General features: G+C 63.6%; 56 protein-coding genes. 22 read left to right on the top strand and 34 right to left on the bottom strand.

Translation table 11 applies throughout. The features are described from left to right. From NKH90_RS27640 to NKH90_RS27625, 4 genes are all read left to right on the top strand, one after another. Positions 1-716 (top strand): IS91 family transposase (locus NKH90_RS27640; protein ID WP_352822200.1); only part of this gene is annotated, 716 nt, incomplete at its 5' end. A 316-nt stretch (positions 717-1,032) separates the two neighbouring features. Beyond that, the gene (locus tag NKH90_RS27635) at positions 1,033-1,383 is read left to right on the top strand and encodes a response regulator transcription factor (RefSeq protein WP_352822197.1); all 351 of its coding nucleotides are present in this window, start codon (positions 1,033-1,035) and stop codon (positions 1,381-1,383) included. A 130-nt stretch (positions 1,384-1,513) separates the two neighbouring features. Then, positions 1,514-2,155 (top strand): hypothetical protein, encoded by a 642-nt coding sequence (locus NKH90_RS27630; RefSeq protein WP_352822195.1) that lies wholly within the window; start codon positions 1,514-1,516, stop codon positions 2,153-2,155. Positions 2,156-2,194: 39 nt separating this feature from the next. After that, a complete protein-coding gene (locus NKH90_RS27625) occupies positions 2,195-2,647 on the top strand; it encodes a nuclear transport factor 2 family protein (RefSeq protein WP_352822192.1) in 453 nt (150 codons plus the stop codon). Positions 2,648-3,128: 481 nt separating this feature from the next. On the opposite strand, the gene NKH90_RS27620 is transcribed toward NKH90_RS27625, so the two are convergent. Then, positions 3,129-3,221: a LysR family transcriptional regulator gene (locus NKH90_RS27620; RefSeq protein WP_352473773.1), complete on the bottom strand. Its 93-nt coding sequence runs from the start codon at positions 3,219-3,221 to the stop codon at positions 3,129-3,131. 178 nt (positions 3,222-3,399) lie between these two features. On the opposite strand from NKH90_RS27620, the gene NKH90_RS27615 reads away from it, so the two are divergent. Beyond that, positions 3,400-3,543, top strand: coding sequence for a hypothetical protein (locus tag NKH90_RS27615; RefSeq protein ID WP_352685236.1), 144 nt, complete (start codon positions 3,400-3,402; stop codon positions 3,541-3,543). A gap of 86 nt (positions 3,544-3,629) precedes the next feature. On the opposite strand, the gene NKH90_RS27610 is transcribed toward NKH90_RS27615, so the two are convergent. The 9 genes from NKH90_RS27610 to NKH90_RS27570 form a co-directional block, all read right to left on the bottom strand. Beyond that, positions 3,630-4,373 (bottom strand): amino acid ABC transporter ATP-binding protein, encoded by a 744-nt coding sequence (locus NKH90_RS27610; protein ID WP_352473770.1) that lies wholly within the window; start codon positions 4,371-4,373, stop codon positions 3,630-3,632. Between the two features lie 25 nt (positions 4,374-4,398). Then, positions 4,399-5,073 carry an amino acid ABC transporter permease gene (locus NKH90_RS27605; protein WP_023677250.1) on the bottom strand — a complete coding sequence of 225 codons (675 nt, stop codon included), beginning with the start codon at positions 5,071-5,073 and terminating at the stop codon, positions 4,399-4,401. Beyond that, a complete protein-coding gene (locus NKH90_RS27600) occupies positions 5,070-5,741 on the bottom strand; it encodes an amino acid ABC transporter permease (protein ID WP_352451492.1) in 672 nt (223 codons plus the stop codon). Before NKH90_RS27600 ends, NKH90_RS27605 begins: the two co-directional genes overlap by 4 nt. Before the next feature lie 84 nt (positions 5,742-5,825). Further along, complete coding sequence (locus NKH90_RS27595) at positions 5,826-6,614, bottom strand: ABC transporter substrate-binding protein (protein ID WP_352569105.1); 789 nt, start codon at positions 6,612-6,614, stop codon at positions 5,826-5,828. A 111-nt stretch (positions 6,615-6,725) separates the two neighbouring features. Continuing rightward, on the bottom strand, positions 6,726-7,889 hold the full coding sequence (locus NKH90_RS27590) for a saccharopine dehydrogenase family protein (protein WP_352822188.1): 1,164 nt from the start codon (positions 7,887-7,889) through the stop codon (positions 6,726-6,728). Further along, complete coding sequence (locus NKH90_RS27585; RefSeq protein ID WP_023677254.1) at positions 7,886-8,389, bottom strand: Lrp/AsnC family transcriptional regulator; 504 nt, start codon at positions 8,387-8,389, stop codon at positions 7,886-7,888. The genes NKH90_RS27590 and NKH90_RS27585 overlap by 4 nt, the downstream gene beginning before the upstream one ends. Positions 8,390-8,706: 317 nt before the next feature. Next, on the bottom strand, positions 8,707-9,750 hold the full coding sequence (locus tag NKH90_RS27580) for an acyltransferase family protein (RefSeq protein WP_352822186.1): 1,044 nt from the start codon (positions 9,748-9,750) through the stop codon (positions 8,707-8,709). A gap of 204 nt (positions 9,751-9,954) precedes the next feature. Beyond that, positions 9,955-10,680: a 3-keto-5-aminohexanoate cleavage protein gene (locus tag NKH90_RS27575; RefSeq protein ID WP_352541228.1), complete on the bottom strand. Its 726-nt coding sequence runs from the start codon at positions 10,678-10,680 to the stop codon at positions 9,955-9,957. 178 nt (positions 10,681-10,858) lie between these two features. Then, on the bottom strand, positions 10,859-12,568 hold the full coding sequence (locus NKH90_RS27570; RefSeq protein ID WP_352822183.1) for a tetratricopeptide repeat protein: 1,710 nt from the start codon (positions 12,566-12,568) through the stop codon (positions 10,859-10,861). 211 nt (positions 12,569-12,779) lie between these two features. On the opposite strand from NKH90_RS27570, the gene NKH90_RS27565 reads away from it, so the two are divergent. Next, positions 12,780-13,523, top strand: coding sequence for a 2OG-Fe(II) oxygenase (locus NKH90_RS27565; protein WP_352822181.1), 744 nt, complete (start codon positions 12,780-12,782; stop codon positions 13,521-13,523). A gap of 30 nt (positions 13,524-13,553) precedes the next feature. Here NKH90_RS27565 and NKH90_RS27560 read toward each other — a convergent pair whose 3' ends face one another. After that, positions 13,554-14,909 carry a sigma-54-dependent transcriptional regulator gene (locus tag NKH90_RS27560; RefSeq protein WP_352822178.1) on the bottom strand — a complete coding sequence of 452 codons (1,356 nt, stop codon included), beginning with the start codon at positions 14,907-14,909 and terminating at the stop codon, positions 13,554-13,556. A 6-nt stretch (positions 14,910-14,915) separates the two neighbouring features. After that, on the bottom strand, positions 14,916-16,775 hold the full coding sequence (locus NKH90_RS27555) for a sensor histidine kinase (RefSeq protein ID WP_352473758.1): 1,860 nt from the start codon (positions 16,773-16,775) through the stop codon (positions 14,916-14,918). Positions 16,776-17,013: 238 nt separating this feature from the next. On the opposite strand from NKH90_RS27555, the gene NKH90_RS27550 reads away from it, so the two are divergent. The 3 genes from NKH90_RS27550 to NKH90_RS27540 all read left to right on the top strand — a co-directional run bounded on the left by NKH90_RS27550 (position 17,014) and on the right by NKH90_RS27540 (position 20,294). Continuing rightward, positions 17,014-18,345: a dicarboxylate/amino acid:cation symporter gene (locus NKH90_RS27550; protein WP_031211944.1), complete on the top strand. Its 1,332-nt coding sequence runs from the start codon at positions 17,014-17,016 to the stop codon at positions 18,343-18,345. 466 nt (positions 18,346-18,811) lie between these two features. Next, a complete protein-coding gene (locus NKH90_RS27545; RefSeq protein ID WP_352473757.1) occupies positions 18,812-19,870 on the top strand; it encodes a glycosyltransferase family 2 protein in 1,059 nt (352 codons plus the stop codon). A gap of 115 nt (positions 19,871-19,985) precedes the next feature. Then, positions 19,986-20,294 carry a HigA family addiction module antitoxin gene (locus tag NKH90_RS27540; protein WP_352473755.1) on the top strand — a complete coding sequence of 103 codons (309 nt, stop codon included), beginning with the start codon at positions 19,986-19,988 and terminating at the stop codon, positions 20,292-20,294. Positions 20,295-20,336: 42 nt separating this feature from the next. Here the strand turns inward: NKH90_RS27540 and NKH90_RS27535 are convergent, their stop codons facing one another. The 6 genes from NKH90_RS27535 to NKH90_RS27510 all read right to left on the bottom strand — a co-directional run bounded on the left by NKH90_RS27535 (position 20,337) and on the right by NKH90_RS27510 (position 25,665). Beyond that, a complete protein-coding gene (locus NKH90_RS27535) occupies positions 20,337-20,624 on the bottom strand; it encodes a DUF982 domain-containing protein (RefSeq protein WP_352473753.1) in 288 nt (95 codons plus the stop codon). Between the two features lie 89 nt (positions 20,625-20,713). Then, positions 20,714-21,520 carry an ABC transporter permease gene (locus tag NKH90_RS27530; protein WP_352473752.1) on the bottom strand — a complete coding sequence of 269 codons (807 nt, stop codon included), beginning with the start codon at positions 21,518-21,520 and terminating at the stop codon, positions 20,714-20,716. 4 nt (positions 21,521-21,524) lie between these two features. Further along, the gene (locus NKH90_RS27525; protein WP_352473751.1) at positions 21,525-22,358 is read right to left on the bottom strand and encodes an ABC transporter permease; all 834 of its coding nucleotides are present in this window, start codon (positions 22,356-22,358) and stop codon (positions 21,525-21,527) included. A 17-nt stretch (positions 22,359-22,375) separates the two neighbouring features. After that, the gene (locus NKH90_RS27520; RefSeq protein WP_023677269.1) at positions 22,376-23,491 is read right to left on the bottom strand and encodes an ABC transporter substrate-binding protein; all 1,116 of its coding nucleotides are present in this window, start codon (positions 23,489-23,491) and stop codon (positions 22,376-22,378) included. Between the two features lie 67 nt (positions 23,492-23,558). Beyond that, positions 23,559-24,653, bottom strand: coding sequence for an ABC transporter ATP-binding protein (locus NKH90_RS27515; protein ID WP_023677270.1), 1,095 nt, complete (start codon positions 24,651-24,653; stop codon positions 23,559-23,561). Positions 24,654-24,777: 124 nt separating this feature from the next. Next, positions 24,778-25,665, bottom strand: a complete 888-nt coding sequence (locus NKH90_RS27510) for a LysR substrate-binding domain-containing protein (RefSeq protein WP_023677271.1) — start codon at positions 25,663-25,665, stop codon at positions 24,778-24,780. A 75-nt stretch (positions 25,666-25,740) separates the two neighbouring features. Between NKH90_RS27510 and NKH90_RS27505 the strand changes: the two genes are divergently transcribed. Together NKH90_RS27505 and NKH90_RS27500 are read left to right on the top strand one after the other, a co-directional pair. Beyond that, positions 25,741-27,333 (top strand): zinc-binding metallopeptidase family protein, encoded by a 1,593-nt coding sequence (locus NKH90_RS27505; protein ID WP_352473793.1) that lies wholly within the window; start codon positions 25,741-25,743, stop codon positions 27,331-27,333. Positions 27,334-27,366: 33 nt separating this feature from the next. Next, positions 27,367-28,299: a dimethylarginine dimethylaminohydrolase family protein gene (locus tag NKH90_RS27500; protein WP_023677273.1), complete on the top strand. Its 933-nt coding sequence runs from the start codon at positions 27,367-27,369 to the stop codon at positions 28,297-28,299. Between the two features lie 80 nt (positions 28,300-28,379). Here the strand turns inward: NKH90_RS27500 and NKH90_RS27495 are convergent, their stop codons facing one another. Further along, positions 28,380-29,387, bottom strand: a complete 1,008-nt coding sequence (locus NKH90_RS27495; protein WP_352817112.1) for an ornithine cyclodeaminase family protein — start codon at positions 29,385-29,387, stop codon at positions 28,380-28,382. 155 nt (positions 29,388-29,542) lie between these two features. Here NKH90_RS27495 and NKH90_RS27490 point away from each other — a divergent pair, with 155 nt between their 5' ends. Then, positions 29,543-30,004 carry an Lrp/AsnC family transcriptional regulator gene (locus NKH90_RS27490; RefSeq protein WP_023677275.1) on the top strand — a complete coding sequence of 154 codons (462 nt, stop codon included), beginning with the start codon at positions 29,543-29,545 and terminating at the stop codon, positions 30,002-30,004. Between the two features lie 107 nt (positions 30,005-30,111). Here NKH90_RS27490 and NKH90_RS27485 read toward each other — a convergent pair whose 3' ends face one another. Together NKH90_RS27485 and NKH90_RS27480 are read right to left on the bottom strand one after the other, a co-directional pair. Beyond that, positions 30,112-30,495 carry a YybH family protein gene (locus NKH90_RS27485; RefSeq protein ID WP_352473747.1) on the bottom strand — a complete coding sequence of 128 codons (384 nt, stop codon included), beginning with the start codon at positions 30,493-30,495 and terminating at the stop codon, positions 30,112-30,114. A gap of 152 nt (positions 30,496-30,647) precedes the next feature. After that, positions 30,648-31,397 (bottom strand): SDR family NAD(P)-dependent oxidoreductase, encoded by a 750-nt coding sequence (locus NKH90_RS27480; protein WP_352473745.1) that lies wholly within the window; start codon positions 31,395-31,397, stop codon positions 30,648-30,650. 97 nt (positions 31,398-31,494) lie between these two features. Here NKH90_RS27480 and NKH90_RS27475 point away from each other — a divergent pair, with 97 nt between their 5' ends. After that, positions 31,495-32,388 (top strand): LysR family transcriptional regulator, encoded by an 894-nt coding sequence (locus tag NKH90_RS27475; protein ID WP_352473744.1) that lies wholly within the window; start codon positions 31,495-31,497, stop codon positions 32,386-32,388. A gap of 90 nt (positions 32,389-32,478) precedes the next feature. On the opposite strand, the gene NKH90_RS27470 is transcribed toward NKH90_RS27475, so the two are convergent. Further along, on the bottom strand, positions 32,479-32,907 hold the full coding sequence (locus NKH90_RS27470; protein WP_352473742.1) for a VOC family protein: 429 nt from the start codon (positions 32,905-32,907) through the stop codon (positions 32,479-32,481). Between the two features lie 216 nt (positions 32,908-33,123). Between NKH90_RS27470 and NKH90_RS27465 the strand changes: the two genes are divergently transcribed. Beyond that, positions 33,124-34,326 carry an MFS transporter gene (locus tag NKH90_RS27465; protein ID WP_352822171.1) on the top strand — a complete coding sequence of 401 codons (1,203 nt, stop codon included), beginning with the start codon at positions 33,124-33,126 and terminating at the stop codon, positions 34,324-34,326. Positions 34,327-34,423: 97 nt separating this feature from the next. Here the strand turns inward: NKH90_RS27465 and NKH90_RS27460 are convergent, their stop codons facing one another. Continuing rightward, complete coding sequence (locus tag NKH90_RS27460; protein ID WP_352473741.1) at positions 34,424-35,326, bottom strand: sigma-70 family RNA polymerase sigma factor; 903 nt, start codon at positions 35,324-35,326, stop codon at positions 34,424-34,426. Between the two features lie 204 nt (positions 35,327-35,530). On the opposite strand from NKH90_RS27460, the gene NKH90_RS27455 reads away from it, so the two are divergent. The 7 genes from NKH90_RS27455 (at position 35,531) to NKH90_RS27425 (ending at position 44,624) form a co-directional block, all read left to right on the top strand. Then, positions 35,531-36,937 carry an MFS transporter gene (locus NKH90_RS27455; protein WP_352473740.1) on the top strand — a complete coding sequence of 469 codons (1,407 nt, stop codon included), beginning with the start codon at positions 35,531-35,533 and terminating at the stop codon, positions 36,935-36,937. 433 nt (positions 36,938-37,370) lie between these two features. Continuing rightward, positions 37,371-38,567 carry an acyltransferase family protein gene (locus tag NKH90_RS27450; RefSeq protein WP_352473739.1) on the top strand — a complete coding sequence of 399 codons (1,197 nt, stop codon included), beginning with the start codon at positions 37,371-37,373 and terminating at the stop codon, positions 38,565-38,567. Positions 38,568-38,569: 2 nt separating this feature from the next. Further along, complete coding sequence (locus NKH90_RS27445) at positions 38,570-39,676, top strand: glycosyltransferase family 2 protein (RefSeq protein ID WP_352473738.1); 1,107 nt, start codon at positions 38,570-38,572, stop codon at positions 39,674-39,676. Positions 39,677-39,682: 6 nt separating this feature from the next. After that, entirely contained in the window at positions 39,683-40,711 is a 1,029-nt protein-coding gene (locus NKH90_RS27440) for a glycosyltransferase family 2 protein (RefSeq protein WP_502896437.1), read from the top strand. 9 nt (positions 40,712-40,720) lie between these two features. Beyond that, positions 40,721-42,508 carry an ABC transporter ATP-binding protein gene (locus tag NKH90_RS27435; protein WP_502898640.1) on the top strand — a complete coding sequence of 596 codons (1,788 nt, stop codon included), beginning with the start codon at positions 40,721-40,723 and terminating at the stop codon, positions 42,506-42,508. Positions 42,509-43,589: 1,081 nt separating this feature from the next. Then, a complete protein-coding gene (locus NKH90_RS27430) occupies positions 43,590-43,808 on the top strand; it encodes a hypothetical protein (protein ID WP_292659780.1) in 219 nt (72 codons plus the stop codon). A gap of 111 nt (positions 43,809-43,919) precedes the next feature. Beyond that, the gene (locus tag NKH90_RS27425) at positions 43,920-44,624 is read left to right on the top strand and encodes an SOS response-associated peptidase (RefSeq protein WP_352473737.1); all 705 of its coding nucleotides are present in this window, start codon (positions 43,920-43,922) and stop codon (positions 44,622-44,624) included. Here the strand turns inward: NKH90_RS27425 and NKH90_RS27420 are convergent. The 11 genes from NKH90_RS27420 to NKH90_RS27370 form a co-directional block, all read right to left on the bottom strand. After that, a complete protein-coding gene (locus NKH90_RS27420) occupies positions 44,621-44,881 on the bottom strand; it encodes a hypothetical protein (protein WP_352451464.1) in 261 nt (86 codons plus the stop codon). The two genes, NKH90_RS27425 and NKH90_RS27420, sit on opposite strands and share 4 nt — an antisense overlap. Positions 44,882-44,884: 3 nt before the next feature. Then, the gene (locus NKH90_RS27415; protein WP_352473735.1) at positions 44,885-45,142 is read right to left on the bottom strand and encodes a hypothetical protein; all 258 of its coding nucleotides are present in this window, start codon (positions 45,140-45,142) and stop codon (positions 44,885-44,887) included. A gap of 146 nt (positions 45,143-45,288) precedes the next feature. Continuing rightward, positions 45,289-45,438: a hypothetical protein gene (locus tag NKH90_RS27410; protein ID WP_023677295.1), complete on the bottom strand. Its 150-nt coding sequence runs from the start codon at positions 45,436-45,438 to the stop codon at positions 45,289-45,291. A 3-nt stretch (positions 45,439-45,441) separates the two neighbouring features. Further along, positions 45,442-45,771, bottom strand: coding sequence for a DUF2934 domain-containing protein (locus NKH90_RS27405; protein ID WP_352473734.1), 330 nt, complete (start codon positions 45,769-45,771; stop codon positions 45,442-45,444). A 128-nt stretch (positions 45,772-45,899) separates the two neighbouring features. Beyond that, positions 45,900-46,535 carry a BA14K family protein gene (locus NKH90_RS27400; protein WP_352473733.1) on the bottom strand — a complete coding sequence of 212 codons (636 nt, stop codon included), beginning with the start codon at positions 46,533-46,535 and terminating at the stop codon, positions 45,900-45,902. 168 nt (positions 46,536-46,703) lie between these two features. Then, entirely contained in the window at positions 46,704-47,465 is a 762-nt protein-coding gene (locus tag NKH90_RS27395) for an ABC transporter ATP-binding protein (protein WP_352472198.1), read from the bottom strand. A gap of 37 nt (positions 47,466-47,502) precedes the next feature. Beyond that, a complete protein-coding gene (locus NKH90_RS27390; RefSeq protein WP_352472197.1) occupies positions 47,503-48,501 on the bottom strand; it encodes an ABC transporter substrate-binding protein in 999 nt (332 codons plus the stop codon). 58 nt (positions 48,502-48,559) lie between these two features. Beyond that, positions 48,560-49,408, bottom strand: coding sequence for an ABC transporter permease (locus NKH90_RS27385; RefSeq protein WP_352472196.1), 849 nt, complete (start codon positions 49,406-49,408; stop codon positions 48,560-48,562). Positions 49,409-49,448: 40 nt separating this feature from the next. Then, positions 49,449-50,813: an LLM class flavin-dependent oxidoreductase gene (locus NKH90_RS27380; protein WP_352472194.1), complete on the bottom strand. Its 1,365-nt coding sequence runs from the start codon at positions 50,811-50,813 to the stop codon at positions 49,449-49,451. 52 nt (positions 50,814-50,865) lie between these two features. Continuing rightward, positions 50,866-51,423 (bottom strand): FMN reductase, encoded by a 558-nt coding sequence (gene msuE, locus NKH90_RS27375; protein ID WP_023677302.1) that lies wholly within the window; start codon positions 51,421-51,423, stop codon positions 50,866-50,868. A gap of 732 nt (positions 51,424-52,155) precedes the next feature. Continuing rightward, positions 52,156-53,448, bottom strand: coding sequence for an Nramp family divalent metal transporter (locus NKH90_RS27370; protein ID WP_352472192.1), 1,293 nt, complete (start codon positions 53,446-53,448; stop codon positions 52,156-52,158). 236 nt (positions 53,449-53,684) lie between these two features. Here NKH90_RS27370 and NKH90_RS27365 point away from each other — a divergent pair, with 236 nt between their 5' ends. Continuing rightward, positions 53,685-53,990 carry a hypothetical protein gene (locus NKH90_RS27365; protein ID WP_023677305.1) on the top strand — a complete coding sequence of 102 codons (306 nt, stop codon included), beginning with the start codon at positions 53,685-53,687 and terminating at the stop codon, positions 53,988-53,990. Positions 53,991-54,239 lie beyond the last annotated feature (249 nt).

Raw genomic sequence — 54,239 nt, 5'->3', positions numbered from 1 at the left:
ATGTCCACATGATCGTGCCGGGCGGCGGCATCGCGCCGGACGGAAGCCGGTGGATATCGTCGCGCCCGGCCTTCCTGCTCCCGGTACGCGTACTCGGCAAGCTGTTCCGCCGCCTGTTTCTCACCCGGCTGGTCGCGCTGCACGAGGCGGGCCGGCTCAGCTTCTTCGGATCGATGGCGCACCTGTCCGCGCGGCAGGCATTCGTGCGGCACCTGTCGCCGGTCCGCAAGAAGCACTGGGTGGTGTACGCCAAGGCGCCGTTCGCCGGGCCGGAGGCGGTGCTCGCCTATCTGTCCCGCTATACCCACCGGGTTGCGATCTCGAACCGCCGGCTGATCGCCTTCGACAAGAGCGGCGTCACCTTCCGCTACAAGGACTACCGCCGCGACGGCGCCGATCGGCAGCAGGTCATGACGCTCGCCACCGACGAGTTCATCCGCCGCTTCCTGCTCCACATGTTGCCAAAGGGATTCCACCGCATCCGGCACTACGGCCTGCTCGCCGGCTCTGCTCGCAAGACCAGCCTCGCACGCGCCCGCGAACTGCTGAACGTCGCTGCGCCGTCGGAGGACGACAACTCGGTAGAACCGACTGACTTCCGTCCGCCATGCCGGTGCTGCGGCGGAAGCATGATCATCATCGAGACGTTCGAACGGTGGCGACAGCCGCGCGGACCGCCGGACACCACGGCGACGAACCGGGAGAACTCTCCATGACCCGGCATGGCATGCTCCAGCCTTCAGCCGCAGGCACTCAGCCTCCGGCAACGGACCCACGCGTGTCCATGGTGATTATCGACGCCGAACGGGTCGCGTCCGGCCGCGCGACGACCCGACAATACCGCGTGGCTGAAACGCGAAACGGTCCGTCCGCATCAAACCCGCCGCTTCCCAGCGGCGGTCGCGCCATCGCCGACACCAGCCGCAAATCGAAATCCCCATAACCATCGCCTGTGGCCCGCGGGTTCCTTCCTCGGGGACTTTCGTACGCCTGCCGGCGCCCGAAACTCTTCACGATATCGGAACGGCAGAAATGGGTCGATTCGAGCCGTTGCGCGAAGGGCCGCTTTTGAGAAGCGCCATGAATGTCGCGATATTGGCGCTACCTACTCGTTCCCATCGACGAGACGAATGGCAGCATCCACCCTTCCCCCGGTCCTCGGCGGCGGACGCGATGAACGGCTCGATTGAGCCCGAAACGAACTTCTGTCACATCAGTAACCTGCCGCCACCTCCTCAAATTGCCGGCGAGCTCGGTTTGAGCCAGCGGACGGTAGACCGTCACGTTAGCGATCTCCTGACGCGGCTGAACGTGCGCACGCGCACGGCAGCCACCGCCTTTGCGGTCGAGCACGGCCTGATCGGCATGGGCGTATCTGGGTAATCTTACCCAAGCCAAAATTTCTCGCTGCGTGGGTATTTACGCCGAAGCGGGCAACCGTGGCGCGGGTCTAAACTTCATGGCGTGGTAAAGGCCACAGGAGGTTTTCCCGATGCAAACGAATAATAACAGCATGAGCGGGCCGGGCGGTGTCTGGCTCGCCACCGGAACGCTGCTGCTGGCGGCTGCGCTCGTCTTTCACGGGCCACCGGACGCGGATTTGTCTGTTCAGATGCAGAATATCGCCGAGGGCCATGGGCGATGGGCTACGGTCCATTGGACGGCGGCAGCGGCGCTGTTCCTGATCGCCGGCGCTTCGTTCCTGAACCTGGCGCTCAACCCCCGGGTTCGGCGTTCGCCGATGCTGAGTTCTGCCTGGATGGTGATGGCTCTCGGCGCTCTGACCACGTTCTCCACCGCAGTCGCCGAGGCATCGGTGGTCGCGGTCGCGGCCGACCGGGGTGACACCAACGCCTTCATGACCTGGTGGGCGTTTTCCGGCGGCATGGGTAACGGATTCTGGGCGTTATCCTTGGCGACAGCGCTTGTCGCGTATCACGATGCCCGCGACAACGTTGGGATACTGCCCCGATGGGCCGCGATCGTCGGCTCGGCGTTCGGTATCCTTTCAGCAACCGGGTGGACACTCGGTGAGCAGCTCGGGATCCGCATCGGGGGTCCGATCTGGCTGATTTCCTCGCTTCTCATGTGCCTGTGGCTCGCGTGGTACGGGCTGTCCTCAAGCAGCGTCCGGTCGGGGCAAGCCACGGCGTAAAGCGCCTAATCCAGCATCATCTTGAGACAGGAGGAAAAAATGTCCCTTCAAACGAAGGAAATCGAGGCGACGATCCACGACATCCACGAATTCTTCACCGACTGGGTGGCGGGCCGATGCCCTGGCGACGACGCGACGTTCAAGAAGAACGCGCTCGACCGGATCAGCGACGATCTGGTCGCCATCATGCCGGGCGGCAGGGCGTTCGGGAAAAATGATTTCGCAGGTTACATGAAGAGCATCTACGGATCGAATCCGGCCTTCCGTATCAAAATACGCGACATCCGGATCAGCCATCAAAGCGCCGACGTGGCGGTCGTGAACTACCACGAATGGCAACGCGACGCGAAGGACTCTGATCAACCGAACAATGGCCGGGTCACGACGATGGTGATCCGCGATCGCGGCTACAGCCGGGGGCCCGAGATCTTGCAAGTTCATGAAACCTGGCTCCCAGCCGATGTCGTTCAGTCCGCGGATTTCGCGTTCTGAGAAGCGTCGGTCCGAAACGGGCAGAGAAAGGAATTGCGCTGGCGGCACCATCGGCTCTGCCGGCGTCATGGAGCCAGAACTGTGCTTCTTTTCAGCCCGAATTGATCCACATTCAACGTCCGGCTAGCCCAGCAAGCCGGCCATTCCATGCGTTCGCGTGGAGCGTCGGCTCGCCACCCATTGCTGCCGCTTGGTCGGCTGAACGCTTCGGCAGATCTTAGGCCCAGAGCGGACGTTAACCCGGCGCAAGATTTGGTCGCGAACAGCGCGGCCACGTCCGCAGGAGCCACGAAAGGAACCAGATCGGCGCTCCGGGGCAGGGATTTGGAAAGTATCATTGCCTAAGTTTCTGGTACTTTGAGGAAGTTCGGATAGATCATCTGCGGGACATTCAACCGCAACCGGCCGGCAGGCTTTTCGGCAAAGCTTCCCGCATCCCTCATTGCGGCAAGGATGAGCTCCAGCGCCGGTCCTGCCTGGCTCAAAACCTCTCGCCGGCTTCAGTCAGGCTCGTCGCCCTCGTGGTCCGCGTCAGAAGGGTCGCGCTAAGCCGCGCTTCCAGTTGCCTGATCATCTTGCTGATCGCCGACGGCGAGACCCGAAGTGTCTTGGCCGCGGCCGTGAAGTTGGCCGGCGCCGCTGGTTTCGCATGTTTCTTGGCGAACAGACGCCCGAAGCAGCGTTGGCCGCAGCCGACGATCCCGTCCCGGTCCCGGCCAAGAAACGCGAAAATCTATGCGAGGCCAATCTCTATGTCGCGGAGTTTTTACCGGCTCGACGGCCGTGACGATGAAGCCTTGCGGCGGTACCGGCTTGCGGAACGCGACTGCCCCCACGACTTCATCGAATATGTCGCAGCAGGCAATGCACTGCGCGCGCTCGGTGTGTCGCCATAGTGCGCCGCTGCGGATGATTCATTGTAGGCTCGAGCGCAACCTCGGCGCAAAGGCGACGGCAGGTTCGGTGCGTATTGTCGCTGCTGTCAATGCCGCAGGATCTTGCTCAGAAAAGCGCGGCTGCGGTCGGTCTTCGGGTTGGAGAAGAACTCATCCGGCGTGCCGCTCTCGACGATGGCGCCGGCGTCCATGAACACGACGCGCTGGGCGACCTTGCGGGCAAAGCCCATCTCGTGCGTCACCACCATCATGGTCATGCCTTCCTCGGCCACCGCGACCATGACGTCGAGCACTTCCGAGATCATCTCGGGGTCGAGCGCCGAGGTCGGCTCGTCGAACAGCATGATCTTGGGGCGCATGCCGAGGCAGCGCGCGATCGCCACGCGCTGCTGCTGGCCACCAGACAGCTGCGCCGGATAGGCGTTCACCTTGTCGGCGAGGCCGACCTTGGCGAGCAATTCGCGCCCGGCCTTCTCGGCTTCAGCGCGCGGGATCTTGCGGACATGGATCGGCGCTAGGGTGACGTTCTCGAGCGCCGTCTTGTGCGGGTAGAGGTTGAACGACTGGAAGACGAAGCCGATCTCGGTGCGCAGCCGCGTCATGTTGGTGGCGGGGTCGCCGAGGCGCTGGCCGTCGACCGTCAGGTCGCCGTCGCGGATCGTCTCCAGCCCATTGATGCAGCGGATCAGGGTGCTCTTGCCCGAGCCGCTCGGGCCGCAGACGACGACCACTTCGCGCGGCTCGACGCTGAGCTTGATGTCCTTCAGCACGTTGAGCGTGCCGAACCATTTGTTGACGCCGCGAAATTCGATCATGCCGGTTTTGGTCATATTGCCGGACCCTTGAGGTTCGATGTCACAACTGCACCTCGCCATGCGCCGCGCCCATGCGTTGCTCCAGCCGGCGGGCCAGCATGATCAGGGGGTAACAGACGATGAAGTAACCGAGCCCGACCAGGAAGAAGACCAGCAGCCCATTGGGTACACGCTGCACCACCAGCCAGCCGACGCGGGTGAGGTCGGTGAGGCCGATGGCCGAGACGACCGAGGAATCCTTGATCAGTAGCACATATTGCCCGACCAGCGGCGGCAGCACGATGCGCATCGCCTGCGGCAGCACTACCTGGCGCATTCGCTGCCAGCGCGACAGGCCGGACGCAAGTGCTGCCTCGACCTGGCCGGTCGGGACCGAGCGGATGCCGGCGACGACGATCTCGCAGATGAAGCAGGCGGCCAGGTTGGTCAGCGCGATGATGCCGGCGGTGAAGGCGTCGAGCTCGATGCCGAGTTCCGGCAGGATGAAGAAGATCAGGAAGATCTGCACCAGGAACGGCGTGCCGCGGATCAGGTCGACCCAGGCGCCGATCGCGCCGCTGATCAGCCGGTTGCCGCCGGTGCGCAGGATGCCGAGGCCGAAGCCGAGCAGCGTGCCCAGCACCAGGCTGATCAGCGACAGCACCACGGTCATGCCGAGGCCGCGCAAGGCGAGGGGATAGCTGCCGGCGATGCTTTGCAGCTGCTGCCAGATCATGTCCGTGCCCCCGCCAGGCCGAGCCAGCGCCCGGAGAGCGCCGCCAGCCCCTTCAGCCCGTAATAGAGCAGGAGGTAGAAGGCGGCGATGGTGATGAAACCTTCCGCCGGCATGAAGCGGTCGGAGGCGAGCAATTGTCCGGCGCGCGTCAGCTCGGCAACCGAGATCAGCGACAACAGGGCGGAATCCTTGACCAGCACGATCGCCTGGCCGAGCAGCGGCGGGATCGTCACCTTGAACGCCTGCGGCAGGATGACGAGGCGCATGCGCTGGACATAGGTCATGCCCGAGGCGACGCCGGCCTCCACTTGGCCGCGCGGGATCGACAGGATGCCGGCGCGGATGATCTCGGCGACATAGGCGCCGCTGTTCAGCGACAGGGCCAAGATGCCGACGACGAACTCGGGCAGGACGAAGCCGAGCCGCGGCAGGCCGAAATAGAGGAAATAAAGCTGCGCCAGCAGCGGCGTGGCGCGCACCGCGTCGATATAGGCCTTGGCCGGGACGCGGAACAGCCGGCCGCGCTGCAAGTTCATGGCGGCGAGCACGATGCCGACGGCGAGCGCGCCGGCAAAGGAGAGGACAGACAGCCACACGGTCGTGACGAGGCCCTGCCCGAACAGGGGCAGATATTCGACGATGGTGCGGAAGCTGAAGTTTTCGAGCATGGTGGGGCGGGGTTCCTCTAGCGGACAAGCGACTTCGGACGGTTTCGTGAACGCGCGCGAAACCGCCCGAAATTCTATTGCCGCTTAGTGATCCTTCTTCCAGGCGTCGGAATTGACCCAGTAATCGAGGTTCTTCTGCAGGCGGCCGTCGAGGCTGACCTGGTCGAGGAACAGGTTCATCCAGACCAGCAGGTCCTGCTCGTCATAGCGTGTGGCGAAGGCCAGCGGCTCCTTCGACAGCATGTCCGGCATGATGATGAAGCTGTCGGCGGGGTAAGCGGTCGACTGGCCCTTGACCGCCGAGACGTCGTTGACGCCGCAATCGGCCTGGCCGTTGTTGACGGCGTCGAGCAGCAGCGGGCCGCCGCCCTTGTAGCTCTTGATATCGGCGTCGGGGAAGGCGGCCTTGGCTTCCTTCTCGCCGGTGGCGCCGAGCAGCACGGCGATCTTGGTGCCCTTGGCCTTGCAGTCCTCGGTGGACTTGAAGGCGGTCCCAGCCTTGGTGAAGACTGTGCTGCCGGTGTACATGTAAGGCTTGGTGAAGGCGACCTTCATGCCACGCGCCAGTGTCGGGGTCATGTCGGCGACCAGAAGATCGGCCTTGCCCGACAGCAGCGCCGGGATCAGGCCGTCCCAGTCGAAGTCGAGGAAGGTGATCTTGACGCCCATTTCCTTGGCCATCAGTTCGGCGAGTTCGACCGAACTGCCGGTGCGTTCGCCGGCAGCACCCACCAGCGAGAAGGGCGGTCCTTGCGTCTGCACGGCGACGCGCAACTCTCCGCGCTTGGTGATCTCGTCGAGCGTTCCCGCACTGGCGGCAGCGGTAAGGCCAGCGAGCGCAAGGCCGGCGATGAAAAGCTTGGCAATCTTCATTTGGGCATTCCTCCTTGTTGTCGTTTGTTGTTCCACTTGTTGTTTCACCCCATCGAGGTGCTTTTTGAGCGGCAGCGCCGTTGCCGGCGGCGACCACCGTTCGAAAATCCTTCAGTCCCAGCTCACCGTTTCGGCAACCTTGATGCCGCGCTTGGCCAGCTCATCGAGGAAGCGGCCATCGGGAACATGCAGCAGCGGATTGAGCAGGCCGGGCGCGGCGATCTCGCGCCGTGCCAGCATCTGCGCCACAATGCTGGCGGGATAGCCGACGCCGAGGCTCATGCCGAATAGGCCCGAGGCGAGGTCGCGTTCGATGACCAGCTCCGAGGTCACCGTCTTGCGGCGGTCGCCTTCGCTGCCGACAAAGACGTTGCGCATCACGCAAAGGTCCTTTTCGTCGGCGCCATATTGCAGTTGCGGGCCAAGCAGCCGGCCGAGGAATTCGCGTGGGCTGGCACCGGTGCTTTGCACCTTGTCCTCGGACAGGAAGCCGAGCTGCTTCAGCGGCGCCCAGAACGCCGACCAGCCGGGCCAGCGAAGCGAATAGCGGCCGGAGCGCTGCAGCCCCTTGGCGGCGGCGAGCATGCCGGCATAATGCGGCGCGTCGCCATTGGGGAAGGCTTCGAGCCTGCCCAGTCCCGCCACCTCGATCTCGTGGATGAAACGATTGTCGTGCTGGCGGGCGGCCGGCACATCGACCCGTTTACCGTCCTCGACCAGCACGCTGTCGCGGTTCTGGCTGACCAGAACCATGTCGAAATTCCAGCTCACCTTGTAGCGCAGCGGCTCGACCACCGCCTTCGGCTCGGGAATGCCGCCGCAGTAGGAATCGATCGCGGTGATGGCGTCGAACTGGCTGGCGGCGCGCGCGTAGAGCACCAGGTCGATGCCGGGGTCGAGCCCGCATTCGGTCACGATCGACACGCCGGCCTTTTCGGCCTCGGGAGCGAGATCGGCGATGGCCTTGCCGTAATTGGTGGTGACCAACGGCGTGCGCGTCGCGATCGCCGCCTGCGCCGCCTCGCGCATCAGCGGCTGCGGCAACAGGTCGATGACCGCATCGACGTCCTTCATCACCTCGGCCAGCGCCGGACCGATCGCGCCCTCCGGCACGACGAAACGCACCCGGGCAAGGTCGGTCAGGCCGCTAAGCCGCGCAGCGCCGTCGGTTGCGGTGTCGACACAGACCACTTGCTCGACACCGTCGCTGGCAACGAGGTCGGCGATCGCCGCCCGGCCTTGCAGGCCGAGGCCGCCGAGAACCGCGATCTTCATGCCATTTCCTTCCGCGTCTCGTCCGACCAGCAGCCTTCCGGCAGGCTGACCCATTTGTTGCAGGACGCCATGACGACGAAGGTCTCGCTGCGCACGACTTCGCCCGGCTCGCCGGCGCCGGGGATCAGCTCGCTGGTGACGCGGTAGAGATCGGCGACATCACCGGCCACGGTCACGTCGACGATGATGTCGAAGCGCCCGGTGACGACGGCGGCCGAGTTCACGAAAGGCAGTTCGGAGATGCGCTGCGCCAGTTCCCGGGCGCGGCCGCGTCCCTGCGCATTGATGCCGACGATGGCCGAGATCAGCTCAGGGCGTTCGGTCAGGTTGAGCAGCCCGACGATCTTGAGCAGGTTGCGGTCGAGCAGGTTGCGCAGCCGCATGCGCACCGTCGGCACCGAGATCGCCATCTTCTCAGCGAGGCGGTTGACGCCAAGCTGCGCATCTTGCGACAGCAGCTTGACCAGTCGCCGGTCGGTCTGATCGAGATGTTCCCGCAAACGCTCAGGCTTTCATAAAGGGAAAGAAATGATCGTATTTTCTTTCTGATATGAAAATACCTTATGAGAGATTTTTAACAACGGCAAGAGCCATGTCATCCGCCGTGCCGCTGCGCCTATCGGCAGTTTCGTCGATGTCGCCACATTTTGTTCTTGCTTTGTGCCGGCAGCTATGCTACTAATTTGGGTATGGTGCCAATTTGGCTCCAACGACCCGTCCTCCCGAGGCGGGTTTTTGTTTCCGGATCTTTTGAAGGTTCAGCGCCGCCGGTCTAAGATTGGCGGGACACCGTGGTTCCGCGGAGCGCAGCCGCAACTCATGCCTTCACGTGACGGGCGGAAAGGCTCATCCGCGAAATGGCCAAAATCGGCTTTTCAACAAAACTGTAGCTGGCCAGGGAGACGGCAATGCAGGCGGTGACAATAACCATGCCAGCAAGCCATGGTGATACGCTGACGCTTGCAACGACAGGAGCGGTCGCAAGCAGCACGATAGGATGCGTCAGATAGAGAGAGTAGGAGGCATCGCCCAACCTTGCCAGCAGGCGAAGAGCAAAAAGCCGGAAGTAGCTTTCCAGGCTGATGCAACCGGCGACAAGGATCAAGGCCGGGATTCCCTGAGCAAGGGTTCGCGGCAAGTTGAAGCCAAGTACCATCACCAGCATGGACACGATGGCGAACACGAGCGCCGAGACACCCAGGACGGTAGGCAAACGCGCCAGTCTGCCGACCAGGTGGCCGAGCGCCATGCCGGCAAGGAACTCAAACAGGATTGGCGTGGTGTAGAAAAACAGCACAGTGTCGGCGGCGGGTTTGAAGATGATGCGTGCAGCAACGGCGATTGCAAAGACAACGCCGACCGCGGCCATTTGCGTCAGCGTGCCGAAACGCATCGTCGCCGCGAACAGAATGTAAAACAGGATTTCCAGATTGAGCGTCCAACCCACGCCAAGCACCGGTTGGACATAGCCTGTGACCGTATCGAGATAGGGTATGAAAAGCAGGCTATTGGTGGTCTGCTCAAGAGACACTGCACGACCGGCAAACAACCAAAGTGCGGCGACCATGAGGAAGGTCATAACCCAATAGAACGGTACGACGCGTGTGAACCGCTGCATCAAAAAAGCACGGTGGTCACGACGTCTGTTCTCCGTCGAGAGAACCATGACAAAACCGCTGATGACGAAAAACAGGTCGACGCCGCTGTTTAGAATGGGAATAGACAGATCGAGCATGCCCAGTGCGGCCGGAAGATGATAGACAACAACCATGAGAGCAGCTAGGCCGCGCAAGACCTGTATCGATGTATATTGTTGAACCCGACGCGGCGCAGCGTGATCATTCTCTGGAATGATGTTCATCAAAAAATGGTCCCCGGTGCAGGAGAACATTAACATACGGGATCATTTATGTGCTGATTAATTGTTGGTTTAATTAATACGCAAAGTTTTAGATAAAGTTTTATTGATATAGCGTGCCGCCACACTTACGCTCGGCCGACTTTGGCCTGCCTCGTTGCCGAACTTGGCATCTCCCCAGTGAAGAGGAGATTGGCCGTTCCCGCGCTAACGGCTGGACTCGAAGATAGCGACGGCTGCCGCTGTCAGCGCAGCGTTACTAGATGCTACTGTTCCATCAGGGAGCTCCTTGCCGTCTTCCAGTCCGACGCGCGTCGACCAACGGCGTTCCGCCGCCCGGTGCACGAAAGGCCAGACCGTGGCGTCGGCGCCGTGCAGCAGGATTGCCCGGCGCATTCCGGCGCCGTCGAGCACGGCGGCGATATCGTCGCTGATCTCCAGCGCAGCGTCCGGCTCCTGCTCGGAGATTTCGATCAGGATCCGCAGCACGCGTTTGCCATGATCGAGGCTCACCAGGCGTTCGGCGTCGGCGACGGAGGCAAGCCCCGCCTCGATGCCAATGCCGCGCTGGCGCAGACGCTCCATGATAGCGGGCGCGGCGTCTTCGCTGAGATTGACCGAGGCATAGTCGGGCAGCTCGCTCCAAGCGGCGATCGCGGCCAGCGTCCGCTCGTCGTCATTCTCGATCCAGGCGCCGGTCGACACGCCGATCAGCGTTCCAGGGCAGGCGCGGCGGAGCGCCAGCACCGTCCGATCCATCGCCGCCGGAGCCAGGCTTTCGCGACCGTCCAGCCCGCGCACATGGACATGCAGCTCAGCCGCGCCGGTGGCGACGCAGGCGGCGCCATCGCGCGCCATGGCCTCCGCGTCGAGCGGCAGGTTGGGGTGGAAATCGGCGCTGCGCGCGCCATTGATGCAGGTCTGGACAATCATGCTATGGGCAGTCCGGTTGCGGTTGCTGCCAGTCTAGCGCGGGCCAGTGAAAACCGGAATCGCGCTGGCGAAGGCTCCTGACATATGGACGCCGGCCGGCCTGGATCAGTCGGGGCAGAATGCACCTCTATCGTGTTCGGATCAGTCTTCTTAGCAAACGAACATCCGTCGGGCAGAGTTACGGCGAAACACCCAACTCGCGTAATGCAGCGTTGGCGGCACGGTATTCGATAAAATTCTTTGGACAATGGCTGATGGTATGCCTGTAAAGCGATAGTGCCTGATCGCGTTGCCCTTTGAGCCGGCTGAGTTCCGCGTTGTAGAAACCGATCTCGCAAAACTTGCCGTGTTTCTTGGTTGGATCCGAGTCATCGGCGTCGTTCAATGTCGCGGTGGGCGTCTTTTCGCCAAGCAGCATTCGAACCACGGGCGCCGGCCACTTCGTCATGTCGAGTTTGGAAGCTGCCTCCCGCAAATGGCTCGCCGCGCCGTTGCGTCGCTCAACAATATCCAGCCATATGGCAAAATAGGCGTAGTCGGGCTCGAGAGCGGCCGCCTTTTCAAAGTCAGCCTGCGCCTTCGCCAGCGAGCCGGAATAGAAATAAAGAACACCCCTGTTTGAGTAGCTGTACGGATAATTCGGATCGAGCAGGATCGCCTGGTCGAAGTCAGCAATGGCTCGACCGTCGTCTGCCTTTCCCATCCAGGCAATGCCGCGGTTGTGGTAAATTCTTGGATTTTTCGGATCGAGACCAATCGCCCGGTCGTATTCGGCGATGGCCCGATCGGACTCACCTCGCTTGTTCCAGAGAAAGCCTCGGTTGTTGTAGGCGATGGCAAGTGTTGGGTCGATATCGATTGCGCGACTGTAGTCCGCGAAGGCGCGAATATCGTTCCCCTTTGCCACCCAGGCCAAGCCACGATTATTATATGCGAGGGCTTGTTTCGGGTCGAGCTTGATTACCTGGTCGTAGTCGGCGATGGCGCGATCATTGTCTCGCTTGCTAGCCCAGGCGATACCTCGATTGAAGTACGCGTTGGGGTCTTTCGGATCGAGGCTGATTGCCTTGTCGTAGTCGGCGATGGCGCGGTCATTGTCGCTCTTGCCTGACCAGGCCACCCCTCTGTTGTACCAGATGCTCTCATCGTTCGGATCGAGGCTGATCACTTGGCTGTAGTCGGTGATGGCGCCGTCAAAATCGCCGCCCGTCAGCCGGGCGTTGCCGCGCCGGTAGTAGGCATGCGCGTTTTTCGGATCGAGGCTGATCACCTTGTCATAGTCGGCCAGCGCGCGCTCCTCATCGCCCTTGCTGGTCAACGCATCGGCTCGATCGTTCAGGGAACCGGCGTCGTTCGGGTTGAGCCTGATGGCCCGGTCGAAGTCGGCTATCGCGCGGTCGTCGTCTCCTTTGCGTGACCAGATCAGCCCGCGATTGTGGTAATTTCTGCCGTCTCCCGGATTGAGGCTGATTGCCCTGTCATAGTCGGCCAAAGCCCGGTCGTTCTCGCCCTTGAAGGTCCAGGCGACGCCGCGGTTGTAGTAGGCATGGCCATATTTCGGGTCCAGGCTGATCGCCTTGTCCAGATCGGCGATGCCCTTGTCGTAGTCGCCCTTGAAGACCCAGCTGATGCCCCGGTTGTAGTAGCCGCTGGCGACGGTCGGTGCGATGCCGATGAACGCGCTGTAGTCGGCGATCGCGCGGTCATAGTCGCCTCGTTCCGTCAGGGCATTGCCGCGCTTGAAATAGGCAATACCGCGGTTTTCGAGGGGCTCTGTCGCATCCTCGATCATGCGCGTACAGGCGGGAATCCGCACCGCCGGATCGACCTCATCGTCGCTGACGCAGTCGCTGCTGGCGGGCAAGGCCGGGAGCGCCGAGACCAGCATGACGACGAGGCAAACGAGGAATTGCCGGACTGCCCCGTCCCTTTGTCGAACCCGTCGGATCAATTCGCCCCCCGTCGCGGCAAGCCCAGCTGCATTGTATTCAACGAAATCCCCGAGACAATCGCTAACGAGCTCACCCGGCAAGAAACGGGTGGTCCGCGCGCGCCGTTTCACCCATCTCAATGACAGAGAAGCCACAGGAGGCGAAGCCATGACCATCGATTCGATAGGCGCGAAGGCGGCGGTGAAATCGGCGGAGCTGCGTGTTGCCGGATATGATTGGCGGGCGCTGGCCGATGAGCTGAGCGGCTATGGCTGCGCGGTGATGGAAAAGCTGCTGACGCCGCAGGAGTGCCGGCAGATTGCCGAACTTTATTCGGACGAGAGCCATTTCCGCAGCCATGTCCATATGGCGCGGCATGGCTTCGGCAAGGGCGAGTACCGCTATTTCCGTTATCCCTTGCCCGACTTGATCGGCGGCTTGCGCACCGCGCTCTATCCGCGCCTGGCTGCGGTCGCCAACGACTGGAACGAGCGCATGGGTATCGCGCAGCGCTATCCCGACGAACACGCCGCGTTCCTCGAGCAATGCCACGAGCAGGGCCAGACGCGGCCGACGCCGCTCCTGCTGCAATATGTTCCCGGCGACTTCAACTGCCTGCACCAGGATCTCTACGGCGATCTTGCCTTCCCGCTGCAGGTGGCGATCCTGTTGTCGGAACCAGGCAAGGATTTCACCGGTGGCGAGTTCGTGCTGACCGAGCAGCGTCCGCGCATGCAAAGCCGCGCCGAAGTGGTGCCGCTGCGCCAGGGCGATGCAGTCGCCTTCGCGGTCCACAATCGACCGGTCCAGGGCACACGAGGCAATTACCGGGTCAATCTCAGGCACGGCGTCAGCCGGCTCCGTTCCGGCATGCGCCACACCGTCGGCATCTTCTTCCACGACGCCAAGTAACCGGGCCGCCCGGTCAAGCCCTGGCGACGATTACCTCGAAAAATCGCTGCGCACGATGCCGTGGCGCTGGAGCTTGTCGTAGAAAGTCTTGCGCGGAATCCCCAGCGCCTCGATCGTGCGCCTGACGTCGCCCTCGTTGCGGCCAAGCGTCTCGCGGATGATGTCGGCCTCGTAGCGCTCCAGCCGCTCCGGCAGCTTCATGGCGGTGTTCGATTGGGTCGGGGCAGGGGGTTGTGCTTCGGCGCCTTCCTCCAACCCAAGCACGAACCGCTCGGCGAAATGCGCCAGTTCGCGCACATTGCCCGGCCAGCCATGGTCGCTCAGATGGCGATGCACCGAAGCCGGCACTGCCGGCACCTGGCGGTGGAAACGGGCGGCGGCGCGCTCGGCGAAATAGAAGAACAGCAGGGCGACGTCGTCGCGGCGCTCGCGCAGCGGCGGGATCGAGATCGTCACCACGTTGAGCCGGTAGTAAAGGTCCTCGCGGAAAGCGCCGCGCTGGCGCGGATCGGCGAGGTCGACCTTGGCGGCGGCGACGACGCGCAGGTCGACCGGGCGCACCTCGTTGGTGCCGAGCGGGGTGACCTCGCGCATCTCCAGCACGCGCAGCATCTGCACCTGTGTCGAGACCGGCATGCTTTCGATCTCGTCGAGGAACAGCGTGCCGCCGCTGGCATGCTCGATGCGGCCGATCCGTTTCTTCTGCGCACCGGTGAAGGCGCCGGCCTCGTGGCCGAACAACTCGCTCTCGATGACGGTCTCCGGCAGCGTGCCGCAATTCAGCGCGACGAAATTGCCCTTGGCGCGGCGGCTCCAGCGATGCAGAAGGCTTGCCACCACCTCCTTGCCGGAGCCGGTCTCGCCGGTCACCAGCACGTCGACGTCGGTGTCGGCGATCTGGCGTAGTGTGCGGCGCAGCCTGTCCATCGCCGGCGTCTGGCCGATCAGCGGCAGGCCGTCCTGCGCCTCTCCGGCCGCCTCGCGCAAGGCCCGGTTCTCCATCACCAGGCGGCGCTTTTCCGCTGCGCGGCGCACGCTCTGTACCAGCCGGTCGGCGGCGAAAGGCTTGGTGATGAAGTCGTAGGCGCCGTCCTTGATCGCCTTGACGGCCATGGCGATGTCGCCGTGGCCGGTGACGAGGATGACGGGAATGTCGGCATCCAGCCGCAGGATGCGGTTGAAAAGCTGCAAGCCGTCGATCTGAGGCATGCGGATATCCGACACCACGACGCCGGTAAAACCGGCGTCGAGCCCGGCCAGCGCCTCGGCCGCCACCGCAAAGGCGGAGACCGAGAAGCCGGCAAGCTCCAGCGTTTGCGCGGTGGCCTTGAGGAGATCGCGGTCGTCGTCGATCAGGATCACCGGCGCGGCATTGTCGTTCGTCATGATGGCTTACGCTGCTGTCTGGAGATGAATGGTGAAGCGGGTGCCGCTGTCGTCGCTCGAAACTTCGATGCGGCCGCCATAATCGGCGACGATGTCCTTCGAGATGACGAGGCCAAGGCCAAGGCCTTTTTCCTTGGAGGTGTTGAACGGCGTGAACAGCGATTTGAGGATCGCGGGTGGAATGCCGGGTCCGTTATCGGACACGCCGACCGTCACGCCGTCCGCGGTCTCGTCGACCGACACCTGCACACGAGCGTCGTCGCGGCCGTCGAGTGCTTCGAGCGCGTTCTGGAAGAGGTTGATCAGCACCTGTTCGAGCCGCACCCGATTGCCCATGACCTTGAGGCTCGGCGGCGGCAGGTCGATGGCCAATGCGTCGAGCCGGCCGGCAAAGCGGCTTCTCAACAGCATGACGGCGCCTTCGATGACACCACGTAATTCGACAGGCTCGGCGGCGGTGCGGCCCTTGCGGGCAAATGCCTTCAACTCCTCGGTGATTGAGCCGATGCGTTCGGTAAGGGCTGCGATAGCGCCGAGGTTTTCCTCGGCCGGCCCGGTCTGCTTGCGGTCGAGGAAGGTGCGGGCATTGTCGGCATAGGCGCGTATGGTGGCGACCGGCTGGTTGATCTCATGGGCGACGCCGGCAGCGACCTGGCCGAGGATGGCGAGGCGGTTGGCCTGGACCAGATCCTGCTGCACGATTTGGAGCTTGGCTTCCGTGCTGCGGTGGCCTGTTATCTCGGCCTGCAGCCGGTCGCGGGCGCGGCTCAAATCCTCGGTCCGTTCGACGACGCGGCGTTCGAGTTCGGTGCGGGCCGCCTGTTCGGCGGCAATCCGCATCTGCGCCGACTGCCGGCGCCACAACAGATACGCGGCAAGGCCGAGCAGCGGGACGACGACGCCGAGCGCCAGAAGCCGCATTTCGCGGACGGCGGCGGCGATCGGCGCTTCAGCCGGGATCAGATAGTCGAGCCGCCAGGGGGTCGAAGGAATCGTCGTGAAAAGGCTGAGATACTCCGCGTCGCTGCCGCCGGGCGTTACTGCGTGGACGATTGACACATCCGGGCTGAGCGCCTGCGCGTGCATGATCGGCAACGGCACAAGCGGCGCGTCGCCGAACTGTTGGCTGTCGCGGATCGCGGCTTGCTTAGGTGCGGCCAGCGGTGCGGTTGTCATGAAACGCCAGGACGGCACGCTGGTGATCAGCACGACGCCATTCTCGTCGCTGACATAAGCCGGGCGGTTCGCCTCGCGCCAGTCGGCTTCGAGCTGGTCGAACTCCATCTTGACGACGACGACGCCGAGCGGTGCGTCTGTGTCGCCGACGCGCCGCGAAATGTAGAGGCCGGGGCGCTTGCTGACATTGCCGAGTGCAAAATACTCGGCGGTTCCGGCCTGCATCGCGCCGGAGAAATAGTCGCGGAAACGGTAGTCATTGCCGACGAAGCTGATCGGCTCGCGCCAGTTGCTGGAGGCGACCGCCAGTCCATCGGTGCCGACGACATAGAGTACCGACGCCTTGGTGCCGGAGACCAGCCCCTCGAGCTTGCGGTTCAGCACATCGATTGCCGCGGCATTTTTCTGCGACAGCGCGTCACGCACTTGCTGGTCTGCGGACAAAAGCAGTGGCAGGGCGCGCGGGCTTTCGAGCACCGCGCGCAGCAGCGCGACCTTCAGATTGGCGTCGGTACGCCCCTGCGCCGCCAGGGTCCCGACCTCGGCGGTGCGGCCGTAAAGGCCGGCGCCGTAGAGCGCTGCCGTGACGATCAAAAGCGCGATGGCCGCAAACAGCAGCCAGGCTCGGCGCGCCCGCCTGGCGAGTTGCTCGGGCGTCGAAGACAAGGCACCGGCGGGGCGTTGCAGCATCGCCCATTTGTGCATGAATTCGCACAAAGCACAATTCGACCTATGCGGAGATTCGCACCTATCCATGCGTCCAGCACAGCGGACGTTTGCGAATGCTCAACAAAATCAATGATGAAAAGCTCTTCTGCGTATCTGGCACGACTGTTGCAAACACGAATTCAGCAGTCGCGAGGCTGCTGGTCTCAAAACAACTGCCCCGGGGAGTCGAGCTTTCGATCGGGGCGCCATGGAGGACGTTATGCAGACAGCAATCGCTGCCGCCGAGCCGCGCGGCAAACTTCCCTTATACCGGCATCTTTATGTGCAGGTGCTCGCGGCGATCGCCGCCGGCGTGCTGCTCGGCCATTTCTATCCCGAAACCGGCGAGGCGATGAAGCCGTTCGGCGACGCCTTCATCAAGCTGGTGAAGATGGTGATCGCGCCGGTGATCTTCCTGACCGTGGCGACCGGTATCGCCGGTGTTTCCGACCTGCAGAAGGTCGGCCGCGTCGCCGGCAAGGCGATGATCTATTTCCTGGTGTTCTCGACGCTGGCGCTGGTCGTCGGCCTGGTCGTCTCCAATGTCGTCCAGCCCGGCGCCGGCATGCACATCAATCCAGCGACGCTCGATACCGCCAAGGTGGCGGCCTATGCCGAGAAGGCGCACGACACTACTATCGTCGGCTTCCTGATGAACATCATCCCCGACACCATCACCGGCGCCTTCGCGCAGGGCGACATCCTGCAGGTGCTGTTCTTCTCGGTGCTGTTCGGTGTCGCCCTGGCGCTGGTCGGCGATCGCGGCCGTCCGGTCGTCGATTTCCTGCAGGCGCTGACCACGCCGATCTTCCGCCTCGTCGCCATCCTGATGAAGGCCGCACCGATCGGCGCGTTTGGCGCCATGGCCTTCACGATCGGCAAATACGGCATCGGCTCGATCGCCAACCTCGCCATGCTGATCGGCACGTTCTACCTGACCGCGCTGCTGTTCGTGCTGGTGGTGCTCGGCGCTGTCGCCCGCTACAACGGCTTCTCGATCCTGGCGCTGATCCGCTACATCAAGGAAGAGCTGCTGCTGGTGCTCGGCACCTCGTCCTCGGAAGCGGCATTGCCGGGCCTCATGGCCAAGATGGAGCGCGCCGGCTGCAACCGCTCGGTGGTCGGTCTGGTCATCCCGACCGGCTATTCCTTCAACCTCGACGGCACCAACATCTACATGACGCTGGCGGCGCTGTTCATCGCGCAGGCGACCGACACGCCACTCACCTACGGCGACCAGATTCTGCTGCTCGCTGTCGCCATGCTGAGCTCCAAGGGTGCCGCCGGCATCACCGGCGCCGGCTTCATCACGCTGGCGGCAACGCTTTCGGTCGTCCCCACCGTGCCGGTCGCCGGCATGGCGCTGATCCTCGGCGTCGACCGCTTCATGTCGGAATGCCGAGCGTTGACCAACTTTATCGGCAATGCGGTGGCGACGGTCGTGGTGGCACGCTGGGAGGGAGAACTCGACCAGACGAAGTTTGCCGCCGCCATGGCCGGCGACTTGCCGGAGGAAGTCGACCTGTCGCTGCCGGGTTTGCAGGCCGCCTGACCGTCCAGGCCACATGACCACAAGGCCCCGGAGGCGGTTCGCCGGCTTCGGGGCAACAGCGGCGGCGGTCGCGGCATGCCGCCTGAAACGCAACCTGAAGTGGCGCTATTTTCGACGCGGGGCTTGTTCCAGCCGCATTTGCAGGCCAGTATCCGCCGTGCCTTCATGGCACCGTCCGCTTCGCTCCCGACCTGATCGCGAGGCGAGACATTTCCGTCGGGCTCGGTTGCGACCCACCTTGGCCGAACGTTGGAGCTTTTGCTGCCGCCGACCCTGACCATGGCAGCAGCCTCGAAGGCAATGGCGGCCTCAGTACGAAGTCGCAACGCGAAACGTGACCCGTCTCCTCGTGGGAAGCGCAGGCTTTCTCCCAGGGAACTCGTTGCGCCAAGAGGGGCGCTTGAAGAGGGGGCGGGCCCACTTAGCGGGCCTTTGCCGAACCAAAGCAACTGCGAGGTCAAACGCGATGCAGCCTGTCATTCCGGTATCCATCATCATCCCGAACTACAACTATGCGCGGTTCCTCAAACGCTGCATCGACAGCGCCCTCGAGCAGGACTACGCGGATGTCGAAGTCATCGTCGTCGACGATGCATCGCAGGACAATTCCACGACAATCATGGAATCCTATCGCGACGAGATCCTCGCATGCCCGCGAGCGCAAAATGGCGGACACGCGGCGGCGTTCAACACCGGCTTCGCTGCGAGCTCGGGCAAGATCGTCCTGTTCCTCGACGCCGACGATTATCTCTATCCGACCGCCGTCTCCACCATCGTCGAGACCTGGGACGAGGCAACCGCCCAGGTCCAGTCCAGACTGCATATCGTTGACGAAGGGCAACGCATCAAGGATGTCTTTCCGCCGCCCGAACTGGCTTTCGACAGCGGCGACGTCATGCCGAAACTCCTGCACAAGGGCCGCTATCAGACGACCGTGACCAGCGGGCTGGCCTTTGACCGCGCAACGCTCGAATCGATCATGCCGATACCGGAGCCGGAGTTCCGCCAGGGCGCCGACGGCTATCTGGCAACGCTGGCGCCGATGTACGGGCATGTCCAATCGATCGACGAATGCCTCGGCGCCTACCGGATCCATGGCGCCAACCATTCAGTCTTCGGTGAAAAGCTCGCCGAGCGGGCACGCTGGCGGGTAACTCACGATTTCCGCCGCATGCAGGCGCTGTCGGACCAGGCCACCGGGATCGGCCTGACCATCGTGCCGTCGGATGCTGTCCGCCACGATCCGGTCCACCTGGAAGAGCGGCTGGCGTCGCTTTGCACGGACAGAGACCGACATCCCGTGGCCGACGATTCCCGGCTGGCGCTCGGGGCGGCCGGCGCCGTCGCCAGCCTCGAAATGACCGCATCCCTGCGGCGGCGTGCAATCCTTGCCGCCTGGTTCCTGTCGGTCGGGGTGTTGCCGCGGAAAATGGCGACCGCGGTGCTGTCGTGGAAGCTTGATGCGTCGTCGAGGCCGGCATTTTTGAGCCGCCTGTCCAAGACCATTCGTCATGCGATGGGATAGTGGGTGGCGCTGTGCCACAACTCCGCCAGGTTTTCGGGAGGTCTGGCAACCCGGGTAGATTTCGAACAATATCATTATGGGTACGTGGCGCCCCAAGCGAAAGGACAACCAGCCCATGACCTCTTATGAGCCGATGCGTCCGATGGAGCGCTGCCCATCCCACCCTGGAGCGCTGCTTGACGACATTATCCCGGCAACCGGAAAGACCAAGGTGGAGATCGCCAATCTGCTCGGAATCTCGCGCCAGCAGCTTTATGACATCATCCGCGAAAAGAAGCCGGTGTCGCCGGCTGTCGCTGCCCGTCTTGGAAAGATGTTCGGCGACGGCGCCGCGATCTGGCTCAGGATGCAGGCTGCCTATGATGCCTGGCATGCGGAGCGCGAGGTCGACGTCAGCGCCGTTCCAAGATTGCATGCTGCCTGAGATGCAATAGATCCGCCGGACCACCGAGCTCTCAAAAATCGATCACGGTCCCGCCTGCCTGGACCGGTTCTCCGGTTCGACGGCTCGCTCGACCAGGACATGCGCTTCCCGCGCGGCCTCGACGAACGCGTCCCTGGCGGCTTCGGTCCAGCGGTCGTCACTCATGGCACGGCGGCATGTGCGCAGCGCCAAGCCGTGTTTGGCGCTGCCGGCGTCACGCCAGTGGGCTTCCAGCAACTCGACAGCCTGCCGTGCGTTGGAAATGTTGCGGATATCTCCCACGATGCCGACCGCAACCGCAACCGGCTTGGCAAACCATCCCTGGTTCATGGCAGAGCCCTCGACGTGTTGAACCATCTATAACGAAAATCGTAGCGCAAGGTTTCATTCGCGCCAGTCACCACGGCGTGAGGCGGCCCTCACTGCGCCTCGCGCAGCCTGACCACGACGCTGCGCGCCACAAGCACCAGCACGGTGATGACGATCAGGATCACCGAGAGTGCGGCGATCGCCGGGTCGATGTTGTCGCGCAGGCCCATCCACATCAAGCGCGGCAGCGTGATGGCGTTGACCGAGGTGATAAACAGGGTGACGCCGATCTCCTCCCAGGACAGCACGAAAGACAACAACGCCGCGGTGACGATGCCGAACTTGATGTTGGGCATGATGATGCGGGTGGCGCGCTCCCACACGGTGGCGCCGAGGCCGCGGGCGGCGAGGTCGATGCGGCGGTCGAGCTGGCTGAGCGACACCAGGATCAGCACCGTGGCGAAGGGCACCGTCATCACCGCATGCGCCATGACGACACCCAGCCAGGTGTCATAGCCGAAGAACGACGAGAACCCGGAGATCGAGGTCAGCAGGAAGTAGAGCGTGATTGCCGAGACCACCGGCGGCACCACCATCGGCAGCAGCACGAAACCGACCAATGCTGCCGTGAAGCGCGGCTGGAACATCCAGATGCCGAGGCTGAAGCAGAGCGCCAGCACGGTGGAAAAGGCGCTGCTGACGATGCCGATCCTGATCGAGAGCAGGATCGAATCGATCCAGCGCGGATCCTCGATCAGCGCCCGGTAATGGCGCAGCGACAATTCGCCCGACGGCATCGCCAGCATGCGGCTCGGCGTCAGCGATACCGGGATGACGGCGAGCAGCGGCAGCAGCAGGAACAGCGCGACGAGGGCGGCGAGGACCAGCGAGACGGGACCGGGGCGGTAGGTCGGCATCGCGCTACACCAGTTGCTTGGGTCTGATATAGCGGAACAGCAGCGCCATCAGCGCGCCGACAAACAGCACCAGCACGACACTGATTGCGGCGCCCAAGCCCCAGTCCGGGCTCTGGAAGATGCGAAGGTAGATCAGCTCGGCGATCATCACGCTACGGCCGCCGCCGAGGATCGCCGGCGTGACGAAGAAGCCGAGCGAAAAGACGAAGACGATCAGCGCCGAGCCGATGATGCCGGAGCTGGTCATCGGCACGAATACCGACCAAAAGGTGCGCATACGGCTGGAGCCGAGGCCGCGCGCCGCCAGCAGCACACGGTCGTCGAGGCTGCGCATCGATGAGGCCAGCGGAAACACGGCGAAGGGAATGAGGAAATGCGTCATGCCGACGATAACGCCGAACTCGTTGCGCACCAGCGCCAGCGGCTCTGAGATGAAGCCGACCGCCTGCAGCCAGGTGTTGATCAGGCCGCGATTGGACAAAAGCGCCACCCAGCCGAAGGCGCGCGTCAGCACCGAGATCCAGAACGGCACCAGGATGCAGAACTCGGCCACGACGCGCTGCACCGGCGTGCCGCGTACCCAGACAACGGTGATGGCGTAGGCGGCGACAACCGAAACGATCGTCACGATCGCGGCGATACGCAGCGTGCGGATGAAGACCGACTGCACCAACTGATCCGTGAGCAGCGCATTGTACTGCCCCAGCCCCGGCGTGGGCAGGGTGAAGCTCCATTTAACCACGCCAAGGAATGGCCAGGCATAGGCCAGCACAAGAAAGAGGAGCAGCGGCGCCATCAACAGCGCCGCGCCCATCCTGTCGGAGAGGTATGCTCTCATCCGGTTATCCCGGCTTGTCAGGCGGAGATGATCTTCGTGTATTCGTCGAGTGCCGCCCCGTAGTTCTTGGCGTACCAATCCATGTCGAGCGGGATCTGCTTCTTCATGTTCTCGGGATCGACCGGATTGATGCGCCTCTTGTCGGCGGGTATCAGCGCATCGGTGGCCGGGTTGGCCGGACCCTGGCCGAGCTTTTCGAACATGATGAGTTCCTTCTCCGGGTCCTGGGTGCTGGCGATGAACTTCATCGCCGCGTCCTTGCCGCCGGGATTGCCCTTGAGCACGGCGAGCGCGCCGGGCGAGATCAGGCCCTGGTCCCAGATGAACTTGATCTTGCCGCCGGAATCCTGCTCGATGAGCGAAGCCCGGGTCGACCAGACGATCGCCATCGAGGCCTCGCCATTGAGCAGCACGCTCTGGCTTTCGGCGCCGCCACCCCAATAGGCGACGACGTTTTCCTTGAAGGCGGCGATCTTGTCATGCGCGCGCTTGAGGTCGAGCGGGTAGAGCGATGCCGGTGCGATGCCGTCGGCGAGCAGTGCCGCTTCCCAGCTCGACACGCCCCATTTGTAGAGCGAGCGCTTGCCGGGGAATTTTGCCACGTCGAAGAAGTCGGCCATGCCGGTTGGTGCCTGGCTGCCGTATTTCTCGGCATCATAGGCGATGACATAGGAGAAGAAATAGGTCGAGGCGGCGTATTCCCAGCCGAAGCCCGGCCGCATCTTCTTCTTGTCGACGACCGCATAATCGATCGGCTCGAGCATGCCTTGGGCGCCGAGCGTGATGGCCGAGAACGGATCGACGTCGACCAGGTCCCAGGTCGGGGCGCCGCTCTTGAACTGCGCCGCGATCGCGCCTTCGGTCGGGCCGGAGCCGTCCATCTTAACGACAATGCCGGTTTCCTTGGTGAAGGCCTGGCCGTAAGCCGCGTCATAGGCGGTAATGGCGTCGCCGCCCCAGTTGACGAGCACCAGTTCCTTAGCCGCGGCAAAGGCGCCGGTCGAGCGCAGCAGCATCGGCGTGCCGGCCAGCACCAGTGCGGCCAGCTGCGTAAACTGCCGGCGCGAGATCTCGCCGCGCACTGCCCTGGCGGATAGCGCCTCGATGGAATTTTTCTTGGTTTGGTTTGTCATGTCAGTTCCCCTTTTTTGTCGTTGATATTTCCTGAAAGTCAGCTTGGCGAATTCGCCGCGCCGATCGTCATTGTCCTCCGTTCGGAAGGAGGAAGCCTTTCTCCGCCGGCCAGGTCAGCCAGACGGAATTGCCCTTGCTGAGCGCGGAAGCGGCGACCTCGTTCGGCACAGAGATCGTCACCTTGGCGCCTTGCCGCGTCGTCAGATCGAGCCGCGTCGCAGCGCCGAGATAGGTCGAGGCGACGGCAGTCGCGGCAATGCCGTTCTCGCCTGTCGCGGCTTCGCGGGCGATCGACATGTATTCGGGCCGGATCGCCAGGATGGCGTCGCCCCGGACCTTCTCGGCCTTGCAGCGCATGCTGATCGCGCGGTCTTCGCAGAGGCCCGTCGAGCCATTGTTGGCCGGGCGTACGCCCTTCAGCGGCAGCATGTTGATCTCGCCCAGGAACTCGGCGACGAAGCGGTTGTCCGGCCGGTCGTAGACCTCGTCCGGCGCGCCGACCTGCAGCAATTTGCCGTGGTTGAAGATGGCGACGCGAGATGACAACGCCAGCGCCTCGCTCTGGTCATGGGTGACGAAGACGAAGGTGGTGCCGGTCTCCTGGTGCAACCGCTTCATCTCGGCCTGCATCTGGCCGCGCAGGCCCTTGTCGAGTGCTGAAAACGGCTCATCGAGCAAAAGTACGCCCGGCTCGAACACCAGCGCCCGCGCCAGTGCGACCCGCTGCTGCTGGCCACCGGACAATTGCGACGGCAGTTTCTTTTCGTGGCCCTTGAGCCCGACGCGCTCGATCATTTCGCCGACGCGGCGTTTGATCTCGGCCGCCGGTTTCTTTCGCACCTTGAGCGGAAAGGCGATGTTGGCCTCGACGCTCATATGCGGGAACAGCGCATAGCCCTGGAACACCATGCCGGCGGCACGCTGCTCGGCCGGCCGCTCGGTGATGTCGACGCCGTCGCTGTAAAGGCGACCGTCGGTCGGCTGAATGAAGCCGGCAAGGATCATCAGGAAGGTGGTCTTGCCGGAACCGGAGGGGCCGAGCAGGGTGAGGAACTCGCCACGGCCGATATCGAGCGTCAGATCGTCCAGCGCACGGAACGAGCCGAAGCTCTTGCCGATCCCGATTGCCTTGATCTCTGCGGCCCGGCCGGGTTGCTGCATCCTGCCCTTTCCTTAGCGTAGCCGAAATCGTAGGCAGGGCGGCGGCTCACCGCAACCGAATAGTTTTCGCCTGATCGGCAAATTTGATTCATCTATGCGCCAATCTCCCCCTCGAGGGGGGAGATTAACGCTGGTTCTCCGACAGCTTCGACCGCAGCCACCGCCCAAACGCCTCCAGCACCGGATGCGCCGCCTTGGCGTGCTCGGAAACCAGAAAATACGAGCGCGGTGAATTGATCGCTATGTCGAAGGGGCGGACCAGCCGGCCTTCGCTCAGTGCCCGGCCGCTGGTCAGCTCGTCGCCCATGGCGATGCCCTGGCCGGCGATCGCCGCCGAAAAGACCAGGTTCATGTCGGAAAAGAAGATGCCGCCTTCCGGGTCGGGGTTCTCGACCTTGGACAGCGCCAGCCAGCGCGCCCAGTCCTCGGTATCGCCGAGATGCAGGAGATTGGCGCGCAGCACGTCGGCCGGCTTGGAGAAGCCGCCGATCTTGTTGAGCAGCGTCGGGCTGCACAGCGGCGTAAAGGAGATCCCGCACAACAGCTCGACCGCGCGGTTTGGCCAATTGCCGACGCCGAAGGCGATGAAGGCATCGGCCTCGGCATTGCTCACGTCGTCGAGACGGCGCGGCGTCAGGATGCGCAGCGCGACATCGGGGTACATCTGCCGGAACTCGCCGATATGGGTGCACAGGAACAGCGAGGCGAAACCCGGCGTACAACTGACGCTGAACGAGCCGCCGATGCCGGTGCCGGCATGGCGTGTCACCGCGTCGCCCAGCACCGTCAGCGCCTTGCGCACGTCGCTGGCATAGCGCTGGCCGCGCGGCGTCAGCGCCACGCCCTTGCCAATGCGCTCGAGCAGGTCGAAGCCGAGATCGCGTTCGAGCAGGCGAAGCTGATGGCTGACTGCGCTGCGGGTCAGATGCAGTTCGTCGGCGGCGCGCCAGACGCTGCCGTGGCGGGCAAAACTGTCGAGGGCGCGCAGCGCCTGCGTCGAGGGAATTCTCAAGAGGTGAACCGAATTTGCATGAGCCGGGAAAACATATCACTTTTTGGCGGGGCGCTTCACTGCTTTCTTTCCGCCATGGAGAAACCGGTGACCTCCGCGCAAGTGACCGCACTTGCCTTTCTGGACGACATCCAGCCGTCGCTATCGGCGTGGACGCGGGCGATCTTCGATTTCGGCGAGACCGCCTGGCGCGAATACCAGTCGGCCGCCTGGTATGTCGAGCATCTGAAGCACGAAGGCTTTTCCGTCGAGGAAGGTTCTGGCGGCATGCCGACCGCCTTCTGCGCCCACTGGGCCAATGGCGCGGGGCCGACCATCGGCCTGTATGCCGAGTATGATGCAGTGCCCGGCAATTGCCAGGATGCTGCGACGGTGAAGCGACCGCGCCCGGGCCTCGGCGAACAGGCTGGCGGCCACACCGATCCGCATTCCGGCCTCGGCATTGCCAGCCTCGGCGGGCTGCTGGCGACCAAGGCGGCGATGCAGCGCCACGGCATATCAGGCACGCTGCGCTTCACCGGCGAGCCGGCGGAGAAGGTGCGCGGGTCGAAGCCGATCCATGCCGCGAAGGGCTATTACGATGGGCTAGCGGGCATGGTCTCCTTCCATCCTTTTTATATGCTGCCGCTCTGCAATACCGCGCGCTGGGATACGCATTGCGGTGCGGCCTATGCGATGATCTACCGCTTTGTGTGCGACGAGCCGGAACATTGGGCGAGGGCGGCAGGCGGCGCAGCACCCATCCCGCAGGCGCATTCGGCAGTCAGGGCGCCCGGCGCCAACGACGCGCTGATGATGATGTATATGGCGTCCAAGGCGCTGCGCGATTCCATGCTGCCGCATCAGGGCGGCTGGTCGATCAGCGAGGCGATCCTGACGGCGGGCCAGGCGACCGCCGACAATCTGCCGGCCGGGCTGGCCGAGATCCAGTACATGATCCGCGTGCCGACGCTGGCGATGGCCGAGCAGGTCACCGCCGTGCTCGACCGCAATGCGGAAGCCGCAGCCAGGATGAGCGGCTGCCGCCATGAGCGGCACTGGGTGTCGAAGTCGCGGCCGGGGCTGGCCAATCACGTCATGGCCGGTATTGCCTTCGACGCGCTGGCGGCGGTCGGGCCGCCGTGCTGGGACGAGACGGCCAAGGCGATCGCCCGCGAAGTCCAGCTCAATGCCGGGGGCGAGGCGACCGAGGAACCATTCATCGACGAACTGGACCGGCTGATTGCACCACAGGCGGCCGAGGCGCTCCTGCGCCGCGACCTGCCGCCTTGGCAGCTCAATTCCACCTCTGACGATTACACCGACATGTCGTGGCATACACCGACGGCACGATTCTACGTCGCCCGGCCGGCGCTGCGATCCGAGAACGGCCACGCGTTTCCGTCCTGGGCTATGAATGCGCTGGGCGGCATTTCTGCCACCATCGACCCGATGGTCATCTGCGCCGCAAAGACGGTCGCGCTGGCAGCACTTCGCCTGTTGGAAGACGAGGCTGCGCGCGACGCGGCGATGGATGAATTCGTCACCCGCACCGGCGGCGGCATCGGCGGCTCGAACTGGATCGCGCCGCTCTGCGACTACGATCCGCCCATCGGATTTCGCTGGCCGGAATACATCACCACCCCGCGCGGACGGGATTGGTGGATACCAGGCAACCAAGCCGCATGATCAACCAAGCCGCCCTTCACGAGGAGAAACCCCATGACCGTCCATGACCGCATCGTCGCCGAGCCGTTTTCGCTGCAGCACCGCAACCCGGCCGGCGGAACCAAGCCGCTGACCGCCTGGGGCTTCGCCAACGAGACCGACGTGCTGACCGACGTGCTGCTCGGCTCGCCGAATTTCCTGCGCCATCTCTCGACCAGCTCGCTGTCGCGCAAGCACCTGCGCGAAGCGCCATGCAACGTCCAGATCGCGCAGGCGCAGCACAAGGACCTGGTCGCCGCCTATGAGCATTTCGGTGTCAACATCCACTGGCACGAGCCGACGCCGGAACTGCCGATGCAGGTCTACTCGCGCGATTCCAGCGTCATGACGCCGTACGGCGCCATCATCACCGCCATGTCGCAATGGTGGCGGCGTGGCGAGAACTACGCGGCGATCCGCACCTATGAGAAGCTCGGCATCCCGATCTATGATATGGTCACCGCCGGCACGTTCGAGGGCGGCGACTTCAACGTCATCGAGGACGGCGTCGTGCTGATCGGCTGCGGTGGCGCCCGCACGCAGGAGGAGGGCGCGCGCCAGGTCCAGGCCTGGTTCGACAAGGAGGGCTGGGAGACCCGCATCGCCTTCATCGACGAGTATTACGTCCATATCGACCTGATGGTGGTGCCGATCGCCGAAAAGCTGACCGCCGTCTGCCTTGCCTGTACAGAGCCCGGCATCGTCGACTGGCTGAAGGGCAAGGGCCACGAGATCATCGACGTGCCGTTCCAGGATACTATGGCGCTCGGCTGCAACTTCATGTCGCTGGGCAAGGACAGGGTAATCGCCCCGACCTCGAGCCAGACGCTGATCGGCCAGCTCAAGGCGCGCGGCTTCGAGGTGGCGGCCATCGACATGAGCGAGATCTCGAAGACCGGCGGCGGCATTCACTGCATGGCGCAGGCGCTGAAGCGCGAGCCGGCCTGAGGGGCCGGCCTTTAGCCCGGCCGCTTGCGCGAAAGCGCCATTGTCAGCACCGTCGATCCCGCCTGGCGTGCGGCGCGCCCCTACAGCACGATGAGCTTTCCCTTGCGCAGACGCCGGGCGCAACGATAGACGAGGTCGGCAGCGACCATGTCTTCCATCGCAATGCCCATCGCCTTGTAGGTGGTGATCTGTTGATCCGAAACGCGGCCCGGCGCGCGGTCGAGCAGCATGGCGCCAAGCTCGGTGCCGAAATCCGGGTCGAAGCCGGCAAGCTCGCAAGATCCGACCGGGGTCGGTTTGAATGCATCCTTGGTTTCGACAAAAAGACTGGATCTGCCGATGAGCTCGATCGGCATTTCACCGCCGGGCGGCGCCACCCCGACCGAGGAGACATGCGTGCCCGGCTGGACCCAGCCTGCGTCGATCACCGGCTGGTAGGAGTGGGTCGCCAGGCACACCACGTCGGAACTGCGCACTGCCGTCTCGAGATCGGCGACCGCCACCACCGACGGATGCAGCCGGGCAAGCGCTGCCGCATCGTCGAAGCTCTTCGAAGCGACACGGATTTCGGCAAAGTCGCGCACCAAGGGCAACAGATGCAGGTGCTGGTTGGCCTGCACGCCGGCGCCGACCACGGTCGCTATCCTGGCGTCCCTGCGGGCAAGCGTGCGCACCGACAGCACGGCGGAGCCGGAGGTCCGCACCGCGGTTATGAAGGTGCCGTCCATGATACACACCGGCAGGCCGGACAGCGGATCAAACAGGGTGATGGTGGCGAGGTGGCTGGGCAGGTTCTTGGCCAGGTTGCCTTCGAAGACGTTGACGATCTTGACGGTCAGGTTCATGCCCTCCATCCAGGCCGGCATGGCGAGGCTGTAGCCGGCCTCGGGGATGTCGAGCTGTGGTCGGGGTGGATTGACGACCCTGCCTTGTGACAGCGCCTTGAAGCCGTCTTCCAGAACATCGAGAAGCTGACTGAGGTCGATGCATTCCATCACATCGGTTTCGCTCAGCACCAGGATCTCGGTCGCTCCCTTGCTGATTTCTGCCGCACTCTTGCCGGCTGGGCTGAACGCTTCCTTGGTCATCCTGCACTCCTGTGTTCGAAATCGGCTCACCACGTTTGCTTTCAGCGGTGAGGGAAGCGCAGGCTATTGCGAGGTTTTATGTTGTGAAATACGTTGATTTCGGTGTCTCTGCGTGAAATCAACACGCAAATCCCTTAGATAGCGTGGATTGTGAAATGAGCGACCTCGACCAGATAGACCGCAGCCTGCTCCGGTTGCTCCAGGAAGACGGACGCCGGACGACGCTTGATCTTGCCGGGCGTGTCGGGCTGTCTCCGACCGGAACCAGCCAGCGGGTTAAGCGCCTGTTCCGCGACGGGTTCATCACCGCGGTCAGGGCCATGCTCGATCCGCGCAAGGTCGGCCGGGGAACGCTGGTGTTCATCGAGGTCCGGCTTGACCACACGGCGCCTCATGTCTTTGACCGCTTCGCCGAAGCCGTGGCGAAAGCTCCGGAGGTTCTGGAGTGCCATATGGTGGTTGGCGGTTTCGATTATCTGGTCAAGGCGCGGATCGCCGATATGGCGGTGTTCCAGGATTTCCTGCAGCGGGTCATCCTGCCGCTGCCCGGCGTGCGCGAAACGCACACGTTCGCCTCCATCGCCGATGTCAAGCCGAACGCCCTTTTGCCGGTGTGATCGGGTAGAGGAGGGGAACGCTGTTCAGGGCGACCTGCATCGCATCTTCGCCATCTAATCGCTCCCCCCTGGCGCGCCTTCAGGTGCAGCGATGCCGGAGACCGGCTCTAGCCTTGCTGGGTCAGCAGGTTTGCGTCGCGTGCGAGCCGCCACTCACCATCCGCCTCCTTGCGCAGGAGCGTCAGCGCATATCCCGATCGATGGACCGGCTCGCCATTCGGCGGGGTCGCGGTCATATTGATGCGGCTGCGGATGAAGGCCCAAGTGCCGAGAAGCTGTAGTTCCACGATATCGCTCGTGCCGTCGATATGAACGCCGGCCGTCTCCCGCGCGGCTGCCGCGAAGATCTCCTTGTCGAAGGGTTCCCGGCCGGGAACCATGAAGATCGCGTCGTCCGTCATTAAGCTGAGGACGGTCGCGATGTCTCCACGCTTGCTCGCATCCATCCACGTCTCGACCAGCTTTCGGATTGCTGTTTCGTCGCCCGTCATCCGTTACCTCCCTGGCATCTCGCCGTCATCGATGGCGCACGGCGCTCCTTCCTCGCTGCTACATAGGGCTTAGATCGCTCTCGTCATCGATTGCAGTGCGTCGCGCCGCGGGTAGCACGGTCAGCGAGCCGGCAGGTTCGCGCCCTCCATGCCTATCGCCAGCCACCGGAGGCGGTGATGCGCTCGCCGGTCAGCCAGGACGCTTCGTCGGAGGCGAGGAACACCGCGACGCGGGCGACGTCGTCGGGCAGGCCGAAGCGACCGAGCGGCGTCATGGCTATAATCTGCTTCTCGAATTCGCTGCCGACGATGCCGATGCGCGCGAGGCCCTCGGTATCGATGCCGCCGGGCGCGATGGCGTTGACGCGGATGTTGCGTGCGCCGAGCTCCCGCGACATCGACAGCGTGATCGTGTCCACCGCACCTTTGGTCGCGGCGTAGACGAGCGAGTTCGGTTGCGGATTGCGGCTGGCGACCGAGCTTATGTTGATGATGCTGCCGCCGCCCGCGCCAAAATGGTTCACTGCTGCTTGCGTGGTCAGAATGATGCCCAACACATTGGTGTCGAACTCGCGGTGAAACTCGGCCTCGGTAACCGCTTCCAGCGGCTCGAATGCGAAGACTCCGGCATTGTTGACCAGTATGTCGAGCCCGCCAAACTCCAATTTCGCCGCCTCGAACAGGCGGCGCACATCAGCCGCTTGCGACACGTCGCCCTGGACGGCGACGGCGCGGCCGCCACGGTCCTCGATCTCGGCGACGACGCGGTCGGCGCCTTCCCGTGACGAGGCGTAGTTGACGACCACTGCGGCGCCGGCCGTGGCAAGACTCTTGGCGATGGCGGCGCCGATACCGTTGGAGGCGCCGGTGACGATGGCGACCTTGCCGTTCAGCTTGCTCATCAAATCTCTCCTTTGTTGACGATGAGCGGTATTTAATCATGATCGAAACGCGTATTATGGTGCCCACAATCCGTTCTTTCGTTCCTGGAATTCCGGAATGACCACCATCCTCGAAAAGACCGCCGGTCTCGTCGCCTTCGTCCGAACCGTCGATGCCGGCTCTTTCCATGCCGCCAGCCGGCTGGTCGGCTCCAGCCCGTCGGCAGTGTCGAAAAGCGTGGCGCGGCTCGAGCGTCGGCTCGGCGTCAGGCTGATCCAGCGCTCGACGCGCCGGCTCGGGCTCACCAGCGAAGGCATCGTCTATTACGAGCGCGTGGCGCCGCTGCTCAGGGCGCTGGACGATGCCGAAGACATCGTTCAGATGGCCGATACGGCGCGCGGCCTGCTGCGCGTTACAGCGCCGGTCGAGCTTGGGCGTGGCCTGATCGCGGCATGGGCGCAAGCGTTCCTTGCGCAGCACGGCGCAGTCAAACTGGAGCTCAGCGTCACCGACCGTCACGCCGATCTGATCCGCGAAGGCTATGACGTTGCGGTGCGCATGGGGCCGCTCTCAGACACCGGGCTCGTCGCGCGCAAGATCGCCAATCTGCCGATCATGCTGGTGGCCTCACCGGCCTATGTCGAGCGGCGCGGCCGTCCGGCATCGGTCGAGGATTTACGGGACCATGAATTCGTCCGCCACCAGATGGCTGGCCGGCCTTATCCGGTCACATTTGCCGACGGTACGATGATCGTGCCGGATGGGCGGCTCGATACCGATGACGGCGGCGCCATCCGCAATGCCGCACTTGCCGGCGCCGGCATCGCGCATCTCATGCAGTTTGCGGTGCAGGACGATCTCGACACGGGCCGCCTGGTCCGCATGCTGCCCGAGGTGGCGATGCGGACCATGCCGGTGCACATCGTCCATGCCTACGGGCGGCAGCTACCGGTCCGGGCGCGGCTGTTCGTCGACTTCCTTGCGGGCCAAATGGCGGCGCTGGCGCGATAGCGCAGGGCTCCGTGGCAAAGACAGCGGCGGCTTCGAGATTACCCTGTTAGTAGCACAAGCGACCCCCGCCTTCGTTACCTGTCCATAGAGCTAGAACGTGATCTTAACTGAATCGGCGCTGCGGTTGGCCGCGCCGTGGTGGACGGCCTCGATGTTGTTGCCGTCGGGGTCGAGCAGGAAGGCGGCGTAATAGCCGGGATGGTAGGATCGCTCGCCCGGCGCACCATTGTCGGTGCCGCCGGCCTCAAGCCCGGCCCTGTAGAAGGCATCGACCATGGCGCGGTCATTTGCCTGGAAGGCCAGGTGGTGGCGGCCGGTCAGCTTTCCCAGGGCCGCCGGGCTGTCGGGGCTGGAGATGAACAGCTCGTCGGCCCAGAAATAATCATTGCCGGCGCCACCGATCGGTATGCCGAGCACGTTGAGAACCGCCTCGTAGAAACGACGGCTGGCCTTGAGATCCCTGACCACCAGATGGAGGTGGTCGATGAGACGCCCGCGATGAAGTTCCTGATTTGCCATGCTTGACAGCTCCTGATCGCCGGTTGGAAATCTAGCTTCGAATGGTGCGCGGTCAATCCAGAAAGCCGTGGAATGGCGCCATCGCGCCGACTGGATAAAAAATGCAACCGGATTGTCGGATTCATGACATATCCAACGTCCTTCGGACGCAAGCGGCTCGGCGAAGCTCGAAAAGGTCGTGCCGTATCAACGCTTCCGGCATGGGAGAAAAGTGAAATGAGCCTTCCCTATCGTTGGGTTATCGTCGCGGCTGGTGCGCTGATGACCTGTGTCGCCCTCGGGGCGATGTTCTCGCTGGCGATCTTTCTCGAACCGATGGCGCTTGACACACAATGGTCGCGCGCCGGCATATCGAGTGCGATGACGCTGAACTTCCTGGTAATGGGCCTCGGCGGCTTCGCCTGGGGCGCCATTTACGACCGCTTTGGCGCCCGCATCGTCGTCATGACCGGCGCCGTGCTGCTCGGCCTGGCGCTGGTCCTGGCCAGCCGCACCGGTTCGCTGCTCGTTTTCCAGTTGGCCTACGGCGTGCTCGTCGGCCTCGCGGCAAGCGCCTTCTTCGCGCCGATGATTGCGCTGACCTCCGCCTGGTTCGACACGAACCGCAGCCTCGCCGTCTCGCTGGTCTCGGCCGGCATGGGCGTGGCGCCAATGACCATCTCGCCCTTCGCCCGCTGGCTGATTTCGGCCTACGACTGGCGCACCGCAATGTTCGACATCGGCATAACCGCGTGGGTGCTGCTACTGCCGGCCGCGCTTCTGGTGCGCCAGCCGCCCAAGCCCGCTGCCGACGGCGCTGCCCCAAGCGTTCCCGCCGAGGGTGCCGGCATGACGGTTCCGCAGGCGCTGCGCTCGCCGCAATTCATCGTGTTGGGACTGACCTTCTTTGCCTGCTGCGCGGCGCATTCCGGGCCGATCTTCCACATGGTGAGCTATGCCATGCTGTGCGGCATAGCGCCGATGGCGGCGGTCAGCATCTACAGCATCGAGGGCCTGGCAGGGCTGGGTGGCCGGCTGCTTTACGGCGTGCTTGCCGATCGGTTGGGCGTCAAGCCGGTGCTGATCACCGGGCTGGCCATACAGGCCGTGGTCATCGCAGCCTATCTGGCGGTCAGCGAGCTTGGTCAATTCTACACGCTCGCCGTCATCTTCGGCGCCACCTATGGCGGCGTCATGCCGCTCTATGCGGTGCTGGCGCGGGAATATTTCGGCCAGCGCATCCTCGGTACGGTGTTCGGTGCAGTAACCATGCTGTCCAGCCTCGGCATGGCTTTCGGCCCGCTCGCCGGCGGCATGGTGTTCGATGCCTATGCCAGCTATTCCTGGCTGTTCATCGGCTCGGCCCTTGTCGGGCTTGGCGCGATGGCGATTGCGATCGCCTTCCCGCCGCTGCCGCGCAGGGAGTTGCAACCGGCTTAAAGCAGGATCGGTGGAAAAGGGCGGCCGCTTGGATGGCAAGCGGCCGCGATCCAAAAATAGCTGGCAGTGTTTGTTCGGCATTATGAAACGCGAATTGCTATGCCCGCAGAGGCACCACCTCGGCGCCGTCAAGCGTGTAGCGCGCATAGCGGAAATCGCGAATTCTCGCCAATCTGTCGCCGGCCCATTCCAGCAGGATAAAGTATTTTAGCCCTCCGGCCGAGTCGTCCGGATCGATCACAAGAATGGCTGGCTGCCGATCCACCAGGCCTGGAAGCAGCCGCCAATCGTGGATACCCGCGTAATTGTGGAAGTACCGGCCCACTTTCGTGCGGCCACTCGCCCGGAGCCGGTTGACGAGGTCAAGCCGGACGTCCTCGGCCAGCATGTCGCGGATCGCATCGAAGTCGCGGGCGTTGAACCGCTCTACATAGGCTGCCAGACGCGCCCGTTCGGGCTCGGCCAACACCGGCACAGGCCGATCGTCAGGCTCGCCGGCGACCTGGCGCAGGCGCAGACGGCCGCGATGCAGTGCGGCTTTCACCGCCGGAACGCTGCTGTCGATAATGTTGCCGATCTCTTCGATCGTATAGCCGAGCACATCCATGAGGATGACGCTGCTACGCTGCGCCGCGGGCAGGCGCATGAAGGTCTGCAGGCTTGCGGCTGCAGTGTGTCGACCCTCGGCCGACATACCGGGGTCAGGGATCATATCGATATCCTCAACGACATGCGCGGCATCCAACCTGGCACGACGGCGTAGGTGGTCGAGCGCGGCATTGTGCGCGATGCGAAACAGCCAGCCCTCGACATTGGCTATCGGCCCGGTCCCGGGGAACGCCTCGAGCGCCTTGACCGTAGCTTCCTGGACGACATCCTCGGCATCGATCACCGAACCGGTCATGCGGGCGCAATAACGGTGCAGTTTCGGCCGCAATTCGCCGAGCAGCCGGTCGAATGGCTCCCGTCCTTCTGGCGTGCCGATTGCGGATCCGGTCATCGCACAAGGGTCGATCTCATGCGTATCTCCCAGGCAGAGGCGCCCGCCATCGGGCGCAGCGTCTTATAGACGCTCGACGATGGCAAAAGGATTCGGTCGAAAAAACTTTCTCCTGCTGGAATCCTTTGATGTTCCCTACGCGTCTCTGGATCACGGGCCCGTCAACCTGGCGGGCCCTTTGTTCAAGCCGGAGGCGCCATAGTCATGAGCAAGCAAAGTGCGGGATCAACGAAGGTCTGGGTTCTCGCCCTCACGTCGATAGGCTCCTTGATGGTCGTTCTCGATGCGATGGTCGTGGCGACGGCATTGAGCACGATGCGCGTCGAGCTCGACGCCTCGCTGGAGACGCTGCAATGGACGATGAACGCCTATAATTTGAGTTTTGCCGTCCTGCTCATGACCGGGGCTGCGCTCGGTGACCGGTTCGGCCGCCGCCGTACGCTCGTTGCCGGATTGGCGTTGTTCGTCGCAGCGTCGGTTGCGTGCGCGCTCGCTGGCAATGCCGGATTGCTGATTGCGGCCCGTGCGGTCCAGGGCGCAGGTGCCGCGATGGTCATGCCGCTGGCCATGGCGCTGCTGAGCGTCGCTTTTCCTCCGGAGGAACGAGGCAAGGCGCTGGGTATCTTCAGCAGCATCACCGGCCTGGCCCTGATCATCGGCCCGATAGCGGGCGGTGCGATTTCCGAAGGCCTCTCCTGGCACTGGATCTTCTGGCTCAATGTCCCGGTCGGCATCGTTCTCATCCCGCTGGTGCTGCGTCGGATTCCGGAGAGTCACGGGCCGGGCACGGTTATCGATGTCCTCGGCGTCGTGCTGGTAACTGCGGCGGCATTCGGAGTGGTCTGGGGCCTGATGCGCGGCAACATCGTGGGCTGGAGCAGCTCTGAAGTGCTGACGGCGCTGACGGCCGGGCTGCTTCTCGCCATCGCGTTCGTCCTTTGGCAGCTGCGTGCCCGTGAGCCCATGCTGCCTTTGCGGTTCTTTCAGGCGCGCGCATTCTCCTCGGGCGTAGGGGCGAACTTCCTGCTTTGCGCCGCCATGTACGGCCTCGTATTCCTGTTGCCGCAGTTTCTGCAGTTTGCCCAGAGCCGTGGGCCGTTCGGCGCCGGCATGGGATTGCTGCCTTGGACCGCCACGCTTTTCGTGGTCGCACCGATCGCCGGCAGCCTGATCAACCGAGTCGGCGAGCGCTGGCTTGTGGTGGCCGGACTGATCCTGCAAGCGGCTGGCATGGCCTGGCTGGCGCAGATCGCCGCACCTGATCTGCCCTACGTTCAGCTAGTCGCCCCGCTGATCATTACCGGTGCCGGCGTGTCGATGGCCATGCCTGCCGCGCAGAACGCGGTTCTCAATGCGGTCGCCCGGCCGGAGGTCGGCAAGGCTGCCGGCACGTTCAACACATTCCGCTTTCTCGGCGGCGTATCCGGGATCGCGATCGCCGGTGCGGTGTTCGCCGGCACTGGAAGCTTCTCGTCCACCGACGCGTTCAGCGATGGCTTCACCTCGGCAATCGACGTCTCCGCTCTGCTCTCGCTCGCCGGCGCGCTCGTCGGATTGGGGCTCCCGGAGCGTCGCGCAGTGGCGCTCGCGAATGCCAGCAAGGAGGCGTAACTCGAAGGCGGGAAGCTTGCGCTTGCTCCCACTGTTGTCGCGCTAACAGCAGCCGCGCCAGCGCAGCAAAAAGGTCGCCGAGCGTCGGTTGCCGGCCGGTCCTGTGGCGGGGCATCTGTGTCCAGACCCAGATCTTGCGCCCGTGATGGCGGCGAACATGCTGCATCGCAGCACCCTCTCGCCGATATCGGCGGGCCAAGGCAGTGCGAAAAAATCGTCAAGAATGGACAATTCAGGCTGTTTCCTGCTGTTTTTTGGCTTTTATTAGTCGCGCCTCACGTTCCTGTTTCAAATGTGTCAACTTTTTGTGTTGCGTTGCACAATGGTGGTCCTATTCTGCGCAAGGGGGGCGCTTCCGATTGGAATGCGCCGTGAACGACGCCGCTATATTGACCGATTGGCAGTTTCGCCGTCCCTCCGGCGTATGCCGCTAATGGGAAATGCGCGCGACACCCAATTGGACGCGCTGAGGGCCATCGCCGTGACGATGGTGCTGTACTCCCATTTCTTCGCGGCCGGAGGGTCCTCGTTCTGGGGCCATATCGGCGTGCGCCTGTTCTTCGTGCTGAGCGGCTTTCTGATCACGCGACTGCTGCTGGAAGCCAGAGCGGCCGCCGAATTCGAAACCGGACCGGCGCTGAAATCCTTCTATATCAGGCGGGCGCTGCGAATATTCCCGCCCTATTTCGCCGTGCTGGGTTTCGTCTGGCTGGTGGACCTGGAGCAGTCCAGAGGATCGCTGGCCTGGCATGCCCTCTATCTGTCGAATTTCTGGTACGCGGCGCAGAATGAATGGACGCCCTGGCTGCTCTGCCATTTCTGGAGCCTGAGCATCGAGGAGCAGTTCTATATCGCCTGGCCACTGATCGTCCTGCTGGCACCGCGCCAGCGCCTCGAAGCGATCTGCATCGGCGTGATCATGCTGTCGCTGGCCTACCGGTTTTATTGGCCGATCGCGGGAACGCCCGGTTTGGCGCGCGACCTGCTGCCGCCGGCGTCGATGGATGCATTGGCGTCAGGCGCGCTGCTCGCCGCCTACCGGTCAAGAACAGCCGGCTTGCCGCAATGGCTTCGAGCTGGCTGGCCGGGGCTCGCCGCGGCGTTTTTCGTTCTGCAGTGGTTTGCGCCGGCGCCGGCAAATCCGGTGCAGGAATGGGGTCTCTGGCTGCTGTTGCAGATCCTGCCTGTCGCGCCTCTGGTGGTCATCGTTGCAAGCTGTTCAACGGGCATTGGCGGTCGCGTCGGAAAACTTCTCGAACTGCCGCCGCTGCTTGGCCTTGGCCGCATAAGCTACGGCGTCTATCTCTACCATCCCATAGTGCTGGCTCTGGTTGTCAAGTCGCAGCCCTGGATCCCGCTCAACGTCTCGGAGCAAGGGCCGGGGCGGTTCCTGGTCGCGGGAACTGCGACGCTCATGCTGGCTTCGGTTTCGTGGCTGCTTTTCGAAAAGCCGCTCAACAGCCTCAAGCGCCACTTCCCCTATGTTGCTGGAAAAGGCCGAGGCGCCATCTCGGCAGGCATGGACGTGGGCAATGCCGGATGGCTCGCGGCCGGAGCATATCCGGGCAGGCCGCTTGATGGTGGCACGTCACCCTTGCCGCGCAAGCTGCACCGAACCGATCGGAGCTGATCATGGCTGCTGCTCCCTTGGTTTCCGTTCTGCTGCCGATCTACAATGCGGGACCTTATCTCGCCGCTGCGCTGGGCAGCGTCCTGCGCCAGGATTACGAGCGTCTGGAGGTCATCGCCATCGATGACGGCTCGACCGACAACTCGCTGCAGATCCTGCAGAAATACCGCCAGGCCGACAATCGCATCTCGATCATCTCACGCGAAAACCGTGGCCTGATCGCAACTTTGAACGAAGGCCTGGCCGTGGCGCGCGGCGATCTGGTCGCCAGGATGGACGCCGACGACATCGCCTATCCCCAGCGCCTGTCGCGGCAGGTCGCGCTGTTCAACCAGCAGCCTGACCTGGCTCTATGCGGCGCGGGTTTCGATACCTTGCTCGGCAACCGCATCGTCCGGGGTTCGCCCGATCCGATATTCCAGGACAATATCCTGCGAATACTGTCGATGTTCTTCACGATCTTCATGCATTCCACGGTCGTCTACAACAGGAAGGTCATCGAAGAGAGCGTTCTATTTTATGACGAAAGCTACAAGCATGCCGAGGATTTCGACCTGTTCAGGCGGCTGACCGACCGCTACCCGGCGGCCATGATCCCCGAAAGCCTGATCGCCTATCGTATCCATGACGACAGCGTGACCAACAGGCACAAGCGCGAAATGCGCAGGACCCATTTGAAGATCGTCGCCGAGAACCTCGAGCGCGAAGGGCTCGCACAAGAGACGCAAGGCCTGCGCGACATCGGTGAGGTCCTGTCGATGGACACGGTTCGCCGTGCCGCCGAATGGATCCTTGCGCTGGAAGAAAGGATTTCGGCACTGCCGGCCGAGACGAGGCCGAGTTACCAGGCCGGCACGCTGAACCTGTTCTATTTCCACTACCAGCTGATATCGGGGGAAAGGCAGCCGCTGCTGATGCACGAATTCCTGACGCGGACGGCGAAATGGAACCTCATCCGGCGGCGCGAGCAGTACGTGTTTCGGACCGGTGCCTTCGCGCCGCGCTTCAGTCTCGCCTCGATGTCGGTCACCAGGCAGGTGGATGCCCTGTCGCGGTATCTGCAGTCCGTGCCGGCCGCGGCGGTTTTGCCTTCGAACCAGTTGAGCTAGCAACGCATGTTCGTCAAATCGCACCAGCTCCAGCAGCGCGGCCGCTCGACGGTGCCGGCGGCCATGTCGCCGCGGCCGCAGCAAGGACCGGCGCCGGCGGTCAGCTTCATTGTCTGCACACGCGACCGTGTCGCCGTACTCGAGCCCTGCATCAGCTCGATCCAGGCCGCGTGTCGTGCCCATGCCGACTTTGCCGCCGAGCTGGTGGTTGTCGACAACGGCTCGACCGACAGCACGGCCAAACGGCTGGCCAGCATCGCCGAACTGTCGGACATCCCGTTCACCGCCATTTGCGAGCCGCGACCCGGATTAGCGGCCGCGCGCAACGCCGGGCTGGAGCGGGCGCGGGGCCGCGTGCTGGTCTTCGTCGACGATGATTGCGCTGTCCACAAGGATTATTTGCGCGATCTGCAGCGGCACTATGCGGCCGGCGAACGGGTCATCCGCGGCGGCCGCGTCGAGATCGGCGACCCCCGCGACCTGCCGTTCACCATCAAGCGGTCGCCGGTGCGCGCGCGGCTTACGCCGGATGTCCATCCCGGCGGCTTCGTGCTTGGCTGCAACATGACGATGCATCGCGATGTCGCCGCCCGTATCGGGCGGTTCGACGAACGGTTCGGCGCCGGCGGCCCGCTGCGATCGGCGGAGGATACGGACTATCTGGTGCGGGCGGTGCTGCTTGGGATTCCGGTCGAATACGTGCCCGACATGACCATCTATCACCATCACGGCCGGCGCGACCGCAAGGCCATCGAAAAGCTGCATCGCGACTACAGCATGGGCAATGGCGGGCTTTGCCTGAAGCATATCCGCAACGCGCCGTGGCTGCTTCGGCATTTCTACTGGTCGATGAGGGCGGCCTTGCGCGAATTGGGGAAAGGCCCGCTGTTCGACCGTGAACTCCAGCTGTCGCACTGGCCGATCATCGGCATGAACTTGCTGGGCGCGGCCAAGTTCGCGGTGCTTTTGCTGGCGAAATCCCCCGAAACGACGGAAATGCGACAGGAGCAACAGGCAAATGCCGAGGCAAGGTGATCCGCCATCATGCGACTGATGCCGCCCAGCCTACCGATGCTGCGCCGCGCGCTCGGGCAAAAACAGTTGCGTCTGCTTCCGGCCGTGGTGGTGCTCGGGCTGCTCAGCGCCGCGCTTGAAGGCTTCGGCATCGGCCTGATCATCCCGTTGCTGAACATAATCATGGGGCAACAGGGGCAGACCGGCATGGCTGGCTTTTCCGCCGTCTTCCAGCATGTCGGATCGAGCTTGAGCGAGCGCGACCGGCTGATCGTCATATCGGTCGCCATCCTCGGCTCGATCGTGCTGAAGAACCTGTTCGCTTTCGCCAACACGCTGCTGACCACCTTTATCTATGGCAAGGCAAGCCATTCGATCCGCAGCGCGCTGTCGGAGCGGCTGCTGCGGGTGGGCTACCCATTCTTCCTGCAGCAAAGCCCGGGACGGCTGCTCAACATCATCTCCAACGAATCCTGGCGGGCCTCGGATGCCATCCAGATCACGTTGGGGGCAATCGTCAATGCATCGGCCGCAATCATCCTATTGGCCTTCCTGCTGCTCCTGTCGTGGCAGATGACGCTGCTGGTGACGCTGGGCCTGGCGCTGGTCCAGGTCGCGCACGCCGTGCTGTCGGCCAATCTGAAGGCGCCGAGCCGCAGCGTCGCCTCCCGCAACAGCCAGCTCGCATCGCAGATGCTGCATCTGGTGCATGCCGGGCGGCTGATCCGCATTTTTGGCCAGGAGCAACGCGAGAAGGCGGCATTCGACCAGGCATCGGATGCGGTGCGCCGGGCGGCGTTCGTGCTTTTAACCCGCCAGGGAGCTTTGCCGCCGCTGACCGAGGTTCTGCACGCCATGCTGTTCCTGGCGGTGGTGATCGGCGCCTGGTTCGCCAATGTTTCCTTCCCGCTGATCGTCGCCTTCGTCATCCTGCTCTACAGGCTGCAGCCCTACATGCGATCGTTGCAAATGGCCTGGAGCCAGCTGCAGGGCCTCAGCGGATCGCTGGAAGAGGTGACGTGGATGCTGGACCCATCCGACAAGCCAGCGCCGCCGCAAGGCAGCGCAGCGTTCCCCGGGCTCAGCCAAGGCATCAAGTTCGAGGACGTCACCTTTACCTATTCCGGCTCGGAGCAGCGCGCGGTGGTGCTGCATGCGGCGAGTTTCGATATCCGTAGCGGCCGCTCGACCGCGCTGATCGGCCGGTCGGGCGCCGGCAAGACGACGATCGTCAACCTTTTGTGCCGCTTCGTCGAACCGGATAGCGGCAGGATCCTCGTCGATGGATCGCCGCTGGACCGCATAGACCCCGGCCAGTGGCGAAAGCACATCGCGCTTGCCAGCCAGGAGCTGGAGCTGGTCGACGGCACGATTTTCGACAACATCATCTACGGCCAGGACGCGGCCTCGGCCGATGACGCCGAGCGCGCGGCAAAACTGGCCGAAGCGCATGGCTTCATCGAGCAACTGCCGCAGGGTTACTGGACGGTCGTCGGCTACCGCGGCGTCAATCTCTCGGCGGGACAGCGACAGCGGATCGCGCTGGCCAGAGCGCTGGTGCGCGATCCCGATATCCTGATCCTGGACGAAGCCACCAATGCGGTGGACGGCCTGTCGGAAGCGGCAATCGTCGAGACGCTCAAGTCGCGGGCCGGCCGCCGCACTACCATCGTCATCAGCCATCATCGCAGCACCATCTCGTTCTGCGACGACGTCGTGATCCTGAGCCACGGCCGTGTGAAAAAGCAGGCGCCGTTCGCCGCGCTTGCGACGCTCAGCATGGACGAGCTTTACCAGCACGAGGCGCTGGAAGGCTGAGGGCGACCCGCTGCGTGCGCGCGCTGGGAGGTCGTCTCGGATGTCAAGCCGGGTCAAGCATCTCAGGGGCGAGGAAGACCTCCGCCATACGTCTCTACGGGGTTTCTGGGATGATGAGTGATCCCGAGCTTACCCGCTTTTCATCTGGAGCGTACAGAACCAAGGGTCCGCCTGCCAAATCCAGCAATGGCAGGCGGACCCTAATCAGCGCATGAAGGGACTGATTCTGCGCCGATGTCTCCTCGAGGAGGTGACGCCTTCAACTGAAGACGGGCGCAGTTGTTCCCGACGCCGGCCGTACACAAGACCATTGCGCAGGCAGGTCAGACTTAGGTCCCTGTAAACGCGCATCGCTGGCTGGAGTGAACATCGGATCGGCTCGGTGGTAGCGAAACTTCGGCCGGAGATAGATGCAGCCATCGGGTCCCGGAGCATGACCGGCTCGGCGCTGATCATGGGCGGCGATCTGTCCCCGCACGACTGATGCCGAGGGCGCTTGCAGTCCTGCGGAATACGCATCCACCAGCGCCAGTGAAGTTGTCCAAGCGGTACGCAGCGGTCGTCAAGCTGTTGCTAATATGCAGCACAGGCAGCGCTCTATGAACGGCGTCGCTTGGAACCGCTACCTCCGACCAACCGTTAGTGTCACAATGACAAACCAAAAAGTGAGGCTGACGATGGACCCGCTGCAAAACAACACGTTGGAGATCTGGTGTCTTGCGGCCGTTCCGCTGTCGCTGCTCCTCACGGTGTTATTAGCCGGATTTATCCTTTAGCCGGACCCAACGGCGCCGGCTGCGGACCGGGGCCTGGAAGATGAAAATGCCGGCCATTTAGGCACGCTAGGCGTCTCGGACACCCCTGTAGCACCAGGCCGTGGCAGCCTTTCCAACATTGCCATCATAATCGGCTCTTTCGACCGGTCCGGCCCGCAGCGATTGCTCGCAGCCCCGTTGCGAGGGTGAGCATGCGAGCTCGTACGTTTTTTACACAATCTCTGATTGGTGGACTCGCCCGCCGCCATCGACGTTAATTTTGCGTTAGCGACAGGAGGGGGGAGATCGCTAAAGGGAGGAAGAAAATGAAAGAAAACTACGATCTGACGATCGACTACGACGACGAACCTTACGACAACAAGCCTTACGATCTAGCCACATTCGCAAGGAAGCACGGGCTCAACATTCGAGCCGCCGAGCTTCTTCTTTTCGCCAAAGGCCCGTCTCGAGCGGCCTGCGATGCCGCGGCGAGGGCTTTTCTCGCCGCAGTCGCCGCACAAGCTATGAGACAATCGGCGCGGTAAGTCTCACAAACCATTGCTGACACGGCCTGCCGTGTCAGCAACCCGACGCACAGCGCTGGAAATTCCAGGCCGTTTCCAACAAGATGCCTGAGCATCCGGGAATGGCCTGAAATGTGCAATCTCTACAACATCACGACCAGCCAGGAGGCCATCCGCCAGTGGACCCGCGCCTTGCGCGACATCCTCGGCAATCTCGAACCCTCGATCGACACCTATCCCAACCAGCCAGGCCCTGTGGTGCGCAACACGCCGGACGGCGAACGCGAATTGGCCAATCTGCTGTGGGGCATGCCGACGCCACTGGAGCGGGTCAAGGGCAAGGCCGACTATGGCACCACCAATATCCGCAATCCGCAATATGGCCACTGGCAGCAATATCTCGGCATCGAGAACCGCTGCGTGGTGCCTGTCACCAGCTTCGCCGAGCCTAGCCCGACGCCCGGCGACAAGGACCACGAGACCGGCATCCAGCGCAACTACTGGTTTGCACTCGGCGAGGACCGCCCGCTGTTCTTCTTTGCCGGCCTGTGGACGCGCTGGCATGGCCTTCGCAAGGTCAAGGACGGCCCCGCCGATCACCAGGTCTATGGCTTCATGACGACCCAGCCCAACGCGCTGATCGCGCCGATCCACGAAAAGGCAATGCCGGTGATCCTGACCACGCCGAAAGAAACCGAGACCTGGCTGACGGCGCCATGGTCGGAGGCAAGGCACCTGCAGCGCACGGCGCCCGATGATGCGCTGGTGATCGTCGACAAGCCGGCGACACAGATCAAGTTTCCGCAGCAGGCGCCGGCGCAAGGCTCGTTGTTTTAGCGCTTGAATTTCTGCAGCACCCAGATGTAGCCCTTGGGCGGATGGTCCTGGTCGATGAACTGCGTCTTCACCGTCGTGTCCTTGCGGCTGCATCGTTTGCACCTGAACCTGATCGCTTCCAGCGGCTTGCTCCAGCCCACCACCTGGGCCACGTCATTCGCCCTGAAGCGTCCGACATGGTAGCAATGGCCGCACTCCACGATGAGCAGCATGTTGGCCTTGGCGGCACGCCCAACGCTGTCCATCGGCCCGGCCATGGCTCAATTCCGGGTCGAGTAATCCTCGGGCAGCGGAAGCAGGCCAAGCTCCGCCATCCGGTAATCGGGCTCCTTCTCCGCGACGCTGGCCAGCACCTCGTGCAATTTCTCGACAAGCCCGCAAAGCTGCCAGAACAGCTCGCCATGCGCCTTCAGATGCAGTTGCGACGACAGCACCGTCTTGCGCAGGCTCAAAGTGTCCCTGATCGCCTCCGCATCCCTCGCCGACAGCCTGTCGAACCGGCTTTTTCGTCTGCCCATCGCGGCTCTCCTCGATTTGTGAGCAACCGCCCCGCCTGCTGACAAATAGGAAGGCATTCCTCGCAGAGTCAATTCGCTCTTGACATTTTTGTTCCCGTTTTGTTCAATATCAACTAATGGAGGCACCGAAGCGACAGCACGCCGCCTCAATGCCTCTTGAAATACTGCACCTCACGTTCGTGCTTTTCGGCGGCCTCGCGGGTATCGAAGGTGCCGAGATTGCGGCGCTTGCCGGTCTTTTCGTCCTTCTTGCGCGAATAGAGGCGGTATTTTCCGTCTTTGAGTTTTCTGATCATCTGTCACTCCCCGAGCCGCTGCTTCCCCTTAAGGTTGCGCGCGGCTTGTTCGATAGCCGCCCTGTCGTTTCCCAGCCTGTCGATCAGCTCCTGCGCCTGTTCGCCCGATATGCCGGTGCGCACCGCCAGGGCCTCCACCGTCAAAACGTCGGAGCTCGCGACCTCGCGGGTTTCCGGCAGGGCATCGCCTGCCGTCAGTGGCAGGGCCGCCTCCCTGTCGATCTCGGCCTCGGCCCGGTGCCAGTGCCGCTCGGGATCGCCATGGATCCCGCCTTCGCGTACCCAGATCTGGTATGCGCGCTCACGAATCTTGTCTTCCCGGTCGTCGCCCATGTTGATTTCTCCTTTGGGTATCGGATGAACGCCGCGCCAACCCGAACGATCCAAGAAATCTGCGTGATCGTTGGGTGGGGTCGCACAAGGCGCCATGCACTGCGGCCGCCAGCCACCCCACGGCCTGCCTACTCGCACTGCCTGCGCGGCCCGCCCGAATACGGCTGATAGCTGTTGTCCTCCGGTCGATATGACCGGTAGCGGCTGAAGCAGTATTGCACGTGGTCGAATGAGAGCTCGGCGGCGCCGGATTCATCCGATGGCGCGTAGCCCTCCACCGACGACGTATCGCTCGCCTCGAAATAGCTGCCGTCATCGGCGGCGCCGAGATAGGGCGAGATGCAGGGGCGCTGTTGTCCGCTGTAGGATGTGTAGTGGTTGTCGTCCGGCCTGTAGGAGCGGTAGCGGCTGGCGCACCATTCCACGTGGGCGGCGGGCAGCGTCTGCTGCTCTTCCGCTGGTGGCTGGATAGAGCCGGTCGCGGTAATGTCGGCTGTCGACGCTGCGGCGGCATCGGTGGGTTTCGAGGTGCGATCGACTTCCGAGGTGCGAACGGGGACCGGGCGGGCCGGGAGGCGCTCGAGGCGCTGCGAGGCCGGGTTCACCGGTCGCGGGTCCTTGGCCCACAGTTCGGCGACGCTGGAGACCGGGGCGGCCGGCCGTACCGGCTTGGCTATTAGAAGCCAGGTGGCGAAGGCGAGGCCGCTGGCGAATACGGCGAGCGTCAGCACGAAGCCGCCGAAGATTGCGAATAAGGCTTTCATGCCGCGCTCCTTCGCCTCCCGGTTAAGGAAATGCGGGGGCGGGGAATCCGGTTCCAGGAAGAGGGTGGGGGCAGGGCACTTAAAGGAGGACCCCTCTCTCCGTCTCGGCGGCGCCGCGCCCCCACAACCCCTTTTGGGGGCGAGGGACCAAGGCTCCTTAGGCGGCTTTCAGTGCAGGCCGAATTCGCGCAGCAATTCCTCGCGGTAGCGCACGAAGCGGCTTTCGCTGCGCTCGCGCGGGCGGGGCAGGTCGATGTCGATCAGCCGCGCCGCGCCGCCTTTCTCCTTGGGCAGGATCAGCACCCGGTCGGCGAGGTAGATTGCTTCCTCGAGGTCGTGCGTCACCATCACCATGGTGACGTTCTCCTCGCTCCAGATGCGCGCCAGTTCCTCCTGCATGCCGATCTTGGTCATCGCATCGAGCGCGCCCAGCGGCTCGTCGAGCAGCAGGATTTCGGGCTGCACGGTCAAGGCGCGGGCGATGCCGACGCGCTGCGCCATGCCGCCCGACAGCTGCCGGGGAAAGGCATCGCTGAATTCGGCGAGGCCGACGAGCGCGATATAGAAGCGCGCCCGTTCCTCGGCCTCGGCCTTTGGCACGCCGCGCACTTCGAGACCGAAGGCGACATTGCCGAGCACGGTCAACCAGGGCAGCAGGCGCGGTTCCTGGAAGATCACCGCACGTTCGGCACCGACGCCGTGCACCGGCTTGCCGTCGATGGCGACGCCGCCGCTGTCGGCGGCCTCCAGCCCGGCAAGGATGCGCAGCAGCGTGGTCTTGCCCGATCCGCTGGCGCCGACGATGACAAGGCATTCGCCCGAGCGGATGTCGAGATTGAGGGTCCTCAGAACGGCGAGCGAGCGCCCACTGATGCTGAACGATTTGGACAGGTCGCGTATGCTGACCTGACCGCCGCTTGTGCTGCTCATCGCGCGCGTCTCCCAACTGGTTGGTCGGTTGCCTTTGTCAGTTGGTCTTGGTTTCGCCCGGCCGGTAGAGGATGTCTGTTGCCTTCAGCTTGCCCTTTGGCAGGCGGCCGTCGCGCTCGAGCACGCTGACCCAGAAGTCGATGTCGCGGTCCGTCGCCTTGGCCCCCTGGCGCAGGCCGAAGCCGGTCCAGTAACGCGCCAGTTCGCCGTTTTCGCCGCGCTTGTCGAGGATTGTGGCGAGCACCTTGCGCGCTTCGTCGGGGTTCTGCAGCGACCAGTCGGAGGCGCGCGCCGATTGTTCGACGAAGTTGCGGGCGGCGTCCGGATGCGCGGCGATGAAGTCGCGCCTGAGCACGACGAAGCCGCCGGCCAGCTCGCCCAGCACGTCGGTGTCGTTGAACACGCCACGCACGCCGCCGTTGTCCACGAGGGCGCCGGCAAACGTCGCCTGCCAGTAGCCGAGCGCCGCGATGTCGACCTGACGGGAGCGCAAGGTCTGTTCGAGCTGCGGTCCGGGCACGACGACGAGATTGGCAGCATCCGGCGGCAGGCCGACGCTGTGCAGCGCCTCGCGCACGGTGTAGTCGAGATGGGCGCCGAGCGTGTTGACGGCGATGGTCTTGCCGGCGATGTCGGCGATCGATTTGATCGGGCTGTCGTCCAGCACGTAGAAGACGCTACGCACCTTGCTATTGATGCCGTTGCTCGGATAGGCGGCGACGAAGTCGTTGCCGCCGGAGATCGAGTTGATCACGGCTGCGGTTGCAGCCGAGCCGATATCGACGCTGCCGGAGGCCAGCGCAAACAATGATTCCGGGCCGCCGCCGGAATAGCCGACATTCTCGACCTCGATACCGAGGCCTTTGAAATAGCCGAGCTCGCCGGCCAGCTCATGCGGAGAGATGCTGCCACGGCTGGCGAGGGAGCGGAACTTCACTGGTTCCGCTTCGGCAAAGGCGAAGCGCGGCAGGCCCGCGGCGAGAAGGCCGGCGGCGAAGGGCGCGCCGGCAAGCAGGGAACGGCGGGAGATTTTCATGGTCCGGGTCTTTCCTGATTTGAGTTCTGGCCTGGTTGAGATTGGTAAGGGCGGGTGGTCAGTCGACGGCATTGCTCCAGCGGCAGAGCCGGCGCTGCAGGCTGACCAGCGCCTGGTTTGCAATCAGGCCGAGGCCGGCGAGGATGACGATTGCCGCAAACATCAGCGGGATCTGGAAATTGTATTGCGCGTTCATCACCTGGAAGCCGATGCCCTTGTTTGCGCCGATCATTTCGGAAGCGATCAACAGCAGCAGCGCCGTGGTGGCGCTGAGCCTCAGTCCGACGAAGATCGACGGCACGGCGCCGGGCAGCACGACGCGGCGGAAGACGGTGAGCTGCCTGGCACCATAGACGCGGGCCATCTCCAGCAGTTTCGGATCGACCTGCTTGACGCCGCCGATGGTGTTGAGCAGCAACGGGAACAGCGTCGCCCAGAAGATGACGAACACCTTGGAGGCCTCGCCGAGCCCAAGCAGCAGGATAAATACGGGATAGAGCGCCAGCGCCGAGGTCTGGCGGAAAACCTGCAGGATGGGATCGAGCGCGGTTTCGACCGTGCGCACCTGACCCATGAACAGGCCAAGTGGGATGGCGACCAGCACGGCGGCCGCGAAAGCGAGACCGGCGCGCTGCAGGCTGATGGCGATGTCGCCGAGCAGAGTGCCGCCGACCAGCCCCTTCCAAAGTGCCGCGACAATCATGTCGATCGGCGGCAGCACGGCCGCGTTGACCCAGCCCGCGCTGCTCGACACTTGCCAGATTGCGAGGAAAGCGATGAGGACGCCGTAGCGCGACAGGAAGCGGATGCCCGCCCGGCCACCGAGGCGCAGGAAATCCGTGCCGAGGCTTGTCGTGCTGTCAGGCGTGCCGAGGCTGGCGGCCTGTTCGATGTGCTGCAAGGTCATCGTGTTGCCTCCTGCTTGGAAAATATCGGGCTTCTCGGGATTATTCGGCGGCCAGCACCGCCGAGCGGGCGGCGGTCCAGGGGTTTTCCGGCCGCCTGAGGCCGAGGTTCTCGCGCAGGGTCCTGCCTTCATAGGCGGTGCGGAACAGGCCGCGGCGCTGCAGTTCGGGGATCACCAGCTCGACGAAGTCGTCGAGCCCGCCGGGCAGCCAGGGCGGCAGGATGTTGAAGCCGTCGGCGGCTTCGTTGCCGAACCATTCCTCCAGCTGATCGGCGACCTGCGTGGCGCTGCCGATGACGGTATAATGGCCGCGGGCCGTTGCCACCCATTGGTAAAGCTGTCGGATGGTGAAGTTGTGCTCGTCGGCAATCTGGCGGATCAGCGCCTGGCGGCTCTTCATGCCTTCGGTCTCCTTGCTCGGCGGCAGCGGTCCATCGAGCGGATAGCCGGTGATGTCGAGCGTCTGGCCGGCCAGCCCGTTGAGCAGGGCGACGCCGTCTTCGGGCAGGATGAGATCGTTCAGCTGCTGGTACTTGGCGCGCGCTTCTTCTTCGGTGCGGCCGACGAAGGGTGCCACGCCCGGCATGATCAGCACCTGCTCGGGATCGCGGCCGACGGCCGCCACGCGCGCCTTGATATCGCGATAGAATTCCTGCGCCGACGCCAGGTTCTGATGGGCGGTGAAGATGACTTCCGCCGAGTGGGCGGCGAGCTTGCGACCGTCTTCCGATTGCCCCGCCTGCACCACGACCGGGTGCCCCTGCACCGGGCGCGGCACGTTGAGCGGCCCTTTCACGCTGAAATGCGCTCCCTTGTGGTCGATGTCGTGGAGCTTGTCCTTGTCGTAGAAGCGCCCCGATTTCTTGTCGCGGATGAAGGCATCGTCCTCCCAGCTGTCCCACAGGGCCTTGACCGTCTCGACGTGCTCATGCGCGCGGGCATAGCGCTCGGCGTGGGCAGGCTGCGTCTCGCGATTGAAGTTGCGCGCGGTTTCGTCGCCGGCCGAGGTGACGACGTTCCAGCCGGCGCGGCCATTCGACAGATGATCGAGCGAGGCGAATTTGCGGGCGAGCGTGTAGGGCTCCTCGTAGGTGGTCGAGGCGGTAGCGATGAAGCCGAGATGCGTGGTGAGCGGCGCCAGCGCTGCAAACAGCGTCACTGGCTCGAAGCCGGCGATCTTGGCATTGCCGCCTTCGCGGGCGCCGAGCCCGACCGTCAGATTGTCGGCGAGGAAATAGGCATCGAACAGGCCGCGCTCGGCGGTCAGGGCGAGCTGCTTGTGGAACTCGAAATTGGTGGCGCCGTCGGCCGGCGCCTCGGGGTGGCGCCAGGCGGCGATATGCTGTCCGCCGCCGGGCAGGAAAGCGCCCAGTTTGATTTGCCTGGATTTGGTGGATCTGGTCATCGCGGCGTGCTCCTGGACGGATCGGAGAGGGGATCTCGGGTCAGTGGTGCGTTCAGGCGGCAAGGCCGACGCCGTAGGGCACCCCGGTTACACGGCATGCCTCGGCGACCGCCTGCCGGGCGCGGGCGTGGATGGCTTCCGACACCAGCACGCCATTGGCAAAATCCTTGTCGGAGGCGTAGATCGCGGTCGGCACGGTCAGCGCCTCGAAGAAGCCGAACAGCGGCCGCAACTGGTGCTCGACGATCAGCGAATGGCGCTCGCCGCCGCCGGTCGCGGCGAGAATGACGGGCTTGCCCCTCAGCGACGACGGATCGAGCAGGTCGAAGAAATGCTTGAAAAGCCCGGTATAGCTGCCTTTGAAAGTCGGCGAGCCGGCCACCAGGATGTCGGCGCCCAGCAGCCGTTCGACAATGTTGCGCGCCGCCGGGTCGAGGTCGCCGAGGCGCCTTGCCTGCGGCAGGGAAGCGCCGAGATCCTCGATATCGAAGACGGCCGAGGCCGCGCCGATGCTTTCGGCGGCCTGCCCGACAATGTGGCTGACGAACGCCTTGGTCTTCGAGGGCCGGGTCAAATTGCCCGACAGCCCCACCACGAGCTTTTTCGACATTCCTGGCTCCCTCTCAAGCGCTCTATTTTAAGATCTTGGGTCTAGCGATCTATGTTAAATCTAGAGAGTTTGTAGAATTAAGAGAGTGAGAAAATTTCAAAAGTAGCGCATTGCGCGAACGGAGTTTGCGGCACATCGCCCACAATTGGTTCATTCAATGCGCCGCAGCGCGCTGAAAACCCGCCACAGCGCCTTCAGCCGCGATGGCGCAGCGCGTCGGACAGAGCGCATGAAGCCGGCCGGACATATAAGGCAAGTCGCCCTCGGACGCTCCCGGCGCGACGTCGAGGAACTATGTCCCGATACCACGATCCTCGACGGCCTAGCGGTCCTCGGGGAGGATGCAAGCGAGGCACAGGCCACGGCGCTGGAGTGGCTCCGCGGCATGCAGTGAGTCAGGCCAATTTGATTCAAATCCGGCTGTGGATATTTGCTTTTAGCTAAATCGAGGCGGTCATCTTGCCGGCGGGCGGGCAACAGGGAGATGCCTATGACAAGCGACTTTGCCGCCGCACACCTGCACCTTGAACGAGCCTGCCACTATTTGAGCGGCGAGGACGAGACGAGCCGCACGGCTCGTGCGGCTCTGGATCTCCTGATCGATGCAATTGTCGCAGCGCAATACAAGCGGCCGGTGGGAGATGTTGTGGAGTTTCCAAGGCCGGCAAAGCTGGGGCAATCCGCAAGCGGGAACGGGTAGTCCAACTGGCGGCGTCCCTTGTCCTGCCGGATTTACATGAACCAGGTTGCCACCAGGCCGATCGTCGCCGAGAAGATGGCGACGGTCGTTGCCCAGCCGAGTATGTTGGTGCTGCGGCTGTTAACCTGATCGCCCATGATCCTGCGGCTGTTCGTCATCAGCATGATGAGCAGCAGCAAGGGCGGTGTCGAGAAGCCTTGAACGATGCCGGACCAGACCAGCGCCTTCATCGGATTGAAGCCGAGAAAGTTCAGGCCAGCGGCGATCGCCGTAAAAAATCCGATGGCGAGGTAAAATTTGGGCGCCTCTCGAGCCCGGGCGTGCAGGCTGTTTTTCCAGCCGATGGCTTGTGCCACGTCATAGGCAGCGCCGGTGGTCATGACAGGAACCGCTAGGAAACCGACGCCGATCACACCTGCGGCGAACAGAACGCTTGCGGCCTGGCCGGCGAGCGGCCGCAGCGCCTCCGCCGCTTGCGCGGCCGTGTCGATATCGTGATGCCCCGCCTTGTAGAGCGTCGCCCCCGTCGACAGGATGATGAAATACATGATGAGATTTGAAAACATCATGCCGATGAGGATGTCCCGGCGCGAGCGGCGGAGTTCGCTGTCGGTAGCGCCCTTCCTTTGGCTGAGCGTTGTGCGCCCCTGGGCAATCTCCTCCTCCACCTCCTCATTGGACTGCCACGTATAGAGATAGGCGGACAGCGTCGTGCCGATGATGGCGACCAGGATCGACAGGAACTCGCGATTGAATTCGATCCTGGGGAGCAACGTCCCGCGCAGCACCGCCGCGGCGTTCGGTTTGGCCAGAATGGCGGCACCGACATAGGCGAGCAGCGCCAACGCCAGCCAGCGAAAGATGTTGCGAATCAAAGTATAGGAGCCGAAGACCTGGAGGGCGAAGATGAGGGCGGCGACGAACAGCACGATCAGCGGAATGGGAAGCGGCACGAATATGTTGATCGCCGCCGCCATTCCACCAAGATCTGCCGCTGCCTCGATGGTGTTGCCGACGAGCACACCCAACAGCACCGACCAGAGCAGCCACCGCGGGTAGAAGTCCTTGATGACGTGGAACAATCCGCGCCCCGACACCTGGCCGAGCTTCGACGACAGGTAGACGACCGCGTACATCATCGGCAACGTCACCGGAGCCGTCCAGAGCAGGTCGGGTCCGAAACGGGCGCCGGCACTGGCATAGGTGCCTATTGCGGAACAATCGTCGTCGGCCGCCCCTGTTATCAGTCCGAGGCCGAGCGCTCGTCCTATGCCGCCTTTGCCCTCCTTCGGTGGGATGGAATGATCGGAACCGGCCTGCCTCATTGCGACGGGACCGGGTTGCGAACGAAAGACGCGGCCTGCCATGCAATAATGGTAAGGATCGGTCGCGGCGCTGGTCTCATTTTGCTTCCTTCAACAACTTGCCCAAACCCGGCGTGCCATGACTTGTTCCGCGACGACGGGACAGGGGTTTTGTCTCAGGCAAAAAAGTTCGGGTTGACCGCTTCCGAACGCGAAGCGACTATCCGTTCGAGGCGAAGATCGCAGGAGGAAATGCAATGGACGAGCCCGGTCAGTGGCGCCACATGTCGAGCGCGCCAAGGGACGGCAGCAGAATCCTTGTCACGGTTCGGCCGTCCGAACAGGGTCCGGCCGAGGTCGACATGGCTTACTGGGCCCGCGCCGATCAGTTCGGCAGCGAAGGCTGGCGCGCCTCCGACTCGTCTCCAGGACGCATCGTCGAATATGCCGAACCCGAACTGAAGTGCTGGATGCCGCTGCCGTCGGCCAATCTCAGCAAGGGATCGATGCCTAGCCCCTGGGAGGGCGAAGATGTGCCGCTGGTGGATGGCTCCGGGATATGAGCGAGCGGGAAGGGTAGTTTTGATCGCTGGCGGGACAGCGCCCCCCTCTGGCCTGCCGGCCATCTCCCCCTCAAGGAGGGAGATTGGCCCTCATCGCGGCCTTCGCTAATCTCCGACGCTGCAAGAAGGGCGCGGCTATTGAAGCTGCCGATCTCCCCCTTGAAGGCAGGGGAATCGCATATGGCGATTTTGGGGTTGAGTTTAGGCTGAGAAAGGATTCTTTGGAGAGGCAGTTGAGCGAAGGAGCGA

The organism is Mesorhizobium sp. M0898 (assembly GCF_040319695.1).
GTDB lineage: Bacteria > Pseudomonadota > Alphaproteobacteria > Rhizobiales > Rhizobiaceae > Mesorhizobium.
The sequence above is the reverse complement of the archived record's forward strand: the minus strand, read 5'-3'. Positions and strand labels throughout refer to the sequence as shown.

Bases quoted from the DNA above. Each gene is read 5' to 3' on its own strand.
- NKH90_RS27595 (WP_352569105.1), bottom strand. From the start codon at position 6,614: ATGAAGATTGCCAAGCTTTTCATCGCCGGCCTTGCGCTCGCTGGCCTT.
- NKH90_RS27435 (WP_502898640.1), top strand. From the start codon at position 40,721: ATGCGACTGATGCCGCCCAGCCTACCGATGCTGCGCCGCGCGCTCGGG.
- NKH90_RS27420 (WP_352451464.1), bottom strand. From the start codon at position 44,881: ATGGCCGGGCCGATGGACAGCGTTGGGCGTGCCGCCAAGGCCAACATG.
- NKH90_RS27495 (WP_352817112.1), bottom strand. From the start codon at position 29,387: ATGACCAAGGAAGCGTTCAGCCCAGCCGGCAAGAGTGCGGCAGAAATC.
- NKH90_RS27545 (WP_352473757.1), top strand. From the start codon at position 18,812: ATGCAGCCTGTCATTCCGGTATCCATCATCATCCCGAACTACAACTAT.
- NKH90_RS27515 (WP_023677270.1), bottom strand. From the start codon at position 24,653: ATGCAGCAACCCGGCCGGGCCGCAGAGATCAAGGCAATCGGGATCGGC.
- NKH90_RS27570 (WP_352822183.1), bottom strand. From the start codon at position 12,568: ATGCTGGTCTCGGCGCTCCCGGCCTTGCCCGCCAGCAGCGACTGCGTC.
- NKH90_RS27405 (WP_352473734.1), bottom strand. From the start codon at position 45,771: ATGGGCGACGACCGGGAAGACAAGATTCGTGAGCGCGCATACCAGATC.
- NKH90_RS27490 (WP_023677275.1), top strand. From the start codon at position 29,543: ATGAGCGACCTCGACCAGATAGACCGCAGCCTGCTCCGGTTGCTCCAG.
- NKH90_RS27555 (WP_352473758.1), bottom strand. From the start codon at position 16,775: ATGCTGCAACGCCCCGCCGGTGCCTTGTCTTCGACGCCCGAGCAACTC.
- NKH90_RS27470 (WP_352473742.1), bottom strand. From the start codon at position 32,907: ATGGCAAATCAGGAACTTCATCGCGGGCGTCTCATCGACCACCTCCAT.
- NKH90_RS27600 (WP_352451492.1), bottom strand. From the start codon at position 5,741: ATGCTCGAAAACTTCAGCTTCCGCACCATCGTCGAATATCTGCCCCTG.
- NKH90_RS27455 (WP_352473740.1), top strand. From the start codon at position 35,531: ATGAGCAAGCAAAGTGCGGGATCAACGAAGGTCTGGGTTCTCGCCCTC.
- NKH90_RS27535 (WP_352473753.1), bottom strand. From the start codon at position 20,624: ATGAACCAGGGATGGTTTGCCAAGCCGGTTGCGGTTGCGGTCGGCATC.
- NKH90_RS27615 (WP_352685236.1), top strand. From the start codon at position 3,400: ATGTCGCGGAGTTTTTACCGGCTCGACGGCCGTGACGATGAAGCCTTG.
- NKH90_RS27430 (WP_292659780.1), top strand. From the start codon at position 43,590: ATGAAAGAAAACTACGATCTGACGATCGACTACGACGACGAACCTTAC.
- NKH90_RS27460 (WP_352473741.1), bottom strand. From the start codon at position 35,326: ATGACCGGATCCGCAATCGGCACGCCAGAAGGACGGGAGCCATTCGAC.
- NKH90_RS27540 (WP_352473755.1), top strand. From the start codon at position 19,986: ATGACCTCTTATGAGCCGATGCGTCCGATGGAGCGCTGCCCATCCCAC.
- NKH90_RS27365 (WP_023677305.1), top strand. From the start codon at position 53,685: ATGGACGAGCCCGGTCAGTGGCGCCACATGTCGAGCGCGCCAAGGGAC.
- NKH90_RS27380 (WP_352472194.1), bottom strand. From the start codon at position 50,813: ATGACCAGATCCACCAAATCCAGGCAAATCAAACTGGGCGCTTTCCTG.
- NKH90_RS27575 (WP_352541228.1), bottom strand. From the start codon at position 10,680: ATGATTGTCCAGACCTGCATCAATGGCGCGCGCAGCGCCGATTTCCAC.
- NKH90_RS27565 (WP_352822181.1), top strand. From the start codon at position 12,780: ATGACCATCGATTCGATAGGCGCGAAGGCGGCGGTGAAATCGGCGGAG.
- NKH90_RS27550 (WP_031211944.1), top strand. From the start codon at position 17,014: ATGCAGACAGCAATCGCTGCCGCCGAGCCGCGCGGCAAACTTCCCTTA.
- NKH90_RS27610 (WP_352473770.1), bottom strand. From the start codon at position 4,373: ATGACCAAAACCGGCATGATCGAATTTCGCGGCGTCAACAAATGGTTC.
- NKH90_RS27605 (WP_023677250.1), bottom strand. From the start codon at position 5,073: ATGATCTGGCAGCAGCTGCAAAGCATCGCCGGCAGCTATCCCCTCGCC.
- NKH90_RS27440 (WP_502896437.1), top strand. From the start codon at position 39,683: ATGTTCGTCAAATCGCACCAGCTCCAGCAGCGCGGCCGCTCGACGGTG.
- NKH90_RS27390 (WP_352472197.1), bottom strand. From the start codon at position 48,501: ATGAAAATCTCCCGCCGTTCCCTGCTTGCCGGCGCGCCCTTCGCCGCC.
- NKH90_RS27590 (WP_352822188.1), bottom strand. From the start codon at position 7,889: ATGAAGATCGCGGTTCTCGGCGGCCTCGGCCTGCAAGGCCGGGCGGCG.
- NKH90_RS27410 (WP_023677295.1), bottom strand. From the start codon at position 45,438: ATGATCAGAAAACTCAAAGACGGAAAATACCGCCTCTATTCGCGCAAG.
- NKH90_RS27395 (WP_352472198.1), bottom strand. From the start codon at position 47,465: ATGAGCAGCACAAGCGGCGGTCAGGTCAGCATACGCGACCTGTCCAAA.
- NKH90_RS27505 (WP_352473793.1), top strand. From the start codon at position 25,741: ATGGAGAAACCGGTGACCTCCGCGCAAGTGACCGCACTTGCCTTTCTG.
- NKH90_RS27425 (WP_352473737.1), top strand. From the start codon at position 43,920: ATGTGCAATCTCTACAACATCACGACCAGCCAGGAGGCCATCCGCCAG.
- NKH90_RS27445 (WP_352473738.1), top strand. From the start codon at position 38,570: ATGGCTGCTGCTCCCTTGGTTTCCGTTCTGCTGCCGATCTACAATGCG.
- NKH90_RS27625 (WP_352822192.1), top strand. From the start codon at position 2,195: ATGTCCCTTCAAACGAAGGAAATCGAGGCGACGATCCACGACATCCAC.
- NKH90_RS27485 (WP_352473747.1), bottom strand. From the start codon at position 30,495: ATGACGGGCGACGAAACAGCAATCCGAAAGCTGGTCGAGACGTGGATG.
- NKH90_RS27560 (WP_352822178.1), bottom strand. From the start codon at position 14,909: ATGACGAACGACAATGCCGCGCCGGTGATCCTGATCGACGACGACCGC.
- NKH90_RS27415 (WP_352473735.1), bottom strand. From the start codon at position 45,142: ATGGGCAGACGAAAAAGCCGGTTCGACAGGCTGTCGGCGAGGGATGCG.
- NKH90_RS27530 (WP_352473752.1), bottom strand. From the start codon at position 21,520: ATGCCGACCTACCGCCCCGGTCCCGTCTCGCTGGTCCTCGCCGCCCTC.
- NKH90_RS27500 (WP_023677273.1), top strand. From the start codon at position 27,367: ATGACCGTCCATGACCGCATCGTCGCCGAGCCGTTTTCGCTGCAGCAC.
- NKH90_RS27400 (WP_352473733.1), bottom strand. From the start codon at position 46,535: ATGAAAGCCTTATTCGCAATCTTCGGCGGCTTCGTGCTGACGCTCGCC.
- msuE (WP_023677302.1), bottom strand. From the start codon at position 51,423: ATGTCGAAAAAGCTCGTGGTGGGGCTGTCGGGCAATTTGACCCGGCCC.
- NKH90_RS27620 (WP_352473773.1), bottom strand. From the start codon at position 3,221: ATGATCAGGCAACTGGAAGCGCGGCTTAGCGCGACCCTTCTGACGCGG.
- NKH90_RS27385 (WP_352472196.1), bottom strand. From the start codon at position 49,408: ATGACCTTGCAGCACATCGAACAGGCCGCCAGCCTCGGCACGCCTGAC.
- NKH90_RS27630 (WP_352822195.1), top strand. From the start codon at position 1,514: ATGAGCGGGCCGGGCGGTGTCTGGCTCGCCACCGGAACGCTGCTGCTG.
- NKH90_RS27580 (WP_352822186.1), bottom strand. From the start codon at position 9,750: ATGAACATCATTCCAGAGAATGATCACGCTGCGCCGCGTCGGGTTCAA.
- NKH90_RS27475 (WP_352473744.1), top strand. From the start codon at position 31,495: ATGACCACCATCCTCGAAAAGACCGCCGGTCTCGTCGCCTTCGTCCGA.
- NKH90_RS27635 (WP_352822197.1), top strand. From the start codon at position 1,033: ATGGGTCGATTCGAGCCGTTGCGCGAAGGGCCGCTTTTGAGAAGCGCC.
- NKH90_RS27370 (WP_352472192.1), bottom strand. From the start codon at position 53,448: ATGAGGCAGGCCGGTTCCGATCATTCCATCCCACCGAAGGAGGGCAAA.
- NKH90_RS27525 (WP_352473751.1), bottom strand. From the start codon at position 22,358: ATGAGAGCATACCTCTCCGACAGGATGGGCGCGGCGCTGTTGATGGCG.
- NKH90_RS27450 (WP_352473739.1), top strand. From the start codon at position 37,371: ATGGGAAATGCGCGCGACACCCAATTGGACGCGCTGAGGGCCATCGCC.
- NKH90_RS27465 (WP_352822171.1), top strand. From the start codon at position 33,124: ATGAGCCTTCCCTATCGTTGGGTTATCGTCGCGGCTGGTGCGCTGATG.
- NKH90_RS27520 (WP_023677269.1), bottom strand. From the start codon at position 23,491: ATGACAAACCAAACCAAGAAAAATTCCATCGAGGCGCTATCCGCCAGG.
- NKH90_RS27480 (WP_352473745.1), bottom strand. From the start codon at position 31,397: ATGAGCAAGCTGAACGGCAAGGTCGCCATCGTCACCGGCGCCTCCAAC.